56 protein-coding genes (1 of these 56 only partly in view) are annotated in these 55,665 nt (G+C 62.8%); 31 read left to right on the top strand and 25 right to left on the bottom strand.

Features of this window, described 5'->3' with window-relative positions; translation table 11 throughout:
- The 3 genes from FD715_RS10855 to FD715_RS10845 all read right to left on the bottom strand — a co-directional run.
- On the bottom strand, positions 1–399 hold the beginning of the coding sequence (locus tag FD715_RS10855) for a gamma-glutamyltransferase family protein (protein WP_147109476.1). The gene continues 1,176 nt to the left of window position 1, outside the view; 399 of the gene's 1,575 nt are visible here — the first part of the coding sequence; the start codon lies at positions 397–399; the stop codon falls past the left edge of the window.
- A 234-nt stretch (positions 400–633) separates the two neighbouring features.
- A complete protein-coding gene (locus FD715_RS10850) occupies positions 634–1,083 on the bottom strand; it encodes an ATP-binding protein (RefSeq protein ID WP_147109474.1) in 450 nt (149 codons plus the stop codon).
- 29 nt (positions 1,084–1,112) lie between these two features.
- A complete protein-coding gene (locus tag FD715_RS10845) occupies positions 1,113–1,451 on the bottom strand; it encodes an STAS domain-containing protein (protein ID WP_147109472.1) in 339 nt (112 codons plus the stop codon).
- A gap of 92 nt (positions 1,452–1,543) precedes the next feature.
- Between FD715_RS10845 and FD715_RS10840 the strand changes: the two genes are divergently transcribed.
- From FD715_RS10840 to rarD, 9 genes are all read left to right on the top strand, one after another.
- On the top strand, positions 1,544–2,716 hold the full coding sequence (locus tag FD715_RS10840; protein WP_147109469.1) for an acetyl-CoA C-acyltransferase: 1,173 nt from the start codon (positions 1,544–1,546) through the stop codon (positions 2,714–2,716).
- Between the two features lie 74 nt (positions 2,717–2,790).
- A complete protein-coding gene (locus FD715_RS10835; RefSeq protein WP_370455381.1) occupies positions 2,791–3,243 on the top strand; it encodes a GAF domain-containing protein in 453 nt (150 codons plus the stop codon).
- 65 nt (positions 3,244–3,308) lie between these two features.
- Positions 3,309–3,881: a helix-turn-helix domain-containing protein gene (locus FD715_RS10830; protein WP_147109462.1), complete on the top strand. Its 573-nt coding sequence runs from the start codon at positions 3,309–3,311 to the stop codon at positions 3,879–3,881.
- Positions 3,881–4,501: a LysE family translocator gene (locus tag FD715_RS10825; RefSeq protein WP_147109459.1), complete on the top strand. Its 621-nt coding sequence runs from the start codon at positions 3,881–3,883 to the stop codon at positions 4,499–4,501. Before FD715_RS10830 ends, FD715_RS10825 begins: the two co-directional genes overlap by 1 nt.
- 1 nt (position 4,502) lies before the next feature.
- A complete protein-coding gene (locus FD715_RS10820) occupies positions 4,503–4,886 on the top strand; it encodes a GFA family protein (RefSeq protein ID WP_147109457.1) in 384 nt (127 codons plus the stop codon).
- 12 nt (positions 4,887–4,898) lie between these two features.
- Positions 4,899–7,343 (top strand): FAD-dependent oxidoreductase, encoded by a 2,445-nt coding sequence (locus tag FD715_RS10815; RefSeq protein WP_147109454.1) that lies wholly within the window; start codon positions 4,899–4,901, stop codon positions 7,341–7,343.
- 66 nt (positions 7,344–7,409) lie between these two features.
- Positions 7,410–8,306, top strand: a complete 897-nt coding sequence (locus FD715_RS10810; RefSeq protein WP_147109451.1) for a homocysteine S-methyltransferase family protein — start codon at positions 7,410–7,412, stop codon at positions 8,304–8,306.
- A 9-nt stretch (positions 8,307–8,315) separates the two neighbouring features.
- Positions 8,316–10,763 carry an FAD-dependent oxidoreductase gene (locus FD715_RS10805; protein WP_147109448.1) on the top strand — a complete coding sequence of 816 codons (2,448 nt, stop codon included), beginning with the start codon at positions 8,316–8,318 and terminating at the stop codon, positions 10,761–10,763.
- A gap of 47 nt (positions 10,764–10,810) precedes the next feature.
- A complete protein-coding gene (gene rarD / locus FD715_RS10800) occupies positions 10,811–11,704 on the top strand; it encodes an EamA family transporter RarD (protein WP_147109445.1) in 894 nt (297 codons plus the stop codon).
- Here rarD and FD715_RS10795 read toward each other — a convergent pair.
- Positions 11,701–12,498, bottom strand: coding sequence for a PHB depolymerase family esterase (locus tag FD715_RS10795; protein ID WP_147109442.1), 798 nt, complete (start codon positions 12,496–12,498; stop codon positions 11,701–11,703). The two genes, rarD and FD715_RS10795, sit on opposite strands and share 4 nt — an antisense overlap.
- 106 nt (positions 12,499–12,604) lie before the next feature.
- On the opposite strand from FD715_RS10795, the gene FD715_RS10790 reads away from it, so the two are divergent.
- Positions 12,605–13,252, top strand: a complete 648-nt coding sequence (locus tag FD715_RS10790) for a pseudouridine synthase (RefSeq protein WP_147109439.1) — start codon at positions 12,605–12,607, stop codon at positions 13,250–13,252.
- 384 nt (positions 13,253–13,636) lie between these two features.
- On the opposite strand, the gene FD715_RS10785 is transcribed toward FD715_RS10790, so the two are convergent.
- Positions 13,637–15,076, bottom strand: a complete 1,440-nt coding sequence (locus FD715_RS10785; RefSeq protein ID WP_147109436.1) for an aldehyde dehydrogenase family protein — start codon at positions 15,074–15,076, stop codon at positions 13,637–13,639.
- Between the two features lie 124 nt (positions 15,077–15,200).
- On the opposite strand from FD715_RS10785, the gene FD715_RS10780 reads away from it, so the two are divergent.
- Positions 15,201–15,851 (top strand): peroxiredoxin, encoded by a 651-nt coding sequence (locus tag FD715_RS10780; protein WP_039685978.1) that lies wholly within the window; start codon positions 15,201–15,203, stop codon positions 15,849–15,851.
- Positions 15,852–15,854: 3 nt separating this feature from the next.
- Here FD715_RS10780 and FD715_RS10775 read toward each other — a convergent pair whose 3' ends face one another.
- From FD715_RS10775 to rbfA, 12 genes are all read right to left on the bottom strand, one after another.
- A complete protein-coding gene (locus FD715_RS10775) occupies positions 15,855–16,706 on the bottom strand; it encodes a glycosyltransferase family 2 protein (RefSeq protein WP_147109434.1) in 852 nt (283 codons plus the stop codon).
- A 109-nt stretch (positions 16,707–16,815) separates the two neighbouring features.
- The gene (pnp, locus tag FD715_RS10770) at positions 16,816–18,951 is read right to left on the bottom strand and encodes a polyribonucleotide nucleotidyltransferase (RefSeq protein ID WP_147109432.1); all 2,136 of its coding nucleotides are present in this window, start codon (positions 18,949–18,951) and stop codon (positions 16,816–16,818) included.
- A gap of 171 nt (positions 18,952–19,122) precedes the next feature.
- Positions 19,123–19,644, bottom strand: a complete 522-nt coding sequence (locus FD715_RS10765; protein ID WP_147109430.1) for a hypothetical protein — start codon at positions 19,642–19,644, stop codon at positions 19,123–19,125.
- Between the two features lie 164 nt (positions 19,645–19,808).
- Positions 19,809–19,973: a hypothetical protein gene (locus FD715_RS22510; protein ID WP_189799480.1), complete on the bottom strand. Its 165-nt coding sequence runs from the start codon at positions 19,971–19,973 to the stop codon at positions 19,809–19,811.
- Positions 19,974–20,225: 252 nt separating this feature from the next.
- Complete coding sequence (gene rpsO, locus FD715_RS10760; protein WP_039685405.1) at positions 20,226–20,495, bottom strand: 30S ribosomal protein S15; 270 nt, start codon at positions 20,493–20,495, stop codon at positions 20,226–20,228.
- Between the two features lie 148 nt (positions 20,496–20,643).
- The gene (locus FD715_RS22990; protein WP_147109428.1) at positions 20,644–21,594 is read right to left on the bottom strand and encodes a calcium-binding protein; all 951 of its coding nucleotides are present in this window, start codon (positions 21,592–21,594) and stop codon (positions 20,644–20,646) included.
- 111 nt (positions 21,595–21,705) lie between these two features.
- Positions 21,706–22,215: a DUF1643 domain-containing protein gene (locus tag FD715_RS10750; protein WP_147109425.1), complete on the bottom strand. Its 510-nt coding sequence runs from the start codon at positions 22,213–22,215 to the stop codon at positions 21,706–21,708.
- 54 nt (positions 22,216–22,269) lie between these two features.
- On the bottom strand, positions 22,270–22,773 hold the full coding sequence (locus tag FD715_RS10745) for a hypothetical protein (protein WP_147109422.1): 504 nt from the start codon (positions 22,771–22,773) through the stop codon (positions 22,270–22,272).
- Between the two features lie 175 nt (positions 22,774–22,948).
- The gene (gene truB, locus FD715_RS10740) at positions 22,949–23,854 is read right to left on the bottom strand and encodes a tRNA pseudouridine(55) synthase TruB (protein WP_147109419.1); all 906 of its coding nucleotides are present in this window, start codon (positions 23,852–23,854) and stop codon (positions 22,949–22,951) included.
- A gap of 56 nt (positions 23,855–23,910) precedes the next feature.
- A complete protein-coding gene (locus tag FD715_RS10735; RefSeq protein ID WP_147109415.1) occupies positions 23,911–25,302 on the bottom strand; it encodes an MATE family efflux transporter in 1,392 nt (463 codons plus the stop codon).
- Positions 25,303–25,332: 30 nt separating this feature from the next.
- The gene (locus FD715_RS10730; RefSeq protein ID WP_147109412.1) at positions 25,333–26,070 is read right to left on the bottom strand and encodes a phosphodiester glycosidase family protein; all 738 of its coding nucleotides are present in this window, start codon (positions 26,068–26,070) and stop codon (positions 25,333–25,335) included.
- The gene (gene rbfA, locus FD715_RS10725; RefSeq protein WP_039685418.1) at positions 26,067–26,462 is read right to left on the bottom strand and encodes a 30S ribosome-binding factor RbfA; all 396 of its coding nucleotides are present in this window, start codon (positions 26,460–26,462) and stop codon (positions 26,067–26,069) included. The genes FD715_RS10730 and rbfA overlap by 4 nt, the downstream gene beginning before the upstream one ends.
- An 87-nt stretch (positions 26,463–26,549) precedes the next feature.
- Here rbfA and dapB point away from each other — a divergent pair, with 87 nt between their 5' ends.
- The gene (gene dapB / locus FD715_RS10720) at positions 26,550–27,365 is read left to right on the top strand and encodes a 4-hydroxy-tetrahydrodipicolinate reductase (RefSeq protein WP_147109409.1); all 816 of its coding nucleotides are present in this window, start codon (positions 26,550–26,552) and stop codon (positions 27,363–27,365) included.
- Between the two features lie 104 nt (positions 27,366–27,469).
- Entirely contained in the window at positions 27,470–27,820 is a 351-nt protein-coding gene (locus tag FD715_RS10715) for a dihydrodipicolinate reductase (protein ID WP_370455387.1), read from the top strand.
- A 3-nt stretch (positions 27,821–27,823) separates the two neighbouring features.
- Here FD715_RS10715 and FD715_RS10710 read toward each other — a convergent pair whose 3' ends face one another.
- Positions 27,824–28,015: a DUF1674 domain-containing protein gene (locus FD715_RS10710; protein ID WP_147109403.1), complete on the bottom strand. Its 192-nt coding sequence runs from the start codon at positions 28,013–28,015 to the stop codon at positions 27,824–27,826.
- 86 nt (positions 28,016–28,101) lie between these two features.
- Here FD715_RS10710 and FD715_RS10705 point away from each other — a divergent pair, with 86 nt between their 5' ends.
- The 7 genes from FD715_RS10705 to FD715_RS10675 all read left to right on the top strand — a co-directional run bounded on the left by FD715_RS10705 (position 28,102) and on the right by FD715_RS10675 (position 36,598).
- Positions 28,102–29,373, top strand: coding sequence for an RsmB/NOP family class I SAM-dependent RNA methyltransferase (locus tag FD715_RS10705; protein ID WP_147109401.1), 1,272 nt, complete (start codon positions 28,102–28,104; stop codon positions 29,371–29,373).
- Positions 29,374–29,446: 73 nt separating this feature from the next.
- Positions 29,447–31,192 (top strand): heparinase II/III family protein, encoded by a 1,746-nt coding sequence (locus tag FD715_RS10700; RefSeq protein WP_147109398.1) that lies wholly within the window; start codon positions 29,447–29,449, stop codon positions 31,190–31,192.
- Positions 31,193–31,207: 15 nt separating this feature from the next.
- The gene (purH, locus tag FD715_RS10695) at positions 31,208–32,791 is read left to right on the top strand and encodes a bifunctional phosphoribosylaminoimidazolecarboxamide formyltransferase/IMP cyclohydrolase (protein ID WP_147109395.1); all 1,584 of its coding nucleotides are present in this window, start codon (positions 31,208–31,210) and stop codon (positions 32,789–32,791) included.
- A 7-nt stretch (positions 32,792–32,798) separates the two neighbouring features.
- Positions 32,799–33,275: a signal peptidase II gene (lspA, locus tag FD715_RS10690; protein ID WP_147109392.1), complete on the top strand. Its 477-nt coding sequence runs from the start codon at positions 32,799–32,801 to the stop codon at positions 33,273–33,275.
- A gap of 49 nt (positions 33,276–33,324) precedes the next feature.
- Positions 33,325–33,837, top strand: a complete 513-nt coding sequence (locus FD715_RS10685) for a DUF3035 domain-containing protein (RefSeq protein WP_147109389.1) — start codon at positions 33,325–33,327, stop codon at positions 33,835–33,837.
- Between the two features lie 95 nt (positions 33,838–33,932).
- Positions 33,933–35,279: a pitrilysin family protein gene (locus FD715_RS10680; RefSeq protein ID WP_147109386.1), complete on the top strand. Its 1,347-nt coding sequence runs from the start codon at positions 33,933–33,935 to the stop codon at positions 35,277–35,279.
- On the top strand, positions 35,279–36,598 hold the full coding sequence (locus FD715_RS10675; RefSeq protein ID WP_147109383.1) for a pitrilysin family protein: 1,320 nt from the start codon (positions 35,279–35,281) through the stop codon (positions 36,596–36,598). Before FD715_RS10680 ends, FD715_RS10675 begins: the two co-directional genes overlap by 1 nt.
- Before the next feature lie 102 nt (positions 36,599–36,700).
- On the opposite strand, the gene FD715_RS10670 is transcribed toward FD715_RS10675, so the two are convergent.
- Together FD715_RS10670 and deoC are read right to left on the bottom strand one after the other, a co-directional pair.
- Positions 36,701–39,043 carry an aldehyde dehydrogenase family protein gene (locus FD715_RS10670; RefSeq protein ID WP_147109380.1) on the bottom strand — a complete coding sequence of 781 codons (2,343 nt, stop codon included), beginning with the start codon at positions 39,041–39,043 and terminating at the stop codon, positions 36,701–36,703.
- A 64-nt stretch (positions 39,044–39,107) separates the two neighbouring features.
- Complete coding sequence (gene deoC, locus FD715_RS10665) at positions 39,108–40,106, bottom strand: deoxyribose-phosphate aldolase (RefSeq protein WP_147109378.1); 999 nt, start codon at positions 40,104–40,106, stop codon at positions 39,108–39,110.
- Between the two features lie 174 nt (positions 40,107–40,280).
- Between deoC and FD715_RS10660 the strand changes: the two genes are divergently transcribed.
- The 7 genes from FD715_RS10660 to FD715_RS10630 all read left to right on the top strand — a co-directional run bounded on the left by FD715_RS10660 (position 40,281) and on the right by FD715_RS10630 (position 47,351).
- Entirely contained in the window at positions 40,281–41,774 is a 1,494-nt protein-coding gene (locus FD715_RS10660; protein WP_189799467.1) for a DUF4173 domain-containing protein, read from the top strand.
- Complete coding sequence (locus tag FD715_RS10655) at positions 41,774–42,451, top strand: response regulator transcription factor (RefSeq protein WP_147109996.1); 678 nt, start codon at positions 41,774–41,776, stop codon at positions 42,449–42,451. Before FD715_RS10660 ends, FD715_RS10655 begins: the two co-directional genes overlap by 1 nt.
- Positions 42,439–43,383, top strand: a complete 945-nt coding sequence (locus FD715_RS10650; RefSeq protein WP_147109372.1) for a HAMP domain-containing sensor histidine kinase — start codon at positions 42,439–42,441, stop codon at positions 43,381–43,383. The genes FD715_RS10655 and FD715_RS10650 overlap by 13 nt, the downstream gene beginning before the upstream one ends.
- Positions 43,384–43,465: 82 nt before the next feature.
- Entirely contained in the window at positions 43,466–44,440 is a 975-nt protein-coding gene (locus FD715_RS10645; RefSeq protein ID WP_147109370.1) for a metal ABC transporter solute-binding protein, Zn/Mn family, read from the top strand.
- Positions 44,437–45,234, top strand: a complete 798-nt coding sequence (locus tag FD715_RS10640; protein ID WP_147109368.1) for a metal ABC transporter ATP-binding protein — start codon at positions 44,437–44,439, stop codon at positions 45,232–45,234. The genes FD715_RS10645 and FD715_RS10640 overlap by 4 nt, the downstream gene beginning before the upstream one ends.
- A 3-nt stretch (positions 45,235–45,237) precedes the next feature.
- On the top strand, positions 45,238–46,440 hold the full coding sequence (locus FD715_RS10635; protein WP_147109365.1) for a metal ABC transporter permease: 1,203 nt from the start codon (positions 45,238–45,240) through the stop codon (positions 46,438–46,440).
- Positions 46,437–47,351, top strand: coding sequence for a metal ABC transporter permease (locus FD715_RS10630; RefSeq protein WP_147109363.1), 915 nt, complete (start codon positions 46,437–46,439; stop codon positions 47,349–47,351). Before FD715_RS10635 ends, FD715_RS10630 begins: the two co-directional genes overlap by 4 nt.
- Positions 47,352–47,491: 140 nt before the next feature.
- Here FD715_RS10630 and FD715_RS10625 read toward each other — a convergent pair whose 3' ends face one another.
- The gene (locus FD715_RS10625) at positions 47,492–48,142 is read right to left on the bottom strand and encodes a DUF6434 domain-containing protein (RefSeq protein WP_147109360.1); all 651 of its coding nucleotides are present in this window, start codon (positions 48,140–48,142) and stop codon (positions 47,492–47,494) included.
- A 30-nt stretch (positions 48,143–48,172) separates the two neighbouring features.
- Positions 48,173–48,532: a hydroxyisourate hydrolase gene (gene uraH / locus FD715_RS10620; protein ID WP_147109358.1), complete on the bottom strand. Its 360-nt coding sequence runs from the start codon at positions 48,530–48,532 to the stop codon at positions 48,173–48,175.
- Positions 48,533–48,560: 28 nt separating this feature from the next.
- Between uraH and puuE the strand changes: the two genes are divergently transcribed.
- The 3 genes from puuE to FD715_RS10605 are packed head-to-tail and all read left to right on the top strand — an operon-like array spanning position 48,561 to position 51,296.
- Positions 48,561–50,015, top strand: coding sequence for an allantoinase PuuE (puuE, locus tag FD715_RS10615; protein ID WP_223274830.1), 1,455 nt, complete (start codon positions 48,561–48,563; stop codon positions 50,013–50,015).
- Entirely contained in the window at positions 50,012–50,821 is an 810-nt protein-coding gene (locus FD715_RS10610; protein WP_147109354.1) for a bifunctional allantoicase/(S)-ureidoglycine aminohydrolase, read from the top strand. Before puuE ends, FD715_RS10610 begins: the two co-directional genes overlap by 4 nt.
- Complete coding sequence (locus tag FD715_RS10605) at positions 50,808–51,296, top strand: ureidoglycolate lyase (RefSeq protein WP_147109352.1); 489 nt, start codon at positions 50,808–50,810, stop codon at positions 51,294–51,296. Before FD715_RS10610 ends, FD715_RS10605 begins: the two co-directional genes overlap by 14 nt.
- A gap of 77 nt (positions 51,297–51,373) precedes the next feature.
- On the opposite strand, the gene FD715_RS10600 is transcribed toward FD715_RS10605, so the two are convergent.
- The 3 genes from FD715_RS10600 to FD715_RS10590 are packed head-to-tail and all read right to left on the bottom strand — an operon-like array spanning position 51,374 to position 53,939.
- Positions 51,374–52,135: an ABC transporter permease gene (locus FD715_RS10600; protein ID WP_039685464.1), complete on the bottom strand. Its 762-nt coding sequence runs from the start codon at positions 52,133–52,135 to the stop codon at positions 51,374–51,376.
- Complete coding sequence (locus tag FD715_RS10595) at positions 52,132–52,914, bottom strand: ABC transporter ATP-binding protein (RefSeq protein ID WP_147109349.1); 783 nt, start codon at positions 52,912–52,914, stop codon at positions 52,132–52,134. The genes FD715_RS10600 and FD715_RS10595 overlap by 4 nt, the downstream gene beginning before the upstream one ends.
- Positions 52,915–52,931: 17 nt before the next feature.
- Entirely contained in the window at positions 52,932–53,939 is a 1,008-nt protein-coding gene (locus FD715_RS10590; protein WP_147109346.1) for an ABC transporter substrate-binding protein, read from the bottom strand.
- Between the two features lie 195 nt (positions 53,940–54,134).
- Here FD715_RS10590 and FD715_RS10585 point away from each other — a divergent pair, with 195 nt between their 5' ends.
- Positions 54,135–55,484 (top strand): aminotransferase class III-fold pyridoxal phosphate-dependent enzyme, encoded by a 1,350-nt coding sequence (locus FD715_RS10585; RefSeq protein ID WP_147109343.1) that lies wholly within the window; start codon positions 54,135–54,137, stop codon positions 55,482–55,484.
- The last annotated feature ends 181 nt before the right edge of the window (positions 55,485–55,665 follow it).

The raw sequence follows: 55,665 nt of genomic DNA, 5'->3' as shown, positions 1-55,665 counted from the left end.
GCGGTCGATGCCAAGGCTGCCGACGCGGTCTGCAAGCGTGCAAAACGCGTCGATTGCCCCGGGGATCGTCACCGCATCTGCGCTGTAGGTGGGAACCGTCGCGTGTCCGGCGGCACGCAGATCGGCTGCATCCAGCGCAGCTGGAGCACGACCGGACCCGTTGAGGCCATGGATCTGGCCATCCGGTGTCGACCACAGCACAAAGCAATCGCCGCCGATGCCAGTCATCTGCGGCTCGCAAATGCCCAGAAGCACGGCGCCCGCAATTGCGGCATCCATGGCATTGCCGCCGGATTTCAGGATGTCGATTGCGGTTTGCGCGGCCAGGGGATGCGACGTGGCGCACATGCCCGAAGTGGCGAGGACCGGTGAGCGGCCTGGCAGGTGAAAATCTCGCATGATGGGTCCCCAAAAGTCATCTTGTCCGCCGCAAGGTAAAGTGTGGAGGGACAGTGTCTACTTGAATTTGGGAGAGGAAGTTCCTCGGTGCTGCGCACTGGGTGGGGGCAATTACACGCAGCACCGAGGGAAGCTAATGCAGCTACAGGTTTGTGTATGCCGTCAGATTCGGGCGGGAATGTGGTGGTTCAGCGTCCGTTTTGCGGAATTGACGGCGGTGTGACAGTCACCGCGTCAGGCCAGCGCCACGGCAAGCCGCAGGCGCAACCGGTTTTGCGCATCGTGCCGTTTGTAGGTGACGTCCTTCGCCAGATCCTTGATCAGAAACCAGCCAAACCCGCCCTCGGGCATGTCGCAAAGATCGACCTCAATATCCGCCGCCGTGCCAACGGGTGTTTGACCGTCGGGCATGGCGCGCCCCGAATCAATGACGGTCAGATGCAGGCCATCGGCGTGGTGCGCGCAGGTGATATCAATGGCGCCAGCTGCATCGGTTTCAGGATAGGCATGTTCGACGATATTGTTGAGCGCTTCTGCCATCACCAATTCGACCGTTCCCGCCTCTTCCACATCCAGCGCGAGGGGTTTCAACCCATCCAGCAGTTCCGCCAACGCTTGCCGAACAGCAAGCCGCCCACTGACGACAGAGATGTGAAAGGCTGGCAAAAAAGTTGTACGGGTCATCGAATGCGCCTTCATCTGGAGCGACACGATCAGTGCTTCAACTCGGTGAGCGCGCCGTCGAGCGTTGCGAACACCGGGAACACGCTGTCCATACGGGTCAGGCGAAACACCTTTTCCACTGTCGGCGTGAGCCCGGCGAGCGCCAGTTTGCGCGACTGGCCCATTTGCTTCATCGCTGCCACGATGGCCCCAAGGCCGCTGGAGTCGATGAACTGCACCTCGCTCAGGTCCAGGACAACAGTGTCGTTTTCATTGTCCGTTGCGGTGCGCATCGCCTCTTTGAACTCGATGGCAACGGCTGCGTCGATGCGGCTGTCGTGTACTGACACCACTTGCAGGCTGTCCTGCGATCGGCTTCGAAGATCCATGCACGCCCTCTTGCAATTCTCTGGTTACATTGTCTGTCTAGGAGCCAATCCTTACTATTCGGTTGCCACCATCTGAGCGGAGAGACAGAGCCATGAAACCAGTCGTGATTGCCGGAGCGGCGCGCACACCGATGGGCGGATTTCAGGGTGCTCTTTCGGACATGTCCGCCTCAGCGCTGGGCGGGATCGCGATCAAGGCAGCACTTGATGGTGCGGGCACCTCAAGCGTGGACGAGGTGCTGATGGGGTGCGTCCTACCGGCGGGTCAGGGCCAGGCCCCTGCGCGCCAGGCGGGTTTTGCCGCGGGTCTGGGCGAGGATGTGCCCGCCACGACCCTGAACAAGATGTGTGGTTCGGGAATGAAGGCGGCGATGATGGCCTTTGATCAGATTGCGCTTGGCCATGCCGACACCATGGTGGCTGGCGGGATGGAGAGCATGTCCAACGCCCCTTACATGCTGCCCAAGATGCGCGGTGGTGCGCGGCTGGGGCACGGGCAGGTGGTCGACCACATGTTCCTCGATGGCCTTGAAGACGCCTATGACAAGGGGCGACTGATGGGCACTTTTGCCGAAGATTGCGCCGAGACCTTTCAGTTCACGCGCGATGTGCAGGACGCATTTGCACTGACGTCTCTTAGCCGAGCGCAGTCGGCTATTGAAACCGGTGCCTTTGACGGCGAAGTGACCGCAGTTGAGGTCAAGACCCGCCGGGGCAGCACCATGGTAGACGCCGATGAACAACCAGGCACAGCGCGCCCGGATAAAATCCCGCATCTGAAACCCGCCTTTCGCGATGGCGGCACGGTGACGGCGGCCAATTCATCTTCGATTTCGGATGGCGCGGCCGCCCTGGTACTTGCCTCGGAAGATGCTGCGAATGCGCAGAGCCTGACCGTTCGCGCGCGCATACTGGGTCACGCCAGCCACGCGCAGGCGCCCGGTCTTTTTACCACGGCACCCGTGCCCGCCGCACAGAAGCTGCTGGACCGCCTTGGCTGGTCAAAAGACGACGTAGACCTGTGGGAAGTGAATGAGGCGTTCGCCGTCGTCCCGCTCGCCTTCATGCGAGAAATGGGGCTGAGCCATTACGTGGTGAACGTCAATGGCGGCGCCTGTGCACTTGGCCATCCGATCGGCGCCTCTGGCGCGCGCATCATGGTCACGCTACTGAACGCGCTTGAGAAACGGAACCTGAAGCGGGGCATAGCCGCGATCTGTATCGGTGGCGGCGAAGGAACCGCCATCGCGATTGAGCGGCCCTAGGGCTTCTTCTGACCAGAAATACCACGGGGTCTGGGGCAGAGCCCCAGTCCAGACGGATGCTTGAGGAACGACCGGTGCCAGACTACGCCACACTTACCAAAACAATCCAAAGCCTGACCGAAGGCGAGGACGATCCTGTCGCCTTGATGGCGACGGTCACATGCGAGGTTCACCACAGCGATGACCGGTTCGATTGGACCGGTTTCTATCGTGTGACGGGTCCGCAAATGCTGAAGATCGGCCCGTATCAGGGTGGACATGGCTGTTTGCAGATCCCGTTTTCGCGCGGCGTCTGCGGTGCGGCGGCGCGCACGGGCGAAGTACAGCTTGTCGCGGATGTCGATGCCTTTCCCGGACATATCGCTTGCGCGAGTTCTACCCGCTCCGAACTGGTCCTGCCGGTTAAAAATGCCGCGGGCGATCTGATCGCCGTGTTCGATATCGACAGCGATCAGCCCGATGCCTTTTCTTGGGGCGATGCAGATGCGCTGAGCGAGATTCTCAGGGATGTTTTCATGCGTCCGTGAAAATCTAGCTTGATTTTTCATCTAGCTTGCCCTTACGTGAAATTCGGAAAGGGAATTTCACGCGCATGCTGCAATCTGATCCGAACATTGCTCCCAGCCTTGGTGCCGACTTGCGCGCCCTGCGCAAAGCGCGCGGTCTGACGCTGCAGGACATGGCAAACGCGCTTGGCCGGTCCGTTGGTTGGATCAGCCAGGTGGAACGCGACCTGTCCGAGCCGTCCATCACAGATTTGCGGCATATCGCGGTTCAACTGGACATTGCTGTATCCACGCTTTTCCGCCGGGGCGCGGCACCGGCCCGAGAAGAGGGGTATGTCGTGCGCAGTGGTGCGCGTCGTCCCATCGGCTCGCGTACGGCCGGGCTGGTCGAAGAATTGCTGTCCCCTGACCTGACCGATGATTTCGAGATGGTGCATTCGACATTCGAGCCGCATAGCGAGATCGTCGAAGCGGTCACCCGACCCACTCAGGAGGTTGGCTACCTCATTTCCGGCCGTTTGGAGTTGGAGATTGCAGGCCAGACCTTTGCCATCGCGCCCGGCGACAGCTTCCGTATTCGGGGCGAGCCGTTTCGCTGGAAAAACCCCTATGACGCACCCGCAGTGGCGATCTGGGTCATTGCGCCGCCGGTCTACTGATGTCGGTTGAGGGGTGGATCATATTCGCTCTTTTCTGGGTGGTTTTCGTCACCACACCCGGTCCTAACGCCGTCAACTGTATCACCAACGGTATGACCTTGGGTTTCCGTCGGTCGGTGCCGGGCATTCTGGCGATCCTGACGCAGGCGACGCTGTTCCTGATCTTGTCAGCGGCGGGGATTACGGCGCTGATTGCGGCCTCGCCCACCTTGTTCTTTGCGGCTCAGCTGATCGGCGCGGGATTTCTGATCTATTTGGGCGTGCGCGGTTGGTTGATGGCGCGAGTGCCGCCCAGGGTGTCTGCCCAAACTGGTCAGTCAATCTATCTGCGGGCCTTTGCCATAGCGACGATCAATCCCAAGAGTGTAGCCGGATATCTTGCTGCCTTTTCGCAATTCGTGCAGCCGGATGTGCCGGTCTGGGATCAAATGTGGCTGATCATGCCCACGGCTCTAACGATCACCGCGCTCAGCTACTCGGGATACACCGCGCTGGGCGCAGGGATCGGGCGCGCAGCGCTGGGCCCCGTGTTCAATGTGTGGGTGCGGCGGGTCATGTCCGTTTGCTTCGTGATCTATGGCGTGCTGCTGGGCGCGACATCGACGCCGGGGAGGGCCTGAGATGATGTCAGGAAGCTGCCTGTGCGGCGGTGTTACCTACACCTTGACGGGCGCGTTGAGAAATTCGGTGGCCTGCCATTGTGAACAGTGCCGCAAGACCAGCGGCCACTATGTCTCCGCGACGCAGGTTGGGCCGGATCAGCTCGACATCACATCCGACGAAACGCTGGTCTGGTACCAATCTTCACCCAAGGCACAGCGCGGGTTTTGCAGCCGCTGCGGGTCGTCCTTGTTCTGGCGGCACGACGATGACGGTGGCGCGGTGTCGGTCATGTCCGGCACCTTGGACGGCAAGACCGGAATAAAAACCGAAAAGCACATCTTTGTCGCCGACAAGGGCGACTATTACGACATCGCGGACGGGCGTCCGCAATACGACCACTAGGGAGCTACGAACATGTCAGACTTTCCAACAACGGCCCGCGTGGTCATCATCGGTGGCGGCGCTGTCGGCACCTCGGCCCTGTATCATCTGGCCAAGGCGGGCTGGACAGATTGCGTGCTGCTGGAAAAGAACGAGTTGACGGCAGGCTCCACCTGGCACGCGGCCGGCAACTGCCCCAACTTCTCGTCCTCCTGGGCGGTCATGAATATGCAGCGCTACGGGCTCGAGATGTACCGGACCCTAGCCGATGACGTCGACTACCCCATGAACTACCACGTCACGGGCGCGCTTCGTCTGGCGCATTCCAAAGAGCGGCTGCAGGAGTTCGAACGGGTCGCGGGCATGGGCCGTTATCAGGGCCTTGAGATGCAGATGTGCACGCCTGCCGAGCTGAAAGAGTTCAACCCGTTCATGGAAACCCATGATCTGGCCGGTGGTCTTTGGGACCCCCTTGATGGTGACATCGACCCGGCCCAGCTGACCCAAGCCATGGCCAAAGGGGCGCGGGATGCCGGTGGTCGCATCGAACGCTTCTGTCCCGTGATCGGCATCGACCGCGACGGCGACGAGTGGATCGTGAAGACAGAAAAGGGCGACATCCGCGCCGAGTACGTCGCCAATTGCGCAGGCTACTACGCGCAGCGCGTGGGCGAGATGTTCAAACCCTTCGGTGGCCGGACCGTGCCCATGGTGGTCATGTCGCACCAATACTTCCTGACCGAAGAGATCCCCGAGCTGGCCGAATGGACCAAGGAAACGGGCCACAAGATGCCGATGATCCGCGACGTGGATATCAGCTATTACCTGCGTCAGGATAAGAACGGCCTGAACCTCGGCCCATACGAGCGGAACTGCAAGGCGCACTGGGTCACGCCCGATGATCCGATGCCCGAAGACTTCAGCTTCCAACTCTACCCTGACGATCTGGAGCGGCTCGAATTCTACATCGAGGATGCGATGGAACGTGTGCCCGCCCTCGGCACCGCTGGTGTGGGCCGCAACATCAACGGCCCCATCCCATACGCGCCCGACGGGTTGCCGATGATCGGCCCCATGCCCGGTGTCAAAAATGCGTTCGAGGCGCATTCCTTTACCTTCGGCATTGCCCAAGGCGGTGGTGCAGGCAAGGTGCTGTCCGAATGGATCATGCACGGCGAGACCGAGTGGGACATGTGGGCCGTCGATCCGCGCCGCTATACCGACTATGCCGACCACGACTACAGCCTCAAGAAAGCGCTCGAAACCTACGGCCATGAATATGCGATGCATTTCCCGCATCACGAATGGCCTGCCGGGCGGGACAAGAAACTGTCGCCCAACGACGCGCGGCTCAAGGCCGATGGTGCGCAGATGGGTGCCTACAACGGCTGGGAGCGGGCCAATTGGTTCGCCAAGGACGGTGATGATGTTTCTGAGGAATCGACGCAGACCTGGAACCGCTCTGGCCCGTGGGAAATCCGGATCAAGGAAGAGGTTGAGGCCGTCCGTGATGGCGTCGGTGTCATCGATATGTGCGGCTTCTCGCGCTACTCGCTGAAAGGCGAAGGCGCGGCAGAATTCCTGCGCACCCAGATCACGGGTGCACTGCCCAAGGCGGGGCGGATGAACCTGTCCTACTTCGCCGACAGCCGGGGCCGTATCCTGACTGAAGTGTCGGTGATCCGTCATGGCGAGGACGACTTCACCATCATGACGGCTGCTGTCGCGCAGTGGCACGACTTTGAATTGCTTGCCTCGCGCGCGCCTGAGGGGGTCGAGGTCAAGGATCTGTCCAAAGAGGTCACCACCATGCTGGTGACCGGACCAAAGTCGCGCGATCTTTTCGCCGGTATCTCGGATGCGGACCTTTCGCTTGGCTGGCTGACACACCAATCCGCGACAGTGGCTGGCGTGCCGGTTGTCATGGCCCGCGTGTCCTTCGTGGGCGAGTTGGGTTGGGAGGTGCACGCACCGACCGATCAGGCGGCGACAGTCTATGACGCCATCCGCGATGCCGGTGCCACGCCGTTCGGCATGTACGCGCTGAACTCCATGCGGGTCGAAAAGGGCTACCGGACTTGGAAGGGTGACCTGTCGACCGACTACACCATGTTCGAAGGTGGGCTCGACCGGTTCGTCAAGCTGGACAAGCCGCAGGACTTCCCGGGCAAGGCCGCGTTGCAGAACGAAAAGCAGCAGGGATCGAAGAAACGGTTCGTCACCATGCTGGTGGACGCAGGCGAGCAGGACGCGCCTTACATGTCGACGATCTGGAGCGGAGATAAGGTCGTGGGCGAGACAACCTCGGGCGCATGGGGGCACCGTATCAACGCCTCCGTCGCGTTGGGTGTCGTGCGGACCGACCTGTCGTCGCCGGGCACAACACTAGAGGTCGAGATGTTTGGCAAGCGCTATCCCGCGACTGTGCAACCAGATCAGCCCCTGTGGGATCCAGAGAACGAACGGCTGCGCGCGTAGCCGTTTTCTGACCCAGAAAACGGACCGGAAACCGCGTCGGTTTCCGGTGCCTTTCGAGAAAGAGCGATGGCAGAGATCACACTCCTTGACGGTGGTATGGGACAGGAACTGGTGCACCGCGCCGGGGACAAACCCACGCCGCTGTGGTCAACACAGATCATGCTGGATCACCCCGGCCTGGTCACGGCCGTGCACAAGGATTTCTTTGCCGCCGGTGCCACGATTGCCACGACAAACAGTTATGCGATCCACCACGACCGCCTGACGGGAACGCCGGTCGAAGGGGCGTTTTCGGCCCTCCATCAAAGCGCGCTTTACGAAGCACGGACGGCGCGGCGAGAGCATGGGTCCGGCCAAATCGCCGGGGCCATCGGGCCGCTGCGCGCCAGCTACCGACCAGACCTGCACCCAGCGTCCGAAGAGGCGGTGGCGCTCTTTGCCGAGGTGGCAGAGTTGCTTGCACCCGCCTGCGATCTCTTGATCTGTGAAACCGTCGCATCCCTCGATCATGCGCAGGATATTCTGGCGGCCAGCGTGCCGATGGGCTTGCCCGTATGGCTGGCCATGACCGTGGACGATGCCGATGGCTCAAAACTGCGCTCGGGAGAGCCCGTCGCCGACGCCGTCCCGATTGCCGAAGACGGTGGTGCCAGCGCTATTTTGATCAACTGCTCTACACCCGAAGCGATCCAGCCTGCGTTGGATGCACTGAAGGGAACCAAGCTGCCCATCGGCGCCTATGCCAACGGCTTCGAACAGATCACCGAAGGCTTCCTTGACGACAAACCCACGGTCGACAGCCTGACCTTGCGCCGCGACTTCACGCCTGAACTCTACGCCGACCAAGTTATGGAATGGGTCGCCTCTGGCGCCACCATCGTCGGCGGCTGTTGCGAAGTCAGCCCCGCACATATTGCCGAAATCGCCCGCCGTCTGAAGGCTGCGGGTCACACCATCATCTGAGGATACGCCATGCCTGACCTTCCCTCCCACGCCAGCGTCGTCATCATTGGCGGCGGTGTCATTGGATGTTCCGTTGCCTACCACCTGACCAAGCTGGGGTGGAAAGATGTGGTCTTGCTGGAGCGCAAGCAACTGACCTGCGGCACGACTTGGCACGCCGCTGGCCTGATCGCTCAGCTTCGGGCAACCGCCAACATGACCAAACTGGCGCGGTATAGCCAAGAGCTCTACGGCGATCTGGAAGCGGAAACCGGGGTCGCTACAGGCTTCAAGCGCGTGGGCTCTATCACGGCTGCGCTGACCGAAGAGCGCCTCGAAGAACTGCGCCGCCAGGCAGGCATGGCGCGCGCCTTTGGTGTAGAGGTGGAAGAGATTTCACCGACCGAGGTCAAGGCCCGCTACGAACATCTGAACATCGAAGATGTGACCGGCGGCGTGTACCTGCCCCTCGACGGACAAGGCGACCCGGCCAACATCGCACTGGCCTTGGCCAAGGGTGCGCGGCAGCGTGGCGCCAAGGTGCAGGAACGTGTCGCTGTCAGCAATATCGTGCGCGAGGGCCGCAAAGTCACTGGCGTCGACTGGCAGGGCGAGGATGGCACCAACGGTCATATCGCCTGCGACATGATCGTGAACTGCGCAGGCATGTGGGGCCGCGAAGTCGGCAAGATGGCGGGCGTGAACGTGCCGCTGCAGGCTTGCGAGCACTTCTACATCGTGACCGAGGCCATTCAGGGCCTGCAACAACTGCCCGTGCTGCGCATCCCGGACGAGTGCGCGTACTACAAGGAAGACGCGGGCAAAATGCTGCTGGGTGCCTTCGAGCCGAACGCCAAGCCATGGGCGTTGAACGGCATCCCAAAAGACTTTGAATTCGACCAACTGCCCGAGGATTTCGACCACTTCGAACCGATCCTCGAAGCGGCGGTGAACCGGATGCCGATGCTGGCCGAGGCGGGGATCCACACCTTCTTCAACGGACCGGAATCCTTTACGCCCGACGACGCCTACCACCTCGGTCTCGCGCCTGAGATGGACAATGTCTGGGTCGCATGCGGCTTCAACTCCATCGGCATCCAGTCGGCGGGCGGCGCGGGCATGGCGCTGGCGCAGTGGATGGAAGACGGCGATAAGCCGTTCGATCTGGGCGACGTGGACATCAGCCGGATGCAGCCGTTCCAGGGCAATAAAACCTACCTGGCCGAACGCTCGACCGAGACGCTGGGCCTGCTCTACGCTGACCACTTCCCCTACCGCCAAAAGGCGACGGCCCGTGGTGTGCGCCGTAGCCCGTTCCACAATCACCTGATCCAACATGGTGCCGTGATGGGCGAGTTCGCAGGCTGGGAACGCGCCAACTGGATTGCGCGGAACGGTCAGGAACCGGCCTATGAATACTCGTGGAAGCGGCAGAACTTCTTCGGCAACGTTGCCGACGAACACAAGGCCATCCGCGAGAACGTGGGCATGTACGACATGTCCTCCTTCGGCAAGATCCGGGTCGAGGGGCGCGATGCCGAGGCGTTCATGAACTATGTGGGCGGCGGCAACTATACGGTGCCGGTGGGCAAGATCGTCTATACCCAGTTCCTGAACAACCGCGGCGGGATCGAGGCGGACGTGACCGTCACACGCCTGTCAGAAACCGCCTATCTGGTCGTGACCCCAGCGGCGACGCGCCTTGCTGACCAGACCTGGATGCAGCGCCATGTCGGTGACTTCAACGTTGTCATTACCGACGTCACCGCAGGCGAAGGCGTGTTGGCTGTGATGGGGCCAAATGCCCGTAAACTCTTGCAAATGGTCAGCCCGGCGAACTTCTCGAACGACGTGAATCCGTTTGGTACCGCGCAAGAGATCGAGATCGGTATGGGCCTCGCCCGTGTGCACCGCGTCACTTACGTGGGTGAGCTTGGGTGGGAGGTCTACGTCTCCTCAGACATGGCCGGTCACGTGTTTGAAACGCTGTACGAGGCCGGTCAGGATCTGGGCATGTCGCTTTGCGGAATGCACATGATGGACACTTGCCGGATCGAAAAGGGCTTCCGCCATTTCGGGCACGACATCACCTGCGAAGATCACGTGCTGGAGGCGGGCCTTGGCTTTGCGGTCAAGAAGGACAAGCCGTCCTTCATCGGGCGTGACGCGGTGCTGCGCAAGCGGGACGAGGGGCTGGAGAACCGCCTGCTTCAATTTAAGCTGACCGATCCCGAGCCGTTGCTCTATCACAACGAACCGATTGTGCGGAATGGTGACATCGTGGGCTATCTGAGTTCGGGTGCGTATGGTCACCATCTGGGTGCTGCGATGGGTCTCGGTTATGTGCCGTGCAAGGGCGAGACGGCGGCTGAGGTTCTCGAGTCCACCTTCGAGATCGACGTCGCAGGCACACGGGTCTTGGCAGAGGTGTCTCTGAAGCCGATGTATGATGCGAAATCCGAGCGCGTGAAGGCGTGACGCGGGTCTGAAGCGATGCTAGGGGTGGACCGGAAAGGACCACCCCCATGACACAACCATCCGGTGACACGCCCCAAGGGCTCGGCTTTGCCGTATCTGCCTATTTTCTTTGGGGTTTCCTGCCGCTCTACATGAAGCTGTTGGACCATTTGGGTCCGGCGGAAGTGGTCGCGCATCGGATCATTTGGTCGGTCCCGATTGCAGCGGTTTTGCTGATCATGTTGCGGCGCACGGGCGACCTGATGGCTGCGCTGCGCAACCCGCGCATGTTGGCGATGGGATGTGTCACCGCCGCGCTGATCACCTTGAACTGGGGTATCTACGTGTGGGCCATCATGAGTGGTCATGCGTTCGATGCAGCGCTTGGGTACTATATCAACCCCTTGTTTTCAGTGGCTTTGGGCGCGGTTTTACTGCGCGAGCGGTTGACCGGTGCGCAGCTGGTGGCCATCGGTTTGGCGGCCTGTGCCGTGGTGGTTCTGACCGTTTCGGCAGGCGTGGTGCCGTGGGCTGCGCTGGGGCTGACGGTGACGTGGGGGCTTTATGCTTTGGCAAAGAAACAGCTTCCCATTGGGCCGAACCAAGGGTTTTTGCTTGAGGTTCTGATCCTGCTGATCCCGGCGTTAGCCTATGTCGGATGGCTCGCAAGCACGGGGCAGGGGCAGTTTCTGGTGGGTGATGCTAGCACCGACTGGCTGCTGCTGGGCTGCGGTGCGGTGACCGCTATCCCGTTGATCTTATATGCAAACGGGGCCAAAGGGCTGCAGCTCACGACCATCGCGATCCTTCAATACATCGCTCCGACGATGATTTTCCTGTGTGCTGTCGTGGTGTTCAAGGAGCCATTTGGTCAGGCGCGGATGATTGCGTTTCCGATGATCTGGACGGCGCTGGTGATCTATTCCGTGTCGATGGTGCGGCAGATGCGGGCGACGGCTTAGGACCCTTCGAACCACTCTTTGGCAAGCGCGGTCCAGCCGCGCGGCATGCCGTGCCCGCCATCGTGTTCGCAGAATTTTATGGCGCCATTTGAACAGCTTGCGTTCCAGTCGCGGCAGCGGAATTGGTTGCCGATCTCGATGGTATCGGGGTGTGTGCGGCACTGGTTGGCGGAGCGGGCGAGGGCGAGGCTGTCCCACAAGCTGCCTTGGTGCCAGTCGCGGATCGTGCGGCCTTCGAACGGGACTTGGTTGTCGGCGAAACCGTGAATTTGAAGGAAGCGGACGGGGGCGTTTGGGCAGTCTGTGGTGTCGTTGGGTTCGCGCAGGGCTCCGGCGATTGAAACGTAGGCGGCGAAGGCGTCCGCCTCTTTGCAGGCCATGAGCCAAGCCATTGATCCGCCTGCGGAAAAGCCTGCGACATAGATGCGGTTCGGGTCGACGTTGGCCTTGGTTTTGGCGTCTTTGACGACGTCCATGACAAAGGATATGTCGTCGCGTGCGCTGCCGTCGCGGCCGGGCCAGAAGCGGGTTTGCCGACCGGGGATTTGTTGGCCATTCGGGGCGATAACGACGTAGCCTGCGTCGGCGAATTCGGACTTGATGCCGCCGCGAAAAATCATCTGTCCGGTGGCGTTATGTCCATGAAAAAACACGAGAACTGGCGCTGGGTCGGTGCCGTTTCTGCCGTCAATCATGTGGTAGGTGCCACCGTTGATTTCGCAGGCGGCGTCGGGACCGCATTGGGCAAAGGCAAGGGCGGGGAGGGCGAGTAGGAGGGCAGCTAAGTATTTCATATTGTTGGGAGATCACGGATCAGCGATTCAGACAATCGCTGTGTTCGTGCCTCTCTTAAACGTGACAGGGGTTGTCATTGGGCTGCGCATTTGTCAGGCGGGCGGGATGGATGATGTCTATGCCCCGCCGAACGAACCTTTGGACATTCTGCATGATGATGCGGAGGTGCTGGTAGTGGGCAAACCGTCGGGCCTGTTGAGCGTTCCGGGCAAGGGGGAACACCTGTCGGATTGCCTGATTGCGCGGGTGCAGGCCGTGTGGCCGCAGGCGCTTTTGGTGCACCGGCTGGACCGGGACACGAGCGGGGTGATGGTGTTTGGTTTGACGCCCCATGCGCAGCGGTTTCTGTCGAAGCAGTTTGAGCTGCGGGCGGCGAAAAAAACATATGTGGCAAGGGTTTGGGGGCGGATGACGCCCAAGACGGGGCGGGTAGATCTGCCCCTGATCGTGGACTGGCCGAACCGACCCAAGCAGCATGTGGACCATGAGAATGGCAAGTCCGCGGTGACCGATTGGCGGGTGCTGCGCGACACCGAAACAGAGAGCAGGGTGCGGTTGATGCCGCAGACCGGGCGGAGCCATCAGTTGCGGGTCCATATGATGGAATTAGGGCATCCGATCCTGGGTGATCCGTTCTATGCGGAGGGGCCTGCGCGGGCGTTTGAGCGGTTGATGCTGCATTCGGAGGAGTTGCGGATCAAGCATCCGGATTCGGGCAAGATGATGCGGTTTCGGTCGGCGGCACCTTTTTGAATTTCGGGGCACCGTGCGGTGGGGTTAATGCGGCGTGCGGTGGTTCGTGGTGGGTGAAACTGCGAACTTTCGGGCGGAAACTGCGTGTTTTTGAGGGTCTGAAAGACGCTGTTTCGGGGCGTTTTCGCGAAACTGCGAAGTCTGTCGGGGAAAGTGCGTGTTTTGGGCGCGGGATTTCACGGCAGCCGTTAGGGAAGCGTTTACGTCTTCGTCCGCGTTAAGATGTGTTGAGAATTGGTTGATTTTGGGGGGTGTGGCGGGGTGAAACCCCGCCCTACGGCACTATGCCGTTTTTTGTTTTTGGGAGGTGGGCATAGGAGGGGGGCCAGCCCCCCGGCCCGTGGCCTCCCCCCGAGATATTTTTAGCCAGAAGAAAGGGTGGGCCTACTCTGCTGCCCAGCCGGAGACGGCTTTGACTTCGAGGAAGTCTTCGAGGCCCCAGACGCCGCCCTCGCGTCCGTTGCCGGACTGTTTCATGCCGCCGAAGGGGGATCCTGCGGCGCGGGAGGTGCCGTTCATTTCGACCATGCCGGAGCGGAGCGCCTGGGCCATACGGTTCAGTCGAGTACCGTCCTGCGTCTGGACGTAGTTGGTGAGGCCGTAGGGGGTGTCGTTGGCGATTTGAACCGCTTCTTCTTCCGTTTCGAACGGGATGATTGACAGGACGGGGCCGAAGATTTCCTCGCGGGCGATGGTCATGTCGTTGGTCACGTCTGCGAAGACGGTGGGGCGCACGTAGTAGCCTTTGTTAAAGCCGTCGGGGCGGCCTGTGCCCCCGGCGACGAGCTTGGCCCCTTCGTCGATACCTTTCTGGATGAGGTCCTGAATCTTGGTCCATTGGACTTCGTTCACGACAGGGCCGATATGGCGGCCTTCTTCGCTGGCGGGGCCGACGGTGACCTTGTTTGCGACGGCTGCGGCTTCTTCGACGGCGGCGTCGTATTTGCTGCGTTGGACCAGCATACGGGAGGGGGCGTTACAGGATTGGCCGGTGTTGTTCATCATGTGCAGTACGCCGCGTTTGACGGCCTTTTCGTCCGCGTCGTCAAAGATGACATTGGCCCCTTTGCCGCCCAGTTCGAGGTGGACGCGCTTGAGCGTTTCGGCGGCATTTTTGGAGATGAGCCGCCCTGCGCGGGATGAGCCGGTGAAGCTGACCATGTCCACGTCCGCGTGCCCCGACAGGACTGTGCCGACGCCGGGGCCGTCGCCGTTGACGAGGTTGAAGACGCCGGGGGGAAAGCCCGCCTCGTCCATCATCTCGGCAAAGATCATGGCGTTGAGGGGAGATTCTTCGCTTGGTTTGAGGACCATGGTGCAGCCTGCGATGGCCGCCGCGCCGACCTTGAGCGTGACCTGGTTCATGGGCCAGTTCCACGGGGTGATCAGAGCGGCGACGCCGACGGGTTCATGGATGATGCGGTCATTCGGGGCGTGGTCGCCCAGCGGTTTGATAAAGTCGAAGGACTTGGCGGCGCGGATGAAGTTTTTCAGGTGGTAGGTGCCTGCGCCGACCTGTTGGCTGCGCGCCATGTCGAGGGGCGCGCCCATTTCCGCGGACATGGCTTGGGCGAGGTCTTCGCCGCGGGTTTGGTAGATGTCGATCAGTTTTTCGACAAGCGCGATGCGCTGTTCCACCGGGGTGGCCATCCAGGCGGGGAAGGCGGCTTTTGCGGCGGAGATGGCGGCTTCGGCGTCTTTGCTCCCGCCGAGGGAAATGACTGCTGTCGGTTCCTCGGTCGAAGGGTCGATCACGTGGTGGTCGGTGCCGTCCTGCGGGGCGACCCATTGGCCGTTGATGTAGAAATCGCGTTTTTCGAGCATCTTGATCCTCCCTTGGTTTGGTTGGAATGTGGCACCTGCCCGGTCCCGCCACAAGACGGGGGATGAAAAGGCGGGGGCAATGGCCTAGGTTGGCGGTGACATTACTATCCCGATGGAGGACATCATGGGTTTGCGCATCAACGACACCATTCCCGATTTGACGGTCGAAACCGACCACGGCACGTTTTCGCTGCATGAGTGGATTGGCGACAGCTGGGCCATTCTGTTTTCGCATCCCAAGGATTTTACGCCCGTCTGTACGACCGAGTTTGGCGCCGTGGCGCAGTTGGCGGATGAGTGGGAGAAGCGCGGGACCAAGGTGATTGGTGTGTCCGTGGACGGCGTCGAGGACCACAAGAAGTGGAAGGGCGATATTGAGAAGGTCGCCGGGGCCAAGGCTGGCTTTCCGATCATTGCCGATGATGGTTTGGCTGTGTCGAAGGCGTTCGATATGCTGCCTGCCGAAGCTTATCTGCCCGATGGCCGGACGCCTGCGGACAGCGCGACCGTGCGGTCGGTGTTTATCATTGGCCCCGACAAGCAGTTGAAGCTGTCGATGACCTATCCGATGACCGTGGGCCGGAACTTTGCCGAGGTGGTGCGGGCGCTTGATGGTCTGCAGATGTCGGCCAAGGGTGTGGCGACGCCCGCGAACTGGGTGCCGGGTGAGGATGTGATCATTCCGCCGACCGTGTCGAATGAGGATGCCAAGGCGAAGTTTGGCGAGTTCGAGACCGTGCTGCCGTACCTGCGCAAGACGAAGGCGCCGGAGTAAGCGCTAGCTTGGGGGCGCGATCCCTTTGGAGAGCGCCCCTTTGAGAAAGCCCAGTGCCTTGGCCCGTTTGCGGGCTGAGAGCAGGTTGATGGGTGAGATCAGTTGCATCAGGCCGTGGGCGATGATGCGGGGGCGGGCACCGGATTGTCCGTGTTTTTCCATCGTGTAGATCGCGGATTGGGCCATGTGTTTGGCCTTGAACGCTGCCGTGGCGGGGGTGCGGGCCGTGCTGCGCCCTTCGGCATGGGTAACCTCCGCGTCGTGGACGAAGCGGATGGGGCCGTGGGCGGCGCTGAGGCGCAGGCTGAGGTCGTCGTCTTCGTGATAGAGGAAGATGCTGTCGTCGAAGCCGGTGACGTCGTTGAAGTTTGAGGCTTTTACGAAGATTGCTGCGCCGTTGAGGAGCGGGACGTCGGTGTCCTGTTCTGGTGCCGATCCGGTCCAGTGTTTGGTTTTGGGCAGAAGGCGGGAGCGGCGGCGGAAGGCTTGTTTGCCTTTGCCGTCGAGGACGCGGGGGGTGAAGGCACAGGCCGTTGGGTGTGCCTCTGCCGCCGCGCAGAGCGTTTCGAGGCAGCCGGGTTCGAGCCTTGCGTCGGGGTTGAGGAACATCAGCCACGGGCGGTCGCAATGCGCTGCGCCGATGTTGCAGGCAGCGCCGAAGCCTTTGTTTTCCGGGTTGGTTACGACGGTGGCGCTGTGTTGTGTGGCCAGTGAGGCCAATGCGTCCGCGTCGGTGCTGGCGTTGTCCACGATCACCACCTGTACGCCTTCGGGGACAGAGGCGAGCATGTCGCCGATCACGCCGGTGCTGTTGTAGGCGACGGTGACGATCTGGATGTCGGTGAGGCTGGGCATAGGGTGCCTTGGTGTTCTTGGGTCGGGGTCGTGAGACCACAAACGGGTGCCTGAAACAAGAAGGCCCCGGCATCGCTGCCGGGGCCTGTTTTGCGGGACTGGCGGTGGATTACTCCGCGGCCGGTTCCTCTTTCTTCACTTCTTCGCCGGTTTCCTGATCGACGACTTTCATCGACAGGCGGACCTTGCCGCGGTCGTCGAAGCCCAGGAGCTTGACCTTGACCTCCTGGCCTTCCTTCAGGACGTCCGAAGGATGGTTCAGGCGGCGGTTTTCGATCTGGGACACGTGCACCAGGCCGTCGCGCTTGCCAAAGAAGTTCACGAAGGCGCCGAAGTCCACGATCTTGACCACGGTGCCGGTGTAGATCGCGCCTTCTTCAGGCTCGGCCACGATGGCGTGGATCATGTCGTAGGCTTTCTGGATCGCTTCGCCGTTGGGCGATGCAATCTTGATGATGCCGTCGTCGTTGATGTCGACCTTGGCACCCGAGACTTCCACGATTTCGCGGATGACCTTGCCGCCCGAGCCGATCACTTCGCGGATCTTGTCGGTGGGCACTTGCATCGTCTCGATGCGCGGGGCGTGGACGGAGAATTCGGCGGCGCCTGTGATGGCTTTGCCCATTTCGCCCAGGATGTGCATCCGGCCGTCTTTGGCCTGTGCGAGGGCTTTCTCCATGATCTCGGGCGTGATGCCCGCGACCTTGATGTCCATCTGCAGCGAGGTGATGCCGTTTTCGGTGCCTGCCACTTTGAAGTCCATGTCGCCCAGGTGGTCTTCGTCACCGAGGATGTCGGACAGGATGGCGTAGGAGCCGTCGTCTTCCAGGATTAGGCCCATGGCCACGCCTGCAACCGCCGATTTCAGCGGCACGCCTGCGTCCATCATGGACAGCGAGCCACCGCAGACCGACGCCATTGAGGACGAGCCGTTGGATTCGGTGATCTCGGACACCACGCGGATGGTGTAGGGGAAGTCGGTCGAGGCCGGCAGGACGGCTTGCAGTGCGCGCCATGCCAGTTTGCCGTGACCGATCTCACGCCGTCCGGGAGGGCCCACGCGGCCTGCTTCGCCGACCGAGTAGGGCGGGAAGTTGTAGTGTAGCAGGAAGTTCGATTTGAAGTTGCCGTGCAGGGCGTCGATGAACTGTTCGTCGTCGCCGGTGCCCAGCGTGGTCACCACGAGGCCTTGCGTCTCACCACGGGTGAAGAGCGCCGAGCCATGGGTCCGGGGCAGCATGCCGGTCTGGCAGACGATGTCGCGGATTTCATCCGTTTTGCGACCGTCGATGCGGGTGCCAGTTTTGACCACGTCACCGCGCAGGATGGACGCTTCGAGCTTTTTCATGGCGGAGCCGAGGTTGGCGTCTTCCACTTGCTCTTCGGTCAGTGCGGCGATGATGGCCTCGCGTGCGGCGGCGACAGCGCTGGTGCGCTCTTGCTTGTCTGCGATGGCGAAGGCGTCGCGCATCTGTTTTTCACCGGCGGCTTTGACCGCTTCGTAGAGGTCCGAATAGTCGGGGGCCTGGAAGTCGAAGGGCTCTTTGGCCGCTTCTTCGGCGAGCGAGATGATCAGGTCGATGACCGGCTGGATCTGCTCGTGCGCAAAGTTCACGGCGCCCAGCATTTCGGCTTCGGTCAGCTCGTACGCTTCGGATTCCACCATCATCACGGCGTCTTTGGTGCCAGCGACAACCAGATCGAGGCGCTGCTCGGGGTTCAGGCGCAGGTCCTGCATGTCGTCGACTGTGGGGTTCAGGATGTATTCGCCATCCTCGAAACCGACGCGGGCACCGGCGATGGGGCCCATGAACGGCGCGCCCGAGATGGTCAGGGCGGCAGAGGCCGCGATCATTGCGACGATGTCGGGGTCGTTGACCAGATCGTGCGACAGCACGGTGCACATCACCAGCACTTCGTTCTTGAAGCCGGGGACAAACAGGGGCCGGATCGGACGGTCGATCAGGCGGGCGGTCAGGGTTTCTTTCTCGGTGGGCCGGGCCTCACGCTTGAAGAAGCCGCCGGGGATCTTGCCCGCGGCGTAGTATTTTTCCTGGTAGTGGACGGTCAAGGGAAAGAAGTCCTGACCCGGTTTGGGGGCTTTGGCGAAGGTCACGTTCGCCATGACGCTGGTTTCGCCCAGCGTGGCAATGACGGACCCGTCCGCTTGACGGGCGACCTTGCCGGTTTCCAGTGTGAGCGTTTCCTCGCCCCACTGCATGGATTTTTTCGTCTCGTTGAACATCAAGTGTTTCCTAAGTTGGCTGGATGGCCATTTGCGTAGGGGGCGTATTCCCCCTGACCCCTGTATCTTTTTTTGCGGGCGCTGGGGTCCGGGCGCCGTGCTTTCAGATTGTGCGCGCATACAGCACTTTGGTCGCAAATGAAAGCGCCCGGACCTGCGGCGCATCCGCGCTTAGGACCAGGGGCGTTTTGGCGGCTTGGCGAAGGCGATGGGCGCGTCCGGGAAGAGGTCGCCGGTTTGGGCGTCCGGGGCCGCGGTGCCCCATTTCTGCATCCAGCGGGTGGGCGCGGCGAGCGTGCCGCCAGCGGACCATTCGAAGTATCCAAGCGCACCAGGGGCTGGGATTGGATCGCAGGGTTCGGGGTTGGCGAGCGTCAGTCCGGCCTTGCCGCCGAACCATTCGCTGTCGCTTTCCGTGATGATGCCCGTCACTTCGACTGAGCCGATGATGGCGCCCCGCGGCAGCTCAGCCGGGTGCGGACATTGCACGCCGTGCTTTTCGAGACGCCAGTAGAGGTAGCGGAATTCGTCCTCTTTCAGCCCGGCGGCGGCGTGGAGTGCGACGCGCCCCGGTCCCATGCGGCCCGCGCGGATGGAGCCCATGGTCCGGTTTTCGATGGGTTTGTGGCCCGCGATGATCGCCCAGGCCGACGGTTGGCGGACGGAGAGGGCGATGCGGGGCAGGTCGTGCATATTTCGATGGTAGGCCGCGTGAGGTGCGGGTCCAACCGTCGCCGGGTGGCTCTGTTTGCGCTGGCGCGCAAAGACGCCCTCCCGCCGACCCGAGGGTTCGCACGGGTGGCGGAGGGTTTTCTGCAGCGCGTTGGGCTGTCGCGCCATTGTGTTGCTGGGGCCTTTTAGTCCAGAGCGAGGCCGAACAACGCCAATGCAACAAGGCCAGCGGCAAGGAAGGCCCATGTCGGCGCGGCAATGGTGAGTGGCTTTTTCAGCCACGCCGAGACGTCTTGTTGGTTGGTGTCTGCCCGTACTTCAGCAGTCGGGGACTTGGTTTCGTCATTCATCGCAAATTCCCTTTCTTGACAGGTTCTTGGTCCAAGCAGACAGGGATGTGCCTGCCTAATGGAGATGGCGGTTTCAGGGGGCCGTTCAAGAGAGTGGCGCGCGCGAGGCGTGGTCAGGCGGGTTTTCGCCATGCGGATCACGGGTTTGCGGTTGGGTCAGCTTTGGTTTCTGTTGGGCTTTTGGTGGCGTGAACGCAGAAAGGCCGCGCTTGGAGTGGCGCGGCCTTGAAATCGTTGGGTTTGAGGGCCGTCTTAGCGGCGCAGGCCCAGGCGTTTGATGAGGTCGGTGTACCGCGCCTCGTCCTTGCCCTTGAGGTAGTCGAGCAGCTTGCGGCGCTGGGCAACCATTTTCAGCAGGCCGCGGCGGCCGTGGTTGTCTTTCTTGTGCGTCTTGAAGTGCTCGGTCAGGGTGGCGATGCGCGAGGACAGGATGGCAACCTGGACTTCGGGCGAACCGGTGTCGCCGTCCTTGGTGCCGTATTCCTTCATCACGCGGGCTTTGTCTTCTGCAGTGATCGACATCGGGATCTCCTTTTCAGGTTAAAGTGAGACGCCGCCGGCCGGGATGTCGTCCAGCACGGGGCCGTAATATCCGGCAACAGGCCGGGGATGCGGGCGTATAGGAGAGATTCGGCGCCTTGGCAACGGGGCGCGTCGAACACCTGACAGATCAGAGTGGCGCCATGCCTGTGCTTTGCGCAAGGCTGAGGGGCATGACGGCGATGTTTTCCATCGTGATGTCGGCTCCATTGGTGATGTTCGCCACTGCAACACCGTTCATCATCACAAGCGTCGTTTCCGGATCGTCCGGATCGAGTTCGAGTGTGACCTGAGGGTCTTCCTCGGCGTCATCATATACGAGCAGGATATTGTCGTCTTCGGCGTCGAAATCCATGATTGTGGCGGCTGCGTCAGCGTCGATCCAGCTGCCCAGGACAACGCTGTCTTCGCCTTCTCCGCCGGTGATAATGTCACCCCCGCCCGCGATGATGATATCGTCTCCACCGCCACCATTGAGATAATCCTGACCGTCCGTGTCGTCGGCCACCGCTGTTTCGGTGTCGTCCTCGACCCCGTTCAGGACATCGTCGCCCCAGCCGCCAAATAGCGTATCCTGACCTGCGCCACCGGTAAGCGTATCGTCGTCCTGCCCGCCATGCACGGCATCGTCACCTGCGCCGCCAGACAGGCTGTCATTGCCAATGGCGCCCTGCATCTGGTCATCGCCGTCGCCGCCATCCAAGCTGTCGTTGCCATTGTGGCCGAACATATCATCGTCGCCGTCGCCGCCTGTGATGATGTCGTCGCCGTCTTCACCGTTCAGTGTATCATCACCTGCGCCGCCGTCGATGGTGTCGTCGCCTTCTTCGCCGTACAGCGTGTCGTCACCATCTGTGCCCAGAAGGGTATCATCCGTGGGGCTGCCCAGGACCAGCGTCTCGTCAGACGGTTCTTCGGGCGATGGGGTCACATTGGCATCTTCGGCACCGGGCGCTGTTTTGCCGACTTCTACCTCAGTCTCGGTCCCGTCTGCATCATCCGTTTCGTTGGTTGTCGTCATATCGACAACGCCCACTGCGCCAACGGCGACAAGTCCCATTAAACCAGCAAGCCACAACATGATAAATGTCCAAACACCCTGGGTACCACTGCCCCGCAAAGACGGTAACGTATACCGGAGGTTGAAGCAAAGGCATTCCGGCAAAATGGTTAACGCGCGGTATCCGCGGCCTTACCAGGTCCAGGGTTCAGGCTGTTGCGTGTAGGGGAGGTAGAGCGGGTGTTTCGGGTGCCCGGCCTTAGACAGACCCAGATGAAACAGCGGCCGTTCGATGCCGTACAGTATGGTGGCAACCGCTGCGCCGCGGTTCAGATGCGCCCCATGCGTTCCCCACGCGGCAATCACATCTTGCGCCCACACAGCGCGATCGCGGATTGCGTCGTCATTGTCCGGGCCGATAGGGTCGGCTGCGGCGCGCATCGCGCGCGGGTCGGTGTCGCGCCAGGCGAAGATGTTGGTCACTGCAAAGCTGCCATAGCCCAGTGCCCGTGCTCGTCGTTCGCAGCGTTCGACCGTCGGGTCGTTCTGCACTTCGGTCGCGGTCGAGGGGTTGAGCATAATGAAATTGACCCGTCGACCGCTGTCGTCCCACACCCGCGTCAGGCTGTAGCGGTACCTTTCGCAGTCGGAGTAGATGGCGGTTGAGGGCGCGTCGCCCTTGGTGTGGGTCCGAGTGATCATGGGGCGGTTCTGCCAGCCGCAGACCGCCCCATCAATCGGTTTATGTTGTCCGGGTTATTCGGCGGGCACGGCGACGGACGTGCGGCGGATGTTCAGGACAGCGCCCTTGGCCTCCATGATGCCCGCGGCGACGAGGGCGTAAACGATGTGTCCCCAGAGTGCGACCCAGGTGATGCCGGTGAAGCCGAGGAACGGTTTGTTGCCTGTGACCAGGTGCGCCATGACGTAGAGGGCGAAGACCCAAAGGGCGACGCCGTAGGCGATGGCGGTCAGCGACCAGTGCAGATTTGGTAGCACAGCGCGTTGGATCGGGCGGGCGATGGCGAAGTAGCCGACGGCATAGAACACAAGGCCGGTCAGCGCGTGCAGCAGGTAGGCGGCACCGGAGGGGTTGGCGCCGAAGATCGCCTTGATCGAGGCACCGGCGAGGCCAACGGGGGCGAGCTTGGCGTAGCCGAAGAGCGGGCTGAGCGCCTGGCCGAAGACGTCGAATGCGATGGTGGCGAAGGCGCCGGCGGTCAGAACGGTTGCGGCGGTGCGCAGGGTCGTGGTGGTCATGTCATCTCTCCCTTTCGAGGACGGTTTAGGCGGTGTGATGGGATAGATTTGGACCAATCGGTTCCTTTTGAGAAGATGCCTCACGGAACGCTTATCGCGCGCGCCGGATTTGTAACAATCCGGGGCGTTTAAGGTATGGGATTCCGGTAGATATGCGGCGCGGTGCGCCTGTTTGTTACAGGTTGAAGACCCGTGCGGGGTGCAATTCGCCTGCCTTGTAGCGGCCCACAGCGACCGGCACGCCGTCGAGCGATGCCCAGCATTCCGTGCCATAGTCGACATCTGCCGCCATCACCATGCCGGGATTGCCGTTGCGCAGCCGTGCCGCGCCCTCGGGCGTAGCGCGCAGTTCGGGCAGGTCGGCGAGGCCGTCTGCCGTGGGGCGCAGGTGCTCGTCCAATGCGGGGGTCTGCGCCATCTCTTCGATCTGGTCGAAGGTCAGCCCGTCTTCCGCATCGAACGGGCCGGACCAGATGCGCCGTAGCTCGCGCACGTGGCCGTGGCAGCCCAATGCTTCGCCCAGATCGCGCGCGATGGAGCGGACGTAGCCGCCCTTGCCGCAGACCATTTCCAACTCGACATGATCAGGGTCGGGGCGGTCTGTCAGCACCAGTTCGTCGACCCAGAGGGGGCGGGCGGCGATTTCGACATCCTCACCATCGCGGGCGAGTTTGTAAGCGCGCTGCCCGTCGATCTTGACCGCCGAGAACTTGGGCGGGACCTGCATGATGTCGCCGATGAAGTGGCTGAGGGCCGCTTTGATTTGGGCGTCGGATGGCCGCGTGTCGGATTGCGCGATCACTTCGCCTTCGGCGTCGTCGGTGTTGGTGGCTTGGCCCAGCCGGACGGTGAAGCGGTAGGCTTTGAGGGCGTCGGTGATGTAGGGCACCGTCTTGGTCGCTTCTCCCAGCGCCACGGCCAGAACACCGGTGGCTTCAGGGTCCAGCGTGCCTGCGTGCCCCGCCTTCTTGGCCTGCAGCGCCCAGCGCACCTTGTTCACGACAGCGGTCGAGGTCAGGCCCGCGGGCTTGTCCACCACCAACCAACCGGAAATGTCGCGACCCTTGCGTGAACGGCCCATGATACCCTCGCCCCTGTGAATGAGGGCTGCCGCGTATCGCAGGGCTGTGGCGCTTGTCAATCAGAGGAGGCGACGGACCTTGCGGCACGGGCTGCGCCGCCGATGCCCGGCAGGTCGGTGCCCAAAAGCCCCACGGCGCGGCAGGCGATGATGGCGCCCCATGCGCCCAGGACGTTGGCGAGGAGGGCGGCGCCGAGGATGCCGGTGTAGCCGAAGATCAGCACGCCCACCCAGGCGAAGGGGATGTAGATGAGCGCGATGCGGGCCGCGCTCAGCCCCATGGACCAAAGCGCGCGGTCGCGGGCGTTCATCGCGGCGTTGCCGGTCACGAGGATGCCGTAGCCGAAGAACGAGAGGCCGACGAGGCGCAGGTATTGCGCGCCGTACTCTGCCGCTTCGGCATTGTCTGCGATGAGGGCTGCGATGGGTTCGGCAAAGAGCAGAAGGGCAGCGGCGAGGACCGCGCCGTAGGCGGCGCAGAAGTAGAAGGTGAGCCGCACGGCCTTTTGCGCTCGGCTTTGGTCTTCGGCGCCCCATGCTTGGCCCACGACCGGGCCGATGCCTGCGGACATGGCGAGCATGGGCAGGAACAGGAGCGATTGGATGCGCGTGGCGGCGCCGAAGCCTGCAACGGCGGCGTCACCCACCACCGCGACAGCGGCGGTAACGGCAGCCATGCCGCCGGGGTTGATGGCGTTCGACAAAGAGGCGGGGGCGGCGACGCGTCCGATACGTTTGACGGTTTTGACGATCCCCTTGGCCGGGTTCACGTCAAAGCACAGCTCGGACGTCCACCAGGCATAAAGGACCACGCCCGCGAACCCCGCCGCGCGGGCGATGAAGGTGGCCATGCCTGCACCTGCGACGCCGAATTCGGGGATGGGTCCCGAGCCAAAGATCAGGAGCGGGGTCAGCGCGATGTTGAGGGTGGCCTGGGCGACCATGGTGATGGCCGCAACCTCGGACCGGCCTGCGGCGCGGAAGACGGAATTGAGGAGTTGCGCCATGACCAACAGGGGGAAGCTGAGGCACCACCACGGGATGTAGGTCATGACGGCCTCCAGTACCTTGTCCGATGCGCCCATGGCGCCGAAGAGCCATGGGGACGCGAGGAAGAATGCCGTGACGAGGGTGGAGGACAGGGCGAGGCCCATCAGCATGGCGTGCATGGTCGTGCGTTGTTTGCCCTCTTCTTCCCCGCGCCCCAGTGCCTGGCTGACGACCGTGCTGGTACCTGCGCTGAGCCCGATCGACAGCGACGTGAGCGTCATGGTCACCGGGTAGATGAACCCAACTGCTGTCAGGGCGAAGTCGGCGTAACGGGCGAGGAAGAACGCATCGACCAGCCCGACCATCAGGACGCCGAAGATGCCGATACTCATGGGGGCGGAGACGCGGAAGAGCGCCCAGCCGACGGGTTTGTCGTTCAGGTTCGGTTTGTCGGACATGTGGGCGCCTTGGTCAGTTCAGCACGGTGACTAACGCGCGGCGGGCACAACTGTTCCGATGATGGGGCCGAGGGCAAAGCCGAAGTCGTCGCGGCTCATCTGCGGCGCGTAGAGGCGCGAGATGTTCCCGTCGAAGAACAGGGCGTTGGGCATGTTCAGCGCGTCGCGGAAGAGGCTGCCGAACTCGTGGAAGGTAACGGCGTTGTTCGAGATCGCGAAGATCGCCTTGGTTCCGTCGGCGGAGGTGCCGACCCCGTTGCGGATGTAGCGGGAGGTGCTGTCGGGCAGGAAGCGCGGGTGCAACGCGCCGTCGATCACCAGCATGGGGCCGGATTGGGTGGCGAAGGTGCAGTCGGGCGCGCGGTCCACGAAATCGAGCGTTTCGAATACGTCCGCGCGGCCCGGGCGCAGGCAGAGGATGCCGTTGGGCAAGAGCCCGAAATTGCCGGGGCCGGGGTTCGAGATCACGCGCATGATCTCTTCCCCGTCTTCGACGTAGTGGCCGACAGGCGCGCGGTCTTCGTGGTACATGCCCGCGTTCATGGCGAAGCTGAGCATCTTGCCCTCGGTTGCGAGTGCATCGTCCACGGCGCTGAATTGGCCATAGGGCGCGCCGGTATCGTCGTTGAGGAACAGCCGGAGTTCTTCGGTTGCCGGATCGACGGTGCAGATTGTGTAGCGGTTGTCTTTGTAGCGGATGTTTTCGCAGGTCACGGCCCAGGCGGGCAGCGTCCACATCAGCAAGAAGAGCGCTGCCGCTCGGATCATTCCTGGATATCCCGCCGCACGGCGTCCTGGTTCAGCATGCGCCGCGTGTCGTCCATCCGGTCGAATGTCTCGTCCAGTTGGAAGCGCAGGTCGGGGGCGAATTTGAGGGTCAGTTTCTTCGACACCGCCCGCCGCAGCTCGCCCTTGTTGCGGGCCAGCAGCTTGAGCACGTCCTCTTGCCCCTGACCGCCCAAGGGCAGGACATAGGCCGTGGCGACCTTGAGGTCTGGCGACGTCCGGACTTCTCCCACGGTGATCGACATGCGGTTGAGGTCGGGGTCATGCACGTCGCCGCGCGCCAGCACCTCGGACAATGTCCGGCGGATCAACTCGCCCACGCGAAGCTGACGCTGGGAGGGGCCGGGGCCGTCGTGAAACTTGTTCTTTGCCATAGGGTCGGTCTACGCCCTCCACTGCCCTTTGCCAAGCGGCGCGCGGCAGGCTAGGGAGGCGGGAAGTCGCCAAAAGGGGTGAGGGACATGTCTGAATTGCCGGGGATCGTGATTGCAGGGGCGTCGGGCCGTATGGGCCAGATGCTGATCAGGTCGGTGTTGGAGAGTGACAAGATGCGGCTGGTCGGCGCGCTGGAGCGTGAAGGCCATGACTGGATCGGTCGCGATGTGGGCGAGGCTATGGGGGGTGTGGCGTTGGGCGTATCCGTCTATGACGATCCGCTGGAGCCGATGGCGCAGGCGCAGGCGGTGATCGACTTTACCGCGCCCGAGGCGACGATTGCTTTGTCTGGCATCGCCGCTCAGGCGCGCGCGGCGCATATTATCGGCACCACTGGCATGAGTGACGAGCAGATCGCGCGGTTGGAACCTGCGTCACGCCACAGCCCCATTGTGCGGGCGGGCAACATGAGCCTTGGGGTCAATTTGCTGACCCAACTTGTGAAGCAGGTGTCGGCGGCGCTGGACGAGGATTTCGACATCGAAGTCGTCGAGGCCCATCACCATCACAAGGTCGATGCGCCCTCAGGCACGGCGCTGATGCTGGGTGAAGCGGCGGCCGAGGGGCGCGGTGTGGATCTGGCCAAGGTGCGTGATGCGGCGCGTGATGGGATCACGGGTGCGCGCAATCGTGGCGACATCGGATTTGCCGTCATTCGTGGTGGCGACATCGTGGGCGAGCATGAGGTGATCTTTGCTGGCGCGGGCGAGCGCATCACCCTCAAGCATATGGCGACGGACCGGGCGCTGTTTGCCAAGGGTGCGCTGAAGGCCGCGCTTTGGGCGCAGGACAAGGCGCCGGGGCAGTATGACATGCTCGATGTTCTGGGGTTGGGCGGATAAGCGCCACTTTGTTTCTCTAAACACCGGTTCGAGTGAACCAAACGCCGCTGTCCCCCGTAGTCTTGGTATTCTTGCCACTGCGTGACGGGTTTGCTGCTATGCGTATGATGATGATGTTTGCCGCCGCTGCGGCTTTGTCTGCTGGACCGGCTTTGGCCGAACTGGTCAAGGTTGATGATCAGAGCCGATTTGTGCAGCTGGTCAATGGCAAGACACTGACGCGCCCCTTTGTGCGCTTGAACGTGACGCCTGATGGCAAGATCGCCGGACGCGGCGCCCGCTGGGATGTCGAGGGCACATGGTCTTGGCAGAACGGCTATTTCTGCCGTGACCTGTTCTGGGGCGGCGATCCGCTGGGCTACAATTGCCAGGAAGTGCAGGCCACCGCCGATGGTCGGATTAAATTCACGTCGGATCGTGGTGCCGGTGACAGTGCGATGTTCCGGCTGCGCTAGGCGCTAGAAGTCGACAGCGATCCCTTTTTTCTCCCAATCGCCGAAGCGCACGGGTTCCGGCCCCTCGCGGCCCCCCAGTTCCGTGGGCAGCTCCAGCGCCTTGGCGGCTTTGCGCCGTTCCTCGGCCTCTGCCAGTGCGCGTTGGGCGGCGGGGGGCAGGTCCTTGGGCTGTTCGGGCTGCTGATCGTCGGACATCGTGGGTTCCTCTTGGCGATGTCCCTTGATATACGCCCGGCCTTGGCCCCGGCAAGCGGGTGCGACAGGAACGACCGGAACGAGACATGAGCGATACGGGATTGCCCGCGCGGCGCAGCGCGATCTACCTGCTGGATCAGATCATTGGCGAGGGCAAGTTGCTGCCGGAATTGATCGGTGCGGGGGCGCTGGACCGGTTGGAACCTGCGGACCGCGCCCGGGCGCAGCGGCTGGCGACCGAGACCCTGCGCGGGATGGAGCGGGCAGACCGCATTTTGCAGAAGCACTTGCAGAAATACCCGCCGCTGACCGTGCGCAATGCGTTGCGTGTGGGCACGGTTGAGCTGTGCGCTGGAGAGGCCGCGCATGGGGTCGTGAATTCGATGGTGAACATCGTGTCGCGGCATAAGCGGTATGGCCACCTGAAGGGCCTGACCAATGCCGTGCTGCGCAAGGTGGCGGACAAGGGGCCGGAGCAATGGCCCACTTTGCGCGTGCCGCGCCTGCCCAAGTGGTTGCGGGGACCTTTGGTTGATGCCTGGGGCGGCGAGGCCGTGCTGGTGATGGAGGCGGCGCATTTTGCGGGTGCGCCGTTGGATTTGAGTTGCAAGGCGGATGCTGACGCGGTGGCGGCAGCAACTGGTGGAGAGGTTTTGCCGACCGGGTCTGTGCGTTTGGCGGACGCGGGGCAGGTGTCGGCATTGCCTGGGTACACAGCCGGTGATTGGTGGGTGCAGGATGCGGCTGCTGCGATGCCTGCCCGTGTGCTGAATGCGCAAAAGGGTGAGGCGGTTTTGGACCTGTGCGCGGCGCCGGGTGGCAAGACGTTGCAACTGGCGGCGACCGGGGCGGATGTGACTGCCGTTGATGTCTCCGAAGGGCGGATGGAGCGGGTGAAGCAGAACCTGATCCGCACCAAGCTGGAGGCCACGACGCTGGTGTCGGACGCCTTTGAGGTCATGGGGCAGTATGATGCGATCCTGCTCGATGCGCCCTGTTCTGCGACGGGGACGATCCGGCGGCACCCGGATCTGCCCTTTGCCAAGGATGGGTCGGAGTTTGGTGGTCTGATCGAGTTGCAGGCGCGGATGATTGACCACGCCGTGACGCTGTTGAAACCGGGAGGGCGCATGGTGTTTTGTACCTGTTCGCTGCTGCCGGATGAGGGCGAAGTGCAGGCCGAAGAGGCGTTTGAGCGGCATCCGTCGCTCACCGTGGATCGTGCGGCGCTCAACCAGCCCGGTATTGATCCAGCGTGGATCACCGAAGAGGGCGGGCTGCGCCTGCGGCCTGATCATTGGGCGGACAAGGGCGGCATGGACGGCTTCTATGTCATTTGCCTGCGCAAGGTGGGCTGACATTGCGTGACTCGCAGCGCGGCAACCGCTAGAGTACTGCGCAAAACGCCGTAGACGCGTCGAGGCAGAGAGCATGTCCACCCTGAGCGGTTTGACCGCACGAAAATCACGGTTCCTGAACCGTTGGCACGCACGCCGTGCCACACAGGCCAAGGCCGTTACGGCCTTTATATCCTCGCCCGAGCCCCGGACGATTGGCAGCTTTGCCAAAGGGCGGCAGTTGGTGGCGGGGAACTATCTATTTGCGGGTGCGCTGATCGAGGCGAAGGGCACGCCCGTTTGGCAGGTCAGCGCCCCGGATCGGGCGTATTTGAACGAGATCCATGGCTTTGCCTGGCTGGACGATCTTGCCGCCGTTGGCGATCCGTCGACCCGCGCGCTGGCGCAGGAGTGGCTTTGGGCATGGATCGCGCGGTATGGTCGTGGCGGTGGTCCGGGTTGGACGCCCGACTTGACCGGTCGGCGGCTGATCCGTTGGATCAACCACGCGATTTTCCTGCTGCGGGGGCAGGAGGCGCCCGCGTCCGATGCGTTTTATCGCAGTTTGGCGCAGCAAACGCGGTTTTTGTCTAAACGCTGGCATGCGGCGGCACCCGGTCTCCCCCGGTTCGAGGCGCTGACCGGTCTGATCTATGCGGGTGCGTCGCTGGAGGGGATGGAGGAACTGGCCCCACCTGCGGTCGCGGCGTTGGCCAAGGAATGTGAGGACCAGATTGACCAGCAGGGCGGGTTGCCGACGCGCAATCCCGAAGAATTGCTGGATGTGTTTACCCTTTTGACTTGGGCGGCGGCGGCTCTGGAAGAGGCGGGGAAACCTGTGCCCGAGGCCCATACGGCGGCCATTGAACGGATTGCGCCGACCTTGCGCACTTTGCGCCATTCTGATGGTGGCCTTGCGCGGTTCCATGGCGGGGGGCGCGGGCAGGAGGGGTGGCTTGATCACGCCTTGGCCGCGTGTGAGGTGAAGACGCGCCAGCCGGATGGCTTGTCGATGGGCTATGCGCGCCTGAGTTCCGGGCGCACGAGCGTGATCATTGATGCGTCGACCCCGCCGAAGCCGGAGGCGGGGTATAATGCCCACGCTTCGACCCTCGCCTTTGAGGTCACGTCGGGCCGCCGTCCGCTGATCGTGAATTGCGGCTCGGGGGCCAGTTTCGGGGCGGATTGGCGCCGCGCGGGCCGCGCCACACCGTCGCATTCGGCGCTGACCGTCGACGGCTATTCCAGTGCGCGGCTGGGCGATGCGGACCGCGCGACCGCCCGCGAAACGCTGATCGACGCGCCCACCCATGTCCCGATTGAGATCAATCATGCTTCCGACGGGTTGCGCTTTCAGGGCGGGCACAATGGTTATGTGCGCACCCATGGGCTAACGCACGCGCGGCAGTTGGAGCTGACCTTTGACGGGCGCGGGATGGCGGGTGAGGACATGTTGCTGGCTCTGGAAGACGCTGAAAAACGGTTGTTTGACAAGGTGATGGACGCCAAGAAACTGGCAGGCATTCCTTTTGATATCCGTTTTCACCTGCACCCGGAGGTGAATGCCGAACTGGACATGGGCGGCTCTGCCGTGTCGATGGCGCTCAAGAGCGGGGAGCTTTGGGTGTTTCGCCATGACGGGACGCAAAACCTGTCGCTGGAGCCGAGTGTCTACCTTGAGACCGGGCGGCTGAAGCCGCGTGCCAGCCAGCAGATCGTGCTGTCGGGACGGGCCATGACTTTCGCGACCCGCGTGCGCTGGTCCTTGTCCAAGGCGCAGGAAACTGCCATGGGCATCCGCGACCTCAATCGGGATGAGCCGGGCGAGGTCTATGACTGAAGGATTGCTGCCCCTATGACCGACCTCTACCCCGTCCGCCGCGCGCTGATTTCCGTTTCCGACAAGACCGGGCTGGTCGAGTTTGCGACCGCTTTGGCCGGTCACGGGGTCGCGTTGCTGAGCACGGGCGGGACGGCGCGGACGCTGCGGGACGCGGGGCTGAGCGTGAAGGATGTGAGCGAGGTCACGGGCTTTCCCGAGATGATGGATGGCCGGGTCAAGACGCTACACCCGGTGGTGCATGGGGGCCTGCTGGCGCTGCGGGACAATGACGATCACGTGGCGTCGATGGACGCGCACGGGATTGGTGCCATCGATCTGGTTGTGGTGAACCTCTACCCGTTCGAGGAAACGGTGGCCAAGGGTGCGGAATATGCCGAGGTGATCGAGAATATCGACATAGGCGGCCCGGCCATGATCCGATCGGCGGCAAAGAACCATGGGTTCGTGAATATCGTGGTCGATGTCGAGGACTATGACGTCGTGCTGGCCGAAATGGCAGCAAATGGTGGGCAGACCACCTATGCACTGCGTCAGCGTTTGGCGCAGACGGCCTATGCCCGTACCGCCGCCTACGACACCGCTGTCAGCACGTGGATGGCGGCGCAAGTGGGCGAGACGCCCCGCCGCCGGACCTTCGGCGGGCAAGTGGCGCAGACCCTGCGCTACGGAGAGAACCCGCATCAGGCAGCGGCGTTCTATACCGACGGCTCGGCCCGTCCGGGCGTCGCGACGGCGACCCAGCATCAGGGCAAGGAGCTGTCTTACAACAACATCAATGACACGGATGCAGCGTTCGAATTGGTGAGCGAGTTTGCGGGGCAAGGCCCGGCTTGCGCCATCATCAAGCACGCTAACCCCTGTGGTGTGGCGACGGGTGCGACGCTGAAAGAAGCCTACACCCGTGCGTTTGATTGTGACCGCACGTCGGCCTTTGGCGGGATTATCGCGCTGAACCATGAGCTGGACGAGGACACAGCGCGTGAGATCACTAGAATTTTCACCGAAGTGGTGATTGCGCCCGGTGCCAGCGACGGTGCTGTCCGTATTTTTAAAGAGAAGAAGAACCTGAGGCTGCTGACAACGGATGGGTTGGCGGATGCGTCGGCTGCTGGTTTGGCGATCAAGCAGGTGTCTGGTGGCTTTCTGGTGCAGGACAAGGATGTTGGCCGGATCACCCGCGATGATCTGAAGGTCGTGACCAAACGCCAGCCGAGCGAGCAAGAGATGAGCGACATGCTTTTTGCCTGGACGGTGGCCAAGCATGTGAAGTCGAACGCCATCATCTACGTCAAGGACGGCGCGACCGTGGGCGTGGGTGCAGGGCAGATGAGCCGGTTGGACAGTTCGACCATCGCAGCGACCAAGGCGGGGCGGATGGCTGCTGATTTGGGGCTGTCCGAGACGACGGCCAAGGGCTCGGTTGTGGCGTCGGATGCGTTCTTCCCCTTTGCCGACGGCCTGCTGGCTGCGGCGGAAGCGGGGGCGACCGCCGTCATCCAACCCGGCGGATCCATGCGCGATGATGAGGTGATTGCCGCCGCTGACGAGGCGGGGCTTGCCATGGTCTTTACGGGCATGCGGCATTTCCGGCATTAAGCGCTGAATGAAACTCCTCTGGATCTCTGCGGCCATCGCCTTTTTGCTCGACCAGGCGTCGAAATACTGGGTGATCCACGTGCTGGGCGTGTCGCAGTTCAATCCCATCGACGTTTTTCCGCCGCTATTGAACTTTCGCTATGGCGAAAACCGTGGGATCAACTTTGGTCTGTTCGGGGACGGTGTCAGCGTCTGGGCCTTGATTGCCGTCGCACTCGTGATCTGCATCGGGGTGTTGTGGTGGGTGTGGAAGCATCCGCAGGGGCGGTTGGCCTATGCCAGTGCCGGTTTGTTGATCGGTGGGGCGCTGGCCAATGTGTTTGACCGTTTGCTGTATGGCTTCGTCCTCGATTTCCTGAACATGTCGTGCTGCGGGATCAACAATCCGTTTGTTTTCAATGTGGCTGACATCTTTATCTTTGCGGGTGCCATCGGCCTTGTCTTCTTTGGACAGGAAGGGACCGCGCAGAAAAAGGGCGCGTGACAACAGGGGCGAAGCTGCGATATTGCAGGCGAGAAATGGGAGACTTCCGATGCGGCTGATCGCATGTGCCATGATTGCTGTGACCTTTTTGGCCGCTTGCTCGAACCAGGGCCTGCGCCAGGTGACGTCGCGCAGCGACGGACCGGACGAGTTTATCGTGGTGCCGGCCAAGCCGCTCGAGCAGCCCGACAGTTTCTCGGCCCTGCCGCAACCCACGCCCGGCGGGTTCAACCGCACCGACCAGCGCCCCCTGGAAGACAGCGTCGCAGCGCTTGGCGGTCAACGGTCGTCGCCCAATGCGGCCGTCCCCGGCTCGGACGGTGCACTGGTCAACCACGCCAGCCGATTCGGGCGTGACGCCAATATCCGGGCCACTCTGGCTGCTGCCGACGCAGACTTCCGTCAGCGCCAATCCCGCCTGACCCAGATCCGGATCGTGCGCGAGGACGTCTACAATCAGGCCTATCGTCGCCAGGCGCTTGACCCGGTCCGGACGGCTGAACAGTTCCAGCGGGCCGGTGTGCCGACACCCCTGGCACCGCCGCGGGGCGGCCGTCGTTAAGCGCCGGGCCGCTCACAAAGCTGCCAGTTCTCCTTGATCCGCTGTGCGGTGGCCGTATGTCTTGCGTAATGAAAATTGCCCGAGGTTCTCGTTCTATGTCCCGATTGCGCGCCGCCCTTGCGGGTCTTGCCCTGACCGTTTCCCCGTTTGCCTTGCACGCAGCGGATGACGCGGTGACCACTTTCACGCTCGACAACGGCATGCAGGTCGTGGTGGTCGAGGACAACCGCGCACCGGTGTTGCAGCACATGGTGTGGTACAAGGCCGGTTCGGCTGATGAACCTGCCGGGGCGTCGGGCGTCGCACATTTTCTTGAGCATCTGATGTTCAAGGCGACGGATACGTTGGCCGATGGCGAGTTCTCGTCCACGGTCGCGGCCAATGGCGGACGCGACAATGCCTTCACCAGCTACGATTACACCGCCTATTTCCAGCGCGTTGCGGCCGACCGGCTTGAGTTGATGATGCGCATGGAGGCGGACCGCATGCGCAACATCAACTTCACGGACGAAAATGTGCGCGCCGAACGCGGCGTGATCCTGGAAGAGCGCAACCAACGGACCGACAGCAACCCGCGCGCGCTGTTGTCCGAGCAGATGAACGCGGCGCAGTACGTCAACCACCGCTACGGCATTCCCATCATCGGCTGGCGGCACGAGATGGAAGAGCTGAGCATGCAGGACCTGCGCGATTTTTACGACACGCATTACTACCCCAACAACGCAATTCTCGTTGTCTCCGGCGATGTGACGCCGGAAGAGGTTCGGACCCTTGCAGACAAGTATTACGGTGTGATCCCCGCAAGCCCGGATGTTGTCGAACGTGACCGGGTCGAAGAGCCGCCGCAGAATGTGGAACGGCGCCTCGTGTTCCGCGATGCACGGGTGGCCCAAGAGTATGTGAGCCGGTCCTATCTGGCGCCCGAGCGTGATCCCGGTGATCAGGAGACCGCAGCCGCCCTGACCCTGCTGGCCGAAGTGCTTGGCGGAGGGCAGACGAGTTACATGACCGAAAAGCTGCAGTTCGAGCAGCAAAAGGCCGTATTTTCCGGGGCATTTTATCGGGGCACGTCGCTCGATGACACGACGTTTGACGTGGTGATCGTGCCCGTGCCAGGTGTCAGCCTGGACGAGGCCGAGGCCGCCATGGACGAGACGCTGGCGCAGTTTCTGCAGGACGGCGTGGACCCCGAGCAGTTGGAGCGGATCAAGTACCAGCTGCGCGCCAGTCAGATTTACGAGCGCGACAACGTCGATGGCATCGCACGGCGCTATGGCGTTGCGCTCTCTGTCGGCCTGAGTGTCGAGGATGTGCAGGCGTGGCCCGACATCCTGCAGGCCGTGACCGAAGACGATATCATGGAGGCCGCCCGCATGGTTTTTGACCGGAATGCGTCCGTCACCGGCTGGCTGACCCGCCCGCTGACCGAGGAGGTGAACTGATGCTGCGCCTGATTGCCGCCCTGACCATTACACTCTTTGCCACCCTGCCCGCGCGGGCCGAGGTTGAGATCACCGAGGTGACCAGCCCCGGCGGCATCACTGCCTGGCTGGTCGAAGAGCCCTCGATCCCCTTCATGGCGCTGGAATTGCGCTTTCGCGGAGGCGCATCGCTTGATGCACCGGGCAAGCGCGGGGCCACCAACCTGATGACCGGTCTTTTGGAAGAAGGGGCCGCGGATCTGGACGCCCGTGGTTTCGCCCGCGCGCTGGAATCGCTGGCCGCCTCGTTTGACTATGATGTGAGTGACGATGCCCTGTCGGTGTCGGCCCGTTTCCTGACCGAAAACCGCGACGACGCTGTGGAATTGCTGCGCACCTCGATCCTGGAGCCGACCTTTGATCAGGTGGCGCTCGACCGCGTGCGCGGCCAGGTGCTGACGGGGCTGCGGTCGGACAGCACCGACCCGGACGAGATTGCCCGCGCCGCCTTTGACAAGATGGCCTACGGCGATCACCCCTATGCCACGAACTACCGCGGTACGCTCGAAAGCGTCGAGGTGTTGACGCGTGAGGACATGGTGGACGCGCACCGGGCGGTGTTTGCCAAGGACCGCCTCTATGTCGGTGCCGTCGGTGACATCACGCCGGAAGAGCTTGGCGCGCTGCTCGACGACCTTCTGGGCGCGTTGCCGGAGCAAGGCGCACCGCAACCGGGGCCCGCAGAGATCCTGATCGAAGGCGGGACAACCGTCGTGCCCTTCGATACGCCGCAATCCGTGGCCATTTTCGGCCAGGCGGGGATCGAGCAGGACGACCCGGATTTCTTCGCCGCCCGCGTTCTGAACCAGGTGCTCGGTGCGGGTGGGTTTGAGAGCCGCCTTATGACAGAGGTGCGTGAAAAGCGCGGCCTGACATACGGCGTCTATTCCTTCCTCGTGCCAATGGACCATGCGGCCACCCTGCAGGGGCAGGTTGCGTCATCGAACGAGACCGTGGCGGAGGCCGTGTCAGTCATCCGTGATGAGTGGGCGCGCGCAGCCGCCGAGGGCGTGACAGAAGAAGAGCTCGAGGCGGCCAAGCGGTATGTCACCGGTGCCTATCCCTTGCGCTTTGATGGAAATGCCCAGATTGCCCGCATCATGGTGGGGATGCAGATGCTGGGCCTGCCCATCGACTATATCGCCACCCGCAACGACAAGGTCGAGGCGGTGACGATGGAGGATGTGCAACGCGTTGCGGCTCAATTGCTGGATCCAGAGGGCCTGCATTTCGTCGTGGTTGGACAGCCCGAGGGCCTGGAAAGCACCGTCGCCAATTGAGTGCTGGCGCACGCGCGATCCATTTTTTCTGACGAGGGGGCTGTCTGCCCCCTCGAGCTCCCCCGAGGATTTTTTGAAACAGGGAAGATGAACCCCGTGGCGCTATTCGCCGTAGGGGATCCAGATGGTTTTGACCTCTGTGGCGGCTTGCAGGAAGGATTTGCCCTCGCCCTCCGGTCCCATCCAGTTACGTGCCTTGCCGTGGTTGACCCAGGTGCGTTTGAGGTTGCCCGCGGCTTCGCGTTCGATGGTGGCTGAGAGATCGCTGCCGGAGAAGGACCAGACGGCATCGACGTTCAGGTGCTTGGCCATGTGCGGGGCGATGTCCTTGTGGTCGCCGGTCAGAATGTTGACGACACCGGCTGGCACGTCAGAGGTTTCCAGCACCTGGTAGAAATCCGTCGCGGCCAGCGGGAAGGGCTGTGAGGCGGCCAACACCACGCGGTTGCCCATGGCAATGGCGGGCGCCATCAGTGAGACGAGGCCCAGCAGCGGCGCCTCATCCGGGCAGAGCCCCGCAATGATGCCGGTGGGTTCGTTCATCGCCAGCGCCACGCCAAGGATCGGCACGCCCTTCGCCGCGCCGTCGTATTTGTCCGCCCAGGCGGCATAGGTAAAGAGGCGTTGGATGGTGGCCTCCACCTCCTTTTCGCCTGTGCGTCCACCCTGGAGTGTGTCCAGGCGGTTTGCGAATTCGGCGGCGCGCGCGGCAAGGTTTTCGGCGATATAGTAGAGGATTTGCGCGCGCAAATGGCCGGTGGTCTTAGCCCAGCCTTTGGCTGCTGCGGCCGCTTCCACGGCGTTGCGCACGTCCTTGCGGTTGGAAAGGCTGGTTTGGCCGAGAAGCGCGCCGCTCTTGCCGTAGACATTGCGGGAATACCCGCTGTCCGGTCGCGCCTGCTTGCCGCCGATATACAGCTTTGCCGTGCGGTCCAGCGGGTCGGTAGGGGCGTCATCCCCGGTGAAGGCCGGGATCGGCTTGAGCGCCTTGATCGCGCCTTTGGGCTTGGTGTACGCGCGCAGCCCTTCCCACCCGCCTTCGCGACCGAACCCGCTTTCGCGCACGCCGCCAAACCCGGCGGCGGCATCAAAGAGGTTGGTGGCGTTCACCCAGACGACGCCTGCCGCCAGTTTGGGCGCCACATCAAGGGCGAGGTTCACGTTCTCCGTCCAGAGTGTTGCTGCCAGTCCGTAGCGGGTGTTGTTGGCCAGTTCGACCGCCTCTGCCGGGGTGCGGAAAGTGGTGGAGACGAGGACGGGGCCAAAGATCTCCTCCTGCATCAGTGGGTCGGCGGTGTTAAGGCCCGTGATAAGCGTTGGTGAATAGTAGCAGCCCTGCGCAGGCAGGGCGGCCTGCGCCTGATATGTGTCGCCCGCGGTATTGTCGCTGACCATCTTCGTGATCGTGTCGAGTTGTACGGGATCGACGACTGCGCCCACGTCGATGGACTTGTCCAGTGGGTCCCCGATACGCAGCTTGTCCATGCGCGCGCGCAGCTTGGTATAGAAGGCGTCGGCCACCGGTTCGTGCACCAGAAGGCGCGAGCCCGCACAACAGACCTGGCCCTGGTTGAACCAGATGGCGTCCACCAGCCCTTCGACCGCGCTGTCGAGGTCGGCGTCGTCAAAGACGATGTACGGGGACTTGCCGCCCAGTTCCAGCGTCAGCGCCTTTCCGGTGCCCGCTGTCGCTTCGCGGATGCGGCGGCCCACGGCGGTCGAGCCGGTGAAGGCGATCTTGTCGACGTCCGCGTTCACGATCATCTCGCCGACTGCGCCATCGCCGGTGACGATGTTCACGACCCCCTTGGGCACACCCGCCTGGCGGCAGATGTCGGCAAACAGCAGGGCGGTCAGCGACGTGTATTCCGCAGGTTTCAGCACCACGGTGTTGCCCATGGCGAGGGCGGGGGCGATCTTCCACGCCAGCATCAAGAGCGGGAAGTTCCACGGGATGATCTGCCCGCAAACACCCAGCGCCTCGCGATCCGGCAGTTCCGCGTCCATGAGCTGCGCCATGCCTGCGTGATAGTAGAAGTGACGCTGGGCAAGTGGGATGTCGATATCGCGGCTCTCGCGGATGGGCTTGCCGTTGTCGAGGGTTTCGAGCACGGCAAAAAGGCGGCTGTGTTTCTGCAAGAGCCGGGCAATGGCGTAAAGAACGCGGGCGCGGGCGTGGCCGCCGGATTTGGCCCATTTGGGCTGGGCGACGCGGGCGGCTTTGACGGCGGCGTCGACGTCGGCCTGGGTGGCTTGCGACAGGTTTGCGAGCACTTCGCCCGTAGCGGGGTTCTTGCTGTCAAAGCCGTCCGTGTGATCGGTGAACTGCCCGTTGATGAAGTGACCGAACCGCGCACCCTGGTCCACGATCCATGCCAGCGCATCGCCTGCGGCCTCGGGTGCGGTGCCGTAGTCCATGGTTTCGAAAATCTCTTTGACGGTCATTGGCTTCGCCCTTTTGTTAACCGTATTTTAACGTTTTGGATCAGTGGGTTACCCGTGGGTAACCTCAGCCTATCGCGTGGCGGTAACCCGCGGAATAGGCGCCGGTCAGGTGATGCTCCAACTGCCGTTCGATGTCGCCGAGCAGCGATGAGGCACCGAACCGGAACAGGTCGGGTTGCAGCCAGCGGTCCCCCAGCTCTTCCTTGATCAACGCCAGGTAAACAAGCGCGTCCTTCGCCTTGGAAATCCCACCCGCAGGTTTGTAACCGACCCGGTGGCAGGTGTGTTCGAAATAGTCGCGGATGGCGCGGATCATCACCAGCGTGACGGGCAGGGTCGCGTTCACGCTTTCCTTGCCGGTTGATGTCTTGATGAAGTCAGCACCCGCCATCATGCAGACCAGAGAGGCGCGGGCGACATTGCGCAGGCTGCCCAGCTCTCCCGTGGCAAGGATCGCTTTGACATGCGCTTCGCCGCACGCCTCGCGCATTTCCGCCATCTCATCGTAGAGCGCTTGCCAGTTGCCGCTGAGCACATGGCGGCGCGAGATGACGATGTCGATTTCCTCGGCGCCCACCGCGACGCTTTCGCGGATCTCCTGGATGCGCAGGTGGAAGGGGGACAGGCCGGCAGGGAACCCGGTCGAGACCGCCGCGACTGGGATGCCGGAACCCTTGAGCGCCGACACTGCGGCCGGGATCATTTCGTGATAGACGCACACGGCGCCTGTCGTCAGGCCGGGCAGTCCAAGGGCGTCCAGCATCTCGGCCCGGACCGGTTGGCGCGCCTTCGCGCAGAGCCGGTGCACCCGCCGTTCCGTGTCGTCGCCGGACAGCGTGGTCAGGTCGATGCAGCTGATCGCCTTGAGCAGCCACGCCGCCTGGTGGTCCTTCTTGATCGACCTGCGCCCCGGCAGGGTCGCACACCGCCGTTCGATGGCCGAGGTGTTGGCCTGCACCCGTGCGATCCAATCCAGGTCAAGTTTCGTGCCCGGATTGCGAGGTTCGGTGACCTGCGGCAATTGCGTTTTTGTCGTCTTGGCGGCGGTGGTCGTGGTCTGCATGTTCGGGATCCTCGCGGACAGAGACTAACCTTCGAAGTGGCATGCGCCGCACCGTTTGGCAACCTGCGGTGGGCAAAACCGGTCTGCACAAATCCTGCACAAACCCGGCGGATGACCTGCACACCCGCCTGCCACACTGGGTCCAAAGCAGAGCAGAGAACAAGGGACAGAGCGATGCAGGCCAAGGTGATGCCGGGGGTGCCGGTCAAGATGAAGCGGGATGGGTGGTGGTTGGATGATCCGGTCGAGCCTGTGGCGCAGCGCACGCGTGCGCGCAGGCGAGATGGCGGAAAGACGCTGCTTTTGCTGGCCCTGATCGCGTTGGGGGATGTCCTGGTCTGGGGCGTCGCGCCGGGGATCAATGTCGCTATGTTTGCCGGTGCTGTCCTGTTGGCAGGCCTGGCCGTGGCCTGGCCGCGCGTGTCGGTTCGGACCCGGTGCACTGTTGCCGCGGGCGGTGTCCTGAGCGTGCTGCCGCTGGTCGAGTTGGTGCAGCCGTTGTCCGTCATGATCGCACTGGCAGGATTGTCGCTGTGTCTGGCTGCCCTTGCGGGGCTTTGCCGGGCGGATATCTTGCGCGGATCCGCCCGCCTGTGGTGGGTCGCGCCGCTGCAATGCCTGTCGGACGGTGCGGCGGGCGCGCGCCGGATCGGTGACTTGAGCCTCGTGCAGTCTGACCTGCGCAGTCTGGCGCTGGCGTGGCTGGTTCCCGCAGGCGCGACCTTGCTGTTCACGTTCCTCATTCTTGCGGCCAACCCGGTCCTGGATCGGTGGGTGCTGGAGGTTTTGTCCTTCGAATGGTCCGGGCCGGGCTTGGAGCGTATGTGGTTCTGGGTGTTTCTGTCGGCGCTGATCTGGCCTGTCCTGGTCACCTACCGGATGCGCGAGAGGTTGCGGGCTCGAAAGCCGGAGCGGGCCACGGTGCGTCGGCCCGGCCTTGTCAATGCCGGGTCCGTGGCGCGCTCACTTGTGGCGTTCAACCTGCTGTTCGCGGTGCAGACCGGGATGGACATCCTGTTCCTCTACGGCGACGCGACACTGCCCGATGGCATCAGCCCAGCGACCTATGCCCATCGCGGCGCCTATCCGCTTCTGGTGACGGCGTTGCTGGCTGGCCTTTTTGCTGTGCTGGCACAGCCCTTTCTGGCTGGTCGTCCGGTGCTGCGCTGGCTGATGCTGTCGTGGCTTGCGCAGACCATCGCGCTGGTCGTGGCGTCGCTGTGGCGGCTGGACCTTTATGTCGAAGCTTTCGGTCTCACGCGGCTGCGGCTCGCGGCCTATATCTGGATGTGGCTTGTCGCGTTCGGGCTGGGTCTGGTCGTGTGGCAGGTCTGGCGTGACAAGCCAGCCAGCTGGATGATGCTGCGCAGTGGGGTTCTGGGCGCTGCCGTGCTCTATGCCTGCGCGTTCTTTAGCTTTGACGCGCGGGTCGCTGCGCACAACCTTGCGGCGCACCGGGATCCGGACCTTGCCCTGCTCTGCAATCTGTCAGAGGACGCGATCCCGGCCCTCTACGCGGCCTACGGCCCGAACTGGCGCGCGGCGTGTCTGCCGTTCTATGACAGGCCCATCCTGAGCACGCCAGCGACCTGGCGCGAATGGGGCTTTCGCAACTGGCGCACCCGAAATAGCCTGCAGGCCATGACGATTGAAACTGCCCTTCCATGATGCAGACCCACCTGCTGGTGATCGATGACGATCCGCACATCCGGTCCGTCCTGCGCGTGGCCCTGCATCAGGCGGGCCATGCGGTGGATGAGGCGGGCGACGGCGCCGAGGGATTGGCCAAGGCCCGTTCGGGTCGCTATGACCTGATCGTCCTCGACATCGGCCTGCCGGAACTGGATGGCCTGGCCCTGTGCCGCGCGCTGCGGCAGAGCGATGACACGCCGATCCTGTTCCTCACAGCGCGGCAGGACGAGATTGACCGTGTTCTGGGGTTTGAACTGGGCGGCGATGATTACGTGACCAAGCCGTTTTCCCCGCGCGAACTGGTGGCGCGCATCGGTGCCATCCTCAAGCGCGCGCGACCCGCCCCTCAACCTGCCCTGAAGCGCGGCGTGCTGCGCCTCGACCCCGCACGGCACCTGTGCGAGGTGTCGGGTGTGCCCCTGACCCTGACCGCACGCGAGATGGAGATCCTGGCCCACCTGATGGCGCGCCCGGATCATGTCGCGGCACGGCCTGCACTGGTGGACGCGGTTTATGGCGGGGGGCAGGTCAATGACCGCACGCTGGACAGCCACCTGCGCAATCTGCGGGCCAAGCTGGCGGCAGCGGGCTGTGCGGACGCGATTGAGACGGTGCACGGCGTCGGCATTCGGATGGGCCCATGCGCGGGATAGCCAGGAAATGGCGCCCGCCGCTCACATTCGTGCTGGGCGGAACGCTTGCCGCTGTGCTGGCCCTGCCGCTGATCGGGATCGTGAACCTGCGCCTGTTTGGCAATGTGCTGGGATGGGGCGAGGTTGCGGCCCTTGTTGTGGGCATCGCGATTGTGTCGACGGGCGTCCTGGCCTTTCTGCTGTGGCGGCTGGTGCTGCGGCCCGTCTGGACGCTTGACCTCTACGCGCAGGCGGTGCGGTCGGGCGCGCGGCCCACGGCCCCGTCCCATTTCGGCACGCCCGAGTTCACTGGCCTCGCCACAAGCGTCATGGGTATGGGCGACAGCCTGCAAAGCCGCGCAGACACGGTGCAGGCCTATGCCAACCACGTCACGCACGAGTTGAAATCGCCCCTGACGGCCATTCGTGGGGCCGCTGAACTGTTGGAAAACGGTGTGAGCGCCGAAGATGCGAAAGCGTTGAGCGCGACCATCAGCGATGCCTCTGACCGTATGCAGACCCTGTTGGACGACCTGACGCGCCACGCGCAGGCGGCGATGTCGTCCGGGCCGGGTCAATCGCGTCTGTCCGACGTGGCGGCGGGCCTGGATGTGCCGTTGTCGGTGCGCGTGGCCGCCGATGGCATCGTACCCCTCAGCGGCGATGATCTGCGGACGGTTCTGGTGCAGCTTGCTGGGAATGCCGCAGCCCATGGCGCGGAGCATCTGACCCTGACACTTGAGCACCGCACGCTGGAGGTGGCCGACGATGGCGTTGGCATCACAGCCGGCAACCGCGATCGCATCTTTGACCCGTTTTTCACCACAAGGCGGGAACAGGGCGGGACTGGCATGGGATTGAGCATTGTGCGCAGTCTGGTGCAGGCGCGGGGCGGGCAGATCGAACTGGCCGACACCGGGCCAGGTGCCCGATTTTTGATCGCAATGGGCTGATTGCCGAAGTTCTCCGGGAAATGTTATTGCGAGTCATTCGCATTCCATTGACTTCTTGCGAATGGTTCTCATATTCAATCTCATGACACACACACCCGCATTTGCCCCGTCCCGTCGCGCAGTACTTGCTGGTCTTGGCGCTTTGGTCGCCGCACCGGCATATGCCGCGCCGTCACCGCTCAACATCGTGTCCACCACAGGTATGATCGCCGATCTGGTGCGGTACATCGGTGGTGACGCAGTAACTGTTAAGGGCCTCATGGGCGCGGGTGTCGACCCGCACGCCTATCGCCAGACGCGCAGCGACATTGTCGCCATGACCCGTGCCGATGCGGTCATGTGGCATGGCTTGTACCTTGAGGCGCAGATGGAAGATTTCCTGCTTGACCTTGGTCGCAAACAGCCGGTGCATGCCATTGCCGAGACCGTCAGCCCCGACCTGCTGATCGCGCATGAGGATTACGAGGGACGCTTTGATCCGCATATCTGGATGAATCCGGATCTGTGGGTGCAATGCGTGCCTGCAGTGATTGACGCACTGGCTGACCTGCGCCCGGATGCGCGCCCTGTCTTTGAAGAGAACGCAGCCCGGTTCAGTGAAGAGGCGCAAGCTCTGTCCGTCTATGCCCGTGACCTGCTGACCAGTGTTCCGGCTGAGCGTCGTGTGCTTTTGACGGCCCATGATGCCTTTGGCTATTTTGGCACGGCCTATGATTTCGAGGTGATGGGCATTCAGGGCATTTCGACCGAGAGCGAAGCCGGTCTGAACCGGATCAGCACGCTTGTGGATTTCCTGGTGGAGCGCCAACTGCCTGCCGTTTTTGTCGAGACATCCGTGTCCGACCGGAACATCCGAGCGCTGGTAGAAGGGGCCGCGGCACAGGGACACGAGGTGAGCATTGGCGGATCGCTATTCAGCGACGCGATGGGGCCTGATGGCACCTACGAAGGGACCTGGCTGGGTATGATTGACCACAACGTGACCACCATCGCCCGTGCGTTGGGTGTCGATGCGCCCGCCGGTGGGCGTCTGGGCAAGTTGAAGGCTGCTGCATGACCCTGACACTCGTCACCGACCGCGATACCGACTTGGCGGCACGGGTCGCCAGCCCGCTGGCCGTGCGCGGCATGACCGTGTCCTACGGTCAGACGCCTGCGATCTTTTCGGTCGACATGACGTTGCGCGCGGGCGCAATGACGGCGATTGTCGGACCGAACGGTGCGGGCAAATCGACGTTGCTGAAGGCTGCGTTGGAGGTGATCACGCCATTGGCCGGATCGGTGACTGTCTTTGGCGGCACCATGGCGGATATGCGAGACCGCATCGCCTATGTCCCGCAGCGCGCGAGCGTGGACTGGGACTTTCCTGTGCGTGTGATCGACGTGGTGATGATGGGCATGTACCGGCAGCTGGGTCTGTTGGGACGGATTCGTGGACGGCACCGGGCGCTGGCACGTGAGTGTCTGGACCGGGTTGGTATGAGCGATTTTGCCCGTCGCCAGATCGGGCAGCTTTCCGGTGGTCAGCAACAGAGGGTTTTCCTTGCCCGTGCGCTGGCGCAAGAAGCCGATATCTACGTGCTGGACGAACCTTTTGCTGGTGTGGATGCGGCGACGGAAAAGGCGATTATTGCCGTTCTTCAAGGGCTTCGCGATGCGGGCAAGACGGTTCTGGCCGTGCATCACGACTTGGCTACGGTGCCGGACTACTTTGACGACGTGGTGCTGTTGAACACGCAAGTGGTTGCCGCGGGACCCGTGGCCGACACCTTTAACGAAGAGAACCTGAACGCCGCCTATGGCGGTCGTCTGACCACGGCACGGGCGGACCCGGAAAGCGTGGCGGGCTAGGTCATGCTGGCCGACGCGCTGCTGTTGCAGCTTGGCTATAACGCGACGCTTGTGGCGATTGGGGCGGGGCTTTTGGGCGTCGCCTCTGGCGTTGCGGGCACCTTCCTGTTTTTGCGCAAGCGCGCGCTGGTGAGCGACGCGATTTCCCACGCCACGTTGCCGGGCGTGGGCCTTGCCTTTGTCATCATGGTCGCGATGGGGGGCGAAGGACGGTCGCTTTTTGGCTTGCTTCTGGGCGCGGGTATCTCTGCGGCCATCGGTTTGCTCTGTGTGCAGTGGCTGACGCGCCGGACCCGGTTGGGGGAAGATGCAGCGATAGGTGCTGTTCTATCCGTGTTTTTCGGGTTCGGCGTGGTCATGCTGACTGTGATCCAGACCATGAACGCGGGCCGTCAGGCAGGGTTGGAAGGGTTTCTGCTGGGCTCGACTGCCGGGATGCTGCGCGGCGATGCGATCCTGTTGGCGGTGTCTGCTGCGGCCGTTCTGGCGCTGGTTCTGATCCTGCGCCGACCGCTGGCGCTGGCGGCCTTTGATCCGGGCTATGCCGAGGCGACAGGGTGGTCGTTGCCGCGCATTGATCTGGCGATGATGGGGATTGTGCTGGTGGTCACGGTTGTGGGGCTGAAGGTTGTGGGGCTGATCCTGATCGTGGCGCTGCTGATCATCCCGGCGGTGACTGCGCGGTTCTGGACGGAACGGGCAGATCATGTGGTGATCATAGCAGGCATTGTCGGCGGGCTGTCGGGCTATGTCGGGGCGGCTGTTTCGGCCACTGCCCCCGCGCTGCCGACAGGGCCGATTGTTGTGCTGGTCGGTTTTGCTATCTTTCTGTTTTCGCTCCTGTTTTCGCCACGCCGTGGGGTGTTGGCGTCGGTGCTGACGCATCTGCGCTATCAACGCCGGGTGCATGTCCGGCAGGGGCTGCTGGCGCTGGCACAGGGGCAGCCTATTTACGAGGCGCTGACGCAGCGGTTGTTGACCCGCGCGGGGCTGATCTTGCCCGACGGTGTGCCCACCGCCGAGGGGCAAGCAGCGGCGTCAAAGGCGCTGCTTGACGAGACGCGGTGGGCGATTGTGCGGGGGGATCAGGCCTATGCCCTCGCGGCCACGCGCTATGATGGTTTGACGCCGATTGAGATGGTTTTGACGCCGGATCAACTGGTTGAGATTGATGGAAAAATTGCGGTGCCGCGAGGGGTGGTGTGATGGGGGCGGAGTTCGTTGCCTTGTCCCTGCCGCCGATGGTGATCGGAGTGTTGGTGGCCATTGCCTGTGCGCTGCCGGGGAACCTTTTGCTGCTGCGGGGGCAGGCGCTGATTGGCGATGCGATCAGCCATGTGGTGTTGCCGGGGATTGTGGTGGCGTTCCTGCTGACCGGGCTTGTCGCAACGGGGCCTATGCTGCTGGGTGCGGCGGGTGCGGCGGTGATTGCGGTGCTCGCGATTGAGGCTGTGCGGCGGCTGGGGCGGATTGAATCTGGCGCGGCGATGGGGGTGATTTTCACCGCCATGTTTGCGGGTGGTGTGCTGCTGTTGGAGCAGTCGGATACGTCGAATGTGCATCTGGATGTGGAGCACGCGCTGTATGGTAATCTGGAGAGTTTGATCTGGCTGGATGCGACCGATTGGGGGTCTTTGCTGGACCCTGTGGCGCTGGCGGGACTGCCGGTCGAGCTGTCGCGGATGGTGCTGGCGCTGACCGTTATTGCCTTGTTTTTATGGCTCTTTTGGCGGCCCTTGGCGTTGTCCACCTTTGATGAGGACTTTGCCCGTGGGCTGGGTATTCGCACCGGGCCGCTGGGGCTGGCGCTGGTGATCATGTCCGCCATTGCGGCTGTTGCCGCCTTTGATGCGGTGGGGTCGATCATCGTGATCGCGATGTTCATTTGTCCGCCTGCTGCGGCGCGGATGATGACCAACCGGCTGGGGCATCAGGTGGCGTGGTCGGTGCTGTTTGCGGCGCTAGCGGCCGTGCTCGGATATGTGCTGGCCGGGTACGGGCCGCTTTGGATCGGAGCCTCCGCCTCGGTCAGTGCGGCGGGGATGATTGCGACCGTATCGGGTATCATTCTGGGTGTTGCGGCAGTCGCGGGACCGCACCGTACGCGCAACGGTTAACAGCGCGATCTGCCGCAACGTCACGCATTGCTGCGTTAACCCCTTATTTTGCTGGGAAATGGCGGTGTCACCCCCCCCCTGTCCCATTCTGTTCCGTATGGAGTGATTTTGAAGGGTTACGGTGCGTGCGGTGGGAAAGGTTAGCCAGAGGTTAATGCGCTTGGGCGCTCATCCACCGGTTCGGTGTCTTCGCTGTTGAGCGCGGTCAGGTCGCCCGTTTCGAAATGGACGTAGCCGCCGGGGGCGGGTTGGATTTTCTTGGCGTCCCAGCATGCCTTGGCCTGATCCAGTGTCAGGTCGGGATGCGTGTCGCGGGCGTTGCGCACGTATTGCAGGTAGTTGTTGCAGGTCGCGATCTCGCGCCGGAAGCTTGGGTCGTCCTTGCGTGCCTCAAACGTGCGCCATGCCTGTTCTGCATCGGCCAAGGTGGCCCCTGCATTGGCGCGCATCCAGTCCATGAAATCGCCGTGGCAGGAGAATTTGGAGCCAATGGCGGCTTTGAAGTAGCCGCGCACATTTGGGCCGAAGGAGATGTTGTCTGTGATGACCGTGTCGGGCGTGAGCTTTGTCTTTGCCCAGTTGAAGCTGCTTGTTCCGCCGCGCCTTGGTGCCTTTGGCAAAGGCGCGCCAGACAGGGCGGCGGCAACGCGATCCCGGAGGATGGCTTTGGTCCCGGTGGCGGCGATGTCGAGCCCCCCGCAGAATTCTTTGAGCGCTTCGACTGGCCAGTACCAGCGGTCGAACTCTATCGCAGTCATCGTGATGTCAACGGGTGGGCGGGTTTCTGTCATGCCCGGCAGGTATTGCCCGCGCGCGCTTCGTCAACTGCCGCGGTAGGTGGAATAGCCGTAGGGAGAGAGCAGAAGCGGCACGTGGTAATGCGCCTCGGCGTCCGTGATCCCGAAGCGGATCGGGACTTGGTCGAGGAACTTCACCTCATCCGTGGTGAGCCCGTGTTGGTCGAGGTAGTCTCCGCAGAAGAAGATCAGCTCGTATTGCCCTTGGTCCATCTTGCCCTGGGGCAGGATCGGGCTGTCGGTGCGGCCATCGGCGTTGGTTTCGGCCTCGGCGATTTTCTTGTGGCTGTTGCCGCTCACCCGGTAGAGCGCAATTTTTATGCCAGCGGCAGGCACCCCGCGCGCTGTGTCGAGGACATGGGTCGTGAGGTATCCGGCTGCCATTGCATATCCCCTTGTTTGGTCGCAGATTATGGCATCTCACCTTGATTGTCTGGGGAAGTCCATGGCCGAGTTGCCACCGCGGTATCCGCGCGATTTTCATGGCCACGGGGCCTGTCGGCCCAATGCGGCGTGGCCCGGTGGGGCCCGTATCGCTGTGTCCTTTGTCCTGAACCACGAGGAGGGGGGCGAGAACTGTTTGCTACATGGCGATGCGGCGTCGGAGGCGTTCTTGTCCGAGATTGTAGGTGCCGCACCGTGGCCCGGGCAGCGCCATTGGAACATGGAAAGCATCTATGACTACGGTGCGCGGGCCGGGTTCTGGCGCTTGCATCGGTTGTTCACTGAGACGGCTGTGCCGGTGACGGTTTATGGCGTGGCGACGGCGCTGGCGCGTTCGCCCGCGCAGGTGGAGGCCATGCAAGGTGCTGGGTGGGAGATTGCCTCCCACGGGCTGAAGTGGATCGACTACAAGGATCATACGCCCGAGGATGAGGCCGCGGATATGGATGCCGCCATTGCCCTTCATACCGAGGTGACGGGGAAGCGTCCGCGCGGCTGGTATACGGGGCGCTGTTCGGTGAACACTGTGCGTCTGGCGGCTGAACGCGGCATGGATTGGATCAGCGACACCTATGACGATGATCTGCCCTATTGGGCGCGGATCGGGGACCGGGATCAGTTGATCTTGCCCTATACCCTCGACTGCAACGACATGCGCTTTGCCACGCCGCAGGGGTTCAATGCGGGCGACCAGTTCTTTGCCTATCTGCGCGACACGTTTGATGCGCTCTATGCCGAAGGGGCGGCGGGGCGGCCTGCTATGATGTCTGTTGGTTTGCATTGCCGGCTGATCGGGCGGCCCGGTCGGGTGCAGGCGTTGCGTCGATTCATCGAGTATGTGCAAGGGCACGAAGGCGTGTGGTGCGCGCGGCGGCAGGACATTGCGGCCCATTGGGCCGAGGCCCATCCACCGGTGCCCGCGCGCGGGTGGATCCATCTGGATCGTGCGGCGTTTGTCGAGGCGTTTGGCGGTATCTTTGAGCATTCGCCGTGGATTGCGGAAGGCGCTTGGGGGCTGGAGTTGGGGCCTGCGCATGACACGCCCCAAGGGTTGCACAATGCGCTGTGTCGCGTGTTTCGTGCTGCATCCGAGGGCAAGCGGCTAGAGGTCTTGCGTGCCCACCCGGATCTGGCGGGCAAGCTGGCGGCGGCCACGCGGTTGACCGCAGAGAGTACGGAGGAGCAGGCGAGTGCGGGTCTGGATGCGTTGACGGATGAGGAGCGCGCGGCGTTTGAGCGGTTGAACGGGGCGTATACCGAGAAGCATGGGTTTCCGTTCATCATCGCTGTGAAGGATCACGACAAGGCGGGTATCCTGCGTGCCTTTGAACGGCGGCTGTCCAATGAGACGGATGTTGAGATGGCAGAGGCCTGTCGCCAAGTGGAGCGCATCGCGCGGCTGCGGTTGGAGGCGATGGGATGAACTACGCCTTTCCCCCCGGCGGGCTGCCGAGCCAGAACGAGCATCCCGAGAGCACGGCCATTTTTACTGAAGCCTATGCCGTCATTCCGGCGTCCGTGCAGCGGGACATCGTGACCTCGTTCCTGCCCGGTTGGGACAGCGCGCGGGTGTGGATTTTGGCGCGGCCCCTGAGCGGGTTTGCGGAGACCTTTGCCCAATATGCCGTTGAGCTCGATCCGGAGGGCGGCAGCAACAACCCCGAGCCGGATGTGGATGCGGAGGCGGTGCTGTTTGTAGCCCATGGTGAGGCGCATCTGACCCTCGGTGCGGACCTGCATGAGCTGCGGGCGGGCAGCTTTGCTTATATTCCGCCGGGGGCGCGGTGGACCTTGTGGAACCGGTCGGACCAGCCTTGCGGCGTGCATTGGGTGCGGAAGAAATATGTGCCGGGCGTGGGGCTGAGCCTGCCGGATCCGCTGGTGACGCACGAGCTGGAGGTGCCTCCGGCGCCGATGCCTGACTGCGGGAACATGTGGGCGACGCAGCGGTTTTTGGATCCGCTGGATTTGCGCTATGACTGCCATGTGAACATTGTGAATTTCCAACCCGGCGGGCGCATTCCGTTCGCCGAGACGCATGTGATGGAGCATGGGCTTTATGTACTTGAAGGGACGGCGGAGTATCTGCTGAACAAGGATTGGGTGAGCGTGGGGCCGGGGGATTTCATGTGGTTGCGCGCGTTCTGTCCGCAGGCGTGTATTGCGACGGGGGATGGGCCGTTTCGCTATCTGCTCTACAAGGATGTGAACCGTCATGTCCCGTTATGAGATCAGGGCGCAGCCGCTGAAGGCAGAGGCGTTTGCGCCTTTTGGGGATGTGCTGGATTGCGCGGGTGATCCGGACAAGATCATCAATGCCGGACTGTGCGGGCGGTATCACGACCGGGCGCAGATGGATTTTGGTGACGGAAGGGCGGGGGTAAGCCTGTTCAATGCTGAGCCGCGCAGCCTGCCCTACACGCTTGATCTGCTGGAGCGGCATCCGGAGGGATCGCAGTGCTTTGTACCGATGTCAGAGCATCCGTTTCTGGTGATCGTCGCGCCGGATGACGACGGCAAACCGGGTGAACCGCTCGCGTTCCTTACGTCACCGGGTCAGGCCATCAATTTCCATCGCGGAACATGGCATGGGGTGCTGACGCCGTTGCATGCGCCGGGGCTTTTTGCGGTGGTTGACCGGATCGGGGATGGTGCGAATTTGGAAGAGGTTCGTCTTGATCCGGTTTGGACCGTGCGCGCCTAGCGTTTTGACGCGGTGGCGCATTTGGCAAATCGGCCCTTCGGGGAGGATTTTTTTGAAACAGGGAAGGGTGGACCCGCTTAGGTTGGGTTCCGTTCGGCCCAGCCGGCGAAGACTTTTTCCAGTGCCACCACCACGTAATAGAGGACGATCCCCATGAGCGCCAAGGCGATGAGGACGGCGAACATCAGGGGGTAGTCCGCGCTGATCTTGCCGCTGTCGAAGAGATGGCCGAGGCCGCGGCCGTGGGGTTCGACGATCTCCATCAGGTTGGTGCCGATGAAGGCGAGGGTCACGGCGACTTTGAGGGCGCCGAAGAACTCGGGCAGGGTTTTGGGCAGCGCAATCTTCCAGAAGATGGTGAACTTGGACGCGCCGAGGGAGGCTAGGATGTCGCGGTATTCGGGCTCCAGCGTGGAGAGACCGATGGAGACAGAAACGGCGATGGGGAAGAAGCTGATCAGGAAGGCGATCAGGATCGTGTTCATGTCGTGTTGGCCCACGAACATGAGTGCGATGATGGGCACCACCGTGGCCTTCGGGATGGCGTTGAAACCGACGAGCAGGGGGTAGAGCGCGTCGCGCATGGTGCGCGACAGGCCCATGATCATGCCGAGGAAGACGCCGAATACGACGGACAATAGCAGGCCGACCACCGTGCGCCACAGCGTGTCCCAGCCATATTCGAGGAACAGACCACGGAATTTCCAGAAGGCGGGCCAGATGTCGGAGGGCGAGGCCATTTTGTAGTTGGGCCAGCCGTTGACCCAGACGAGCCATTCCCAGAAGAGGCCAAAGAGGATGAGCGCGGCGAGGGGCACGCCGATCTGCCGGAGGGTCATGCGGCCTCCCTCCCTTGGGCGATGCGGATTTGCTGGCGCAGGGTGTTGAGGGCGTCTGCGCTTTCCGGGGTGTAGAGCATTTCGATGTCGCGTTCGCCTGTCAGGTGGACGTCCATAACGTATTGGGTTTTGGCGGGGCGGCCGGAAAGGACGATGACCTGATCGGCAAGGAAGATCGACTCGCGCAGGTCGTGGGTGATGAGGACACCGGTAAAGGGTTCTTCGGCCTTGACCTTGTGCATGGTCTGCCAGAGGTCTTCGCGGGTGAAGGCGTCGAGCGCGCCGAAGGGTTCATCGAGGATCAGCACTTCGGGTTTGTGGACGATGGCGCGGCAGAGGGAGGCGCGTTGGCGCATGCCGCCGGAGAGTTCCGAGGGGCGTTTGTCTTCGAAACCACTCAGGCCGACGAGGTCGAGGAGGTGCCTTGCGCGGTCTTCGCGCGCTTTGCGGCTCATCCCTGTGTCGACGATTTCGAGGGGGAGCATCACGTTTTGCAGGATGGTCCGCCATTCGAGCAGGACAGGGTTCTGGAAGGCCATGCCGACGGTGGATTTGGGGCCTTTGACCAGCTCGCCATGGAGCCAGACTTCGCCCGCATCTGGCTTCATCAGCCCCGCGACGAGCCGGGTGAGTGTGGACTTGCCGCAGCCCGAAGGGCCGACGACGGCGGCAAAGCCGCCTTCGGGCACCGAAAGCTCCAGCCCGTCAAGGACGGGCAGCGGGCCGGAAGGGGTTTTGTAGGCGTGGCGCACGCCCTTGATGTCTATGAGATTGCTCATGGGCGTGCGCCTGTTTCTTACTTGAGTTTGCGCGCGTCTGCGGCGGGCAGGTAGGCGTCGGTGAAATAGAGGCTCGCGTCCGGTGCGTTTTGGAACTCGTAGGTTTCGGCCAGTTGTTCCAGTGCGGTTGCCATGCGATCTGCGTCCACCGCACCCATACCGTTTGCCTCAACCGCATCCGTCAGCACGTTGGCGTCGATGGCCAGTTGCAGGCGGCGCTGCTCGAGGGCTGCGTCGGCGGCCGGGTTGCGGTCGATCAGGCTGGTTATGGCGGCCTCGGGGTCGGCGATGGCGTCTTTCCAGCCTGCGGCGACGGCGGTGAGGAAGCCGGTGACGATCTCGGGGTTGGCTTCGGCGAAGTCGGTGTTGGCGATGATCGCGTTGCCGTAGAGTTCCAGGCCGTAGTCGGCCATGAGGATGGTCGAGATGTCTTCCTCGGGCACGCCTAGGCGCACAAGGTTCAGGAAGGACGAGAAGCTGAAGCCAGTGACCGCGGCCACGTTGCCTTCGGCCAGCATCGGTTCGCGCGTGGGGAAGCCCACGGGTTCAACGGTGATCTTGTCTATGTCGAGGCTGTTGGCGGTGGCGAAGGCCGGGAATTGCGCCCATGCGCCATCGGGGGGCGGCGCGCCGAGAACGCGGCCTTCGAGGTCTTTAGGCTCGGACACGCCCAGCGACTTGCGGCCGACCACGGCGAAGGGCGGTTTGTCATAGACCATCATGACGGCGGTGACGGGCGCGCCGGGGTTCTGGTCTAGGAATTTCACGAGGCTGTTGATGTCGGCAAAGCCCATCGGGAACGCGCCCGAGGCGACTTTGGGGATCGCGTCGAGCGAGCCTTGGCCCGCCGAGATTTCCACATTCAGGTCGGCGGCGCCGAAGTGGCCGTTGTCAATCGCGGCGAAATAGGGGGCGGAGGGGCCTTCGAATTTCCAGTCGAGGGCGAAGGGGACGTCGGTTTCCGCATATGCGGCGGTGCCGAACGTTGCCGTGGCCGCAAAGGCGGCGAGGGTGCGTTTGAGCATAGGTTTCTCCCAGGTGGTGATTGCGCGACGTTAGGGGGTGGTCGTCCGGGACGGAACGGGTGCCCCCTTGCCGCGTCGTGTTCTGGCGCCGGGAGTGTGCGGCGTGCTGAAAAAATGTGCAAACGCTTTTGATGTGGATTGTGCGGGCGCGCGGTTCGTGGCCTTCTAGGGCTACACCCAGAGGGAGGTTCGACGATGAAAGACGACAATTTCCTGCGCGCCAACAATGCTCGCCATATGTGGCATCCGATGGGCCACCCGGGCGAGGCGATGGCCCATGCGCCGACGATCATAACGGGCGCCGAGGGGTCGGTGATTGAGGATATTGACGGGCATAAGACTGTCGATGCCGTGGGTGGTCTCTGGTGCGTGAACCTGGGCTATTCGAACAATATCGTGAAGGATGCGATTGCGAAGCAGCTTTATGATCTGCCGTACTATTCGGCGTTCTTTGGCACGTCGAATCCGACGGCGATCGAGGCGTCTTATGCCGTGCGTGAGTTCTTTGCCGAGGATGGCATGGCGCGGGTGTTCTTTACTTCCGGCGGGTCGGATTCGGTTGAGACGTGCTTGCGTCTGGCGCGGCAGTATCATCGCATCAAGGGGGAACCAGGGCGGACGAAGTTCCTGTCGCTGAAGAAGGGGTATCATGGGACTCACTTTGGCGGTGCGTCGGTGAACGGGAACAACCGATTCCGCGTCGCCTATGAGCCGCTGATGCCGGGGTGTTTTCATCTGCCGTCGCCCTATCCCTATCGCAATCCGTTTCACGAGACGGACCCGGCCGCGCTTGCGCAGCATATTGCTGCAGCGATGGAAGATGAGATTCAGTTTCAGGGGGCGGGTAGCATTGCCGCCTTTATCATGGAGCCGATCCAGGGGGCGGGCGGTGTTATTGTTCCGCACGAGACGTTCATGCCGCTGATGCGGGAGATTTGTGACCGGCACGGTATTCTCATGATAGCCGATGAGGTGATTACTGGTTTTGGCCGCACAGGCGACTGGTCGGGGTCCCGGCACTGGAACGTGCAGCCGGACATGATGGCCTGCGCGAAGGGCATCACCTCGGGCTATTTCCCGGTCGGGGCTGCGCTGATGAGTGAGGCGGTGGCAGAGGTGTTTGAGAGCGCCGATGCGGATGGGGCGATCTTCCACGGCTACACCTATTCGGCGCATCCTGTGGGTGCTGCGGCAGTTACGGCCTGTATGGAAGAGACGATGCGGCTGGACACCAAGGCCAATGCGGGGCCGCGAGGTATGCAGCTTTATGAAGGGTGCGTGGCCCTGATGGAAAAGCATGACGTAGTCGGCGATGTGCGCGGTGGGCACGGGTTGATGACCGGGGTCGAGTTGGTGAGCGACCGGGCGGCCGAGACGCCGCTGGATGCCGAGGCGATGAAACGTTTGCACAAGGCCACATACGAGGCTGGCGCGATGGTGCGGGTCGGCGGCAACAATATCATGATGTCGCCGCCGCTTGTGGTGACAGAGGATGAAATTGCGCAGGTCCTTTCGGCTTTGGATGCGGGACTATCGGCTGTTTAACTGGCCTTGGTTTGGAGTGGCCGGTGGGTGACGTAGGTCTGATGTGAGTCCAAAGTGATGGATGCGGCAAAGTGCACGAAGGTCCGCTCCCGGGCGGGGGCCATTAGGATCAAAGACAGCCATGTCTTGTACCAAAGCAGACGCCAAAGCGATCCAACTAGTGGTCCCCGCTCTTTTGGAA

It is taken from the genome of Tateyamaria sp. syn59 (genome assembly GCF_007995245.1).
Taxonomy (GTDB): domain Bacteria; phylum Pseudomonadota; class Alphaproteobacteria; order Rhodobacterales; family Rhodobacteraceae; genus Tateyamaria.
The sequence above is the reverse complement of the archived record's forward strand: the minus strand, read 5'-3'. Positions and strand labels throughout refer to the sequence as shown.

Bases quoted from the DNA above. Each gene is read 5' to 3' on its own strand.
- rpsO (WP_039685405.1), bottom strand. From the start codon at position 20,495: ATGTCGATCACTGCAGAAGACAAAGCCCGCGTGATGAAGGAATACGGC.
- deoC (WP_147109378.1), bottom strand. From the start codon at position 40,106: ATGCAGACCACGACCACCGCCGCCAAGACGACAAAAACGCAATTGCCG.
- FD715_RS10650 (WP_147109372.1), top strand. From the start codon at position 42,439: ATGCGCGGGATAGCCAGGAAATGGCGCCCGCCGCTCACATTCGTGCTG.
- FD715_RS10765 (WP_147109430.1), bottom strand. From the start codon at position 19,644: ATGCACGACCTGCCCCGCATCGCCCTCTCCGTCCGCCAACCGTCGGCC.
- FD715_RS10815 (WP_147109454.1), top strand. From the start codon at position 4,899: ATGTCAGACTTTCCAACAACGGCCCGCGTGGTCATCATCGGTGGCGGC.
- FD715_RS10845 (WP_147109472.1), bottom strand. From the start codon at position 1,451: ATGGATCTTCGAAGCCGATCGCAGGACAGCCTGCAAGTGGTGTCAGTA.
- purH (WP_147109395.1), top strand. From the start codon at position 31,208: ATGACCGACCTCTACCCCGTCCGCCGCGCGCTGATTTCCGTTTCCGAC.
- FD715_RS10700 (WP_147109398.1), top strand. From the start codon at position 29,447: ATGTCCACCCTGAGCGGTTTGACCGCACGAAAATCACGGTTCCTGAAC.
- FD715_RS10715 (WP_370455387.1), top strand. From the start codon at position 27,470: ATGATGATGATGTTTGCCGCCGCTGCGGCTTTGTCTGCTGGACCGGCT.
- FD715_RS10645 (WP_147109370.1), top strand. From the start codon at position 43,466: ATGACACACACACCCGCATTTGCCCCGTCCCGTCGCGCAGTACTTGCT.
- FD715_RS10730 (WP_147109412.1), bottom strand. From the start codon at position 26,070: ATGATCCGAGCGGCAGCGCTCTTCTTGCTGATGTGGACGCTGCCCGCC.
- rarD (WP_147109445.1), top strand. From the start codon at position 10,811: ATGACACAACCATCCGGTGACACGCCCCAAGGGCTCGGCTTTGCCGTA.
- truB (WP_147109419.1), bottom strand. From the start codon at position 23,854: ATGGGCCGTTCACGCAAGGGTCGCGACATTTCCGGTTGGTTGGTGGTG.
- FD715_RS10675 (WP_147109383.1), top strand. From the start codon at position 35,279: ATGCTGCGCCTGATTGCCGCCCTGACCATTACACTCTTTGCCACCCTG.
- FD715_RS10795 (WP_147109442.1), bottom strand. From the start codon at position 12,498: ATGAAATACTTAGCTGCCCTCCTACTCGCCCTCCCCGCCCTTGCCTTT.
- FD715_RS10785 (WP_147109436.1), bottom strand. From the start codon at position 15,076: ATGCTCGAAAAACGCGATTTCTACATCAACGGCCAATGGGTCGCCCCG.
- puuE (WP_223274830.1), top strand. From the start codon at position 48,561: ATGGCATCTCACCTTGATTGTCTGGGGAAGTCCATGGCCGAGTTGCCA.
- FD715_RS10840 (WP_147109469.1), top strand. From the start codon at position 1,544: ATGAAACCAGTCGTGATTGCCGGAGCGGCGCGCACACCGATGGGCGGA.
- FD715_RS10750 (WP_147109425.1), bottom strand. From the start codon at position 22,215: ATGATCACTCGGACCCACACCAAGGGCGACGCGCCCTCAACCGCCATC.
- FD715_RS10655 (WP_147109996.1), top strand. From the start codon at position 41,774: ATGCAGACCCACCTGCTGGTGATCGATGACGATCCGCACATCCGGTCC.
- FD715_RS22990 (WP_147109428.1), bottom strand. From the start codon at position 21,594: ATGTTGTGGCTTGCTGGTTTAATGGGACTTGTCGCCGTTGGCGCAGTG.
- FD715_RS10820 (WP_147109457.1), top strand. From the start codon at position 4,503: ATGATGTCAGGAAGCTGCCTGTGCGGCGGTGTTACCTACACCTTGACG.
- FD715_RS10710 (WP_147109403.1), bottom strand. From the start codon at position 28,015: ATGTCCGACGATCAGCAGCCCGAACAGCCCAAGGACCTGCCCCCCGCC.
- FD715_RS10850 (WP_147109474.1), bottom strand. From the start codon at position 1,083: ATGACCCGTACAACTTTTTTGCCAGCCTTTCACATCTCTGTCGTCAGT.
- FD715_RS10660 (WP_189799467.1), top strand. From the start codon at position 40,281: ATGCAGGCCAAGGTGATGCCGGGGGTGCCGGTCAAGATGAAGCGGGAT.
- FD715_RS10600 (WP_039685464.1), bottom strand. From the start codon at position 52,135: ATGACCCTCCGGCAGATCGGCGTGCCCCTCGCCGCGCTCATCCTCTTT.
- FD715_RS10680 (WP_147109386.1), top strand. From the start codon at position 33,933: ATGTCCCGATTGCGCGCCGCCCTTGCGGGTCTTGCCCTGACCGTTTCC.
- FD715_RS10635 (WP_147109365.1), top strand. From the start codon at position 45,238: ATGCTGGCCGACGCGCTGCTGTTGCAGCTTGGCTATAACGCGACGCTT.
- FD715_RS10590 (WP_147109346.1), bottom strand. From the start codon at position 53,939: ATGCTCAAACGCACCCTCGCCGCCTTTGCGGCCACGGCAACGTTCGGC.
- uraH (WP_147109358.1), bottom strand. From the start codon at position 48,532: ATGGCAGCCGGATACCTCACGACCCATGTCCTCGACACAGCGCGCGGG.
- FD715_RS10810 (WP_147109451.1), top strand. From the start codon at position 7,410: ATGGCAGAGATCACACTCCTTGACGGTGGTATGGGACAGGAACTGGTG.
- FD715_RS10685 (WP_147109389.1), top strand. From the start codon at position 33,325: ATGCGGCTGATCGCATGTGCCATGATTGCTGTGACCTTTTTGGCCGCT.
- FD715_RS10595 (WP_147109349.1), bottom strand. From the start codon at position 52,914: ATGAGCAATCTCATAGACATCAAGGGCGTGCGCCACGCCTACAAAACC.
- FD715_RS10610 (WP_147109354.1), top strand. From the start codon at position 50,012: ATGAACTACGCCTTTCCCCCCGGCGGGCTGCCGAGCCAGAACGAGCAT.
- FD715_RS10735 (WP_147109415.1), bottom strand. From the start codon at position 25,302: ATGTCCGACAAACCGAACCTGAACGACAAACCCGTCGGCTGGGCGCTC.
- FD715_RS22510 (WP_189799480.1), bottom strand. From the start codon at position 19,973: ATGAATGACGAAACCAAGTCCCCGACTGCTGAAGTACGGGCAGACACC.
- FD715_RS10625 (WP_147109360.1), bottom strand. From the start codon at position 48,142: ATGACAGAAACCCGCCCACCCGTTGACATCACGATGACTGCGATAGAG.
- FD715_RS10830 (WP_147109462.1), top strand. From the start codon at position 3,309: ATGCTGCAATCTGATCCGAACATTGCTCCCAGCCTTGGTGCCGACTTG.
- FD715_RS10640 (WP_147109368.1), top strand. From the start codon at position 44,437: ATGACCCTGACACTCGTCACCGACCGCGATACCGACTTGGCGGCACGG.
- FD715_RS10775 (WP_147109434.1), bottom strand. From the start codon at position 16,706: ATGCCCAGCCTCACCGACATCCAGATCGTCACCGTCGCCTACAACAGC.
- FD715_RS10670 (WP_147109380.1), bottom strand. From the start codon at position 39,043: ATGACCGTCAAAGAGATTTTCGAAACCATGGACTACGGCACCGCACCC.
- FD715_RS10825 (WP_147109459.1), top strand. From the start codon at position 3,881: ATGTCGGTTGAGGGGTGGATCATATTCGCTCTTTTCTGGGTGGTTTTC.
- FD715_RS10790 (WP_147109439.1), top strand. From the start codon at position 12,605: ATGGATGATGTCTATGCCCCGCCGAACGAACCTTTGGACATTCTGCAT.
- FD715_RS10585 (WP_147109343.1), top strand. From the start codon at position 54,135: ATGAAAGACGACAATTTCCTGCGCGCCAACAATGCTCGCCATATGTGG.
- FD715_RS10705 (WP_147109401.1), top strand. From the start codon at position 28,102: ATGAGCGATACGGGATTGCCCGCGCGGCGCAGCGCGATCTACCTGCTG.
- FD715_RS10780 (WP_039685978.1), top strand. From the start codon at position 15,201: ATGGGTTTGCGCATCAACGACACCATTCCCGATTTGACGGTCGAAACC.
- FD715_RS10805 (WP_147109448.1), top strand. From the start codon at position 8,316: ATGCCTGACCTTCCCTCCCACGCCAGCGTCGTCATCATTGGCGGCGGT.
- rbfA (WP_039685418.1), bottom strand. From the start codon at position 26,462: ATGGCAAAGAACAAGTTTCACGACGGCCCCGGCCCCTCCCAGCGTCAG.
- FD715_RS10745 (WP_147109422.1), bottom strand. From the start codon at position 22,773: ATGACCACCACGACCCTGCGCACCGCCGCAACCGTTCTGACCGCCGGC.
- pnp (WP_147109432.1), bottom strand. From the start codon at position 18,951: ATGTTCAACGAGACGAAAAAATCCATGCAGTGGGGCGAGGAAACGCTC.
- dapB (WP_147109409.1), top strand. From the start codon at position 26,550: ATGTCTGAATTGCCGGGGATCGTGATTGCAGGGGCGTCGGGCCGTATG.
- FD715_RS10605 (WP_147109352.1), top strand. From the start codon at position 50,808: ATGTCCCGTTATGAGATCAGGGCGCAGCCGCTGAAGGCAGAGGCGTTT.
- lspA (WP_147109392.1), top strand. From the start codon at position 32,799: ATGAAACTCCTCTGGATCTCTGCGGCCATCGCCTTTTTGCTCGACCAG.